The sequence below is a fragment of the Flagellimonas yonaguniensis genome (assembly GCF_029193885.1).
GTDB classification, from domain to species: Bacteria; Bacteroidota; Bacteroidia; order Flavobacteriales; family Flavobacteriaceae; genus Flagellimonas; species Flagellimonas yonaguniensis.
In genome coordinates, this window is sequence record NZ_JARFVB010000007.1 from 115,343 (window position 1) to 173,013 (window position 57,671).

Sequence of the window (57,671 nt, forward strand, 5' to 3'; positions counted from 1 at the left end):
GAGCGGTCAAAGCCTTTTCCATTGTCTTCGACAATAATATTCAGGTTATCCTCGTGTTGGGTCAATTGAATATTTACCTTGGTGGCTTCCGCATGTTTTATGACATTGGCCACTAATTCCTGCACCATTCTAAAAATGGATAGCTCCAAGGAATTTTCCATGCGCTCACCCAATCCGAAATCTTCCACGGTGACTTGCAGGGTATTGGATTCAGATATGGACATAGCCATTTTTTTGATGGCAGGCAACAACCCTTGATCACTCATTACCCCTGAGTTTTTACTATGGGCCATACCTCGAATTTTTTGGTAGGCCTCTTCCAACAGTCTTTGGGCATTTTTCAACGCAGGGTCTTGGGTGCCGACCTTGGCATTGTCAAAATGGAGTTTAATGGTCGCCATGAGACTTCCCAAATCATCATGAAGTTCTCCAGCCACTTTTTGGCGTTCCTTTTCTTGACCCTCAATCATGGCATCAATGCTTAACAGTTCTTGCTCTTTGAGAAGGTTTTCCACCCGTTGATGTTTAAGCAATACTTCTTGTTCGGCAAGTTGACGTTTTTTGATTGTGTTTTTTTGAAGAAGGATGGCTATTCCAGCACCCAAGAACAAGGCTAGGCTTGCAGCAATAAGCCAATTACGATTGGCTAATCGCCTTTTTTCAATCTCCAAATTGTCTGCTCTAAGCTTTTCATTGTCATATTTTTCCTGAATATCCGAGATAGTGGAGTTTTGTTGAGCTAGGTTAATCACATCCTTAATGGAATCATATTTATAAAGATAGTTATAGGCATTCTCAAAATCGCCCAAGTAATAATAAGTCAAGTCCATGTTGCCGAACAATATCTTTTTGGTAATATTCCCATACTGTTTCACTTGAAGTGTTTCCGCCATCTTGTAGTATCGGAGGGCTTCATTTAAATTTTCCGATCTTCGGTAGCTATTCCCTATGTTGTTCAAAAGATCATGGTACTGGTTGGAATATTCAGGCATTCTTTTTTTAGAATGAAGTAAATCCAAAGCATGGAAATAATAATATCTGGCCGAGTCGTTGTCCTGTATTCTATTTGAATGAACTGCCCCCATATTCATTAAATTAACGATGGCCAATCTTATACTGTCAATGCTATTAAAATGTACATATGCACTTCTAAAGTGCTCCAAAGGGATTTCGGGATTACTATCCAGATAGGTTTTTCGGCCTAAATAATTTTGACCTTTCCCCATGAGGTATGGACTTCCAACAGATGTGGCATACTCCCAGAACTTTTCAAAATAACTGTAATGATCACTTTCAAGATTATTCTGGCTTTCCAACAGATCACTGATTATCAAGTTCGTTTCAGCAACTTCTTCTGCCAAGTTTCGATGTTCAAAATCCTTCAAGGCCTCGTTGTAATAATAAAAAGCAGAATCGGCCAAGTTTAAGTTCTGGAATGCCCCTGCATATAAAATCAAGTACTCTCCCTTATGAAGTATACCGCTTTCTTCTCTTGCCAATTGATACTCTTTGATCAATTTCCTATGGGCGCCTTGATTGTTCAATTCATTCAAATAAATCCATAGACTATCTTGTGCTTGCGCTTGCAGCAAGGTGATACAAGAGAACATCATAAGAAAAGACCGCAACAAGCTACAACTTCTGATTTCCACCAATCACATCTCCATCTTGTTCTTTGGGTTGCAAAGGTTCATCCAGATTAACACTGGGACATTTGCTTTCTCGCCTAATCTTGTCCTTAGCAAATTTATAGTCATTGATTCCTTGAATCTTTGTGATTTCAATACCGCTTTGATCATTGAATATATATACCAACAATTTATCATGATCCCTCATACGTGTACTATATCGATTTAATTCCTCAACAGGTTCATCAACAGTGATAAACTTTTTTATTGGCGTTTGAGGAGTACATTTTTCCCCTCCCTTTAAATGAACCAGTATTGCATTAATTGATTCGGTGGATATACTTCGTAGGGTATCGAGTTCTAAGTCGTTACTGGTGACAGGTATGTTTAATTTGACCCAGACCTTATCTTCTTTAAAATAGAAATAATTCTGCTCTTTATCACATAAACTATACTTTCCAGGGAGGCACTCCTCATTTTGGGTTTCAGTTTGTGCTTTACTTTCTTTTGATTTATTTTCAAAATCATCTTGTTTTTTTTCCGTGGTACCGCAAGAGCCAATCAAAAATATAATGGCAGTCACCAATGCTATTTTCTTCATACTGATAATTTTTAAATTGGTTATTTAATTCTTCAACAATAAAGCAAAAATGAAATGACGGCAATCCCCATTCCTAGGGATTTTTACCAAAAACAACGAAGAAAAATTATTAGGTAAAGATATGAGGATGTGTAAGTTAGTAAATAAACATTGAAACTAATTGTGGCTTTTCCTTAAAAAAACTGGGGTTTTTCCATAAGGACAAAATAAAATGTGAGAAAAGTAACCTATTTGGTGAGCATAAAATTTTGAATATCCGAAAAGTCGTTATTTATTGGGCTTTCCATAGGTAAATTCTGGTTCCTCAGGGAGAGAAGATAATTAGGCCTTTTTCAAAAATTTAAACCTTATATACATAGTTAAATTCATAATATGGTACATTGAGAAAAACCACTTTTTAAATAGTATTCAAGTACTTTAAACACCCTAAATGCTTTTTGGGACCATTTTAACCTGCCTCGGGTCGGGTTTCAAAGGTTGTTTGATGATAGAGACCACCTCCAAACTGTAATGCCCAAACTCTTCGGTGACAGTTCCGTGGCATAGGTAGATACCCTTTCCATGAATGGGTGTGGATGCCATCGTTTGGGGAAAGTGCACACAGTCAAAAAAATGCCCTTCGAGATCGAGCATGGTGGTAAAGCGCATAGTATCACCTTTAGACGTGGTGTTCAATCGGGTATGTACCATGGAACCATAGATCCAGATCTTTTGGTTGACATGGATCTCAAAACCACTGGCGGTCAATCGGCTCTTTACCTTGCCGTCCATGAGTTCATAATACCCGCACAATGGAAAGCCCAAGAGTTCCAACTGGTCATAGGCATCCTCAATGGGATGGGAAGGTAGATGCGGCAATGTAAAATGCCTGTGGTTGGGTTTAAAGAGCAACTTCTGAACGGTATCCTTTCGATGGGCCTTGGTCTTGAACACGGCCTGCCAAAGCACTTGCTTCTTGGGCACGCCAAAGACACGAAAGGCATCGATACGCACCAGGATGGTCAACTGTTCGATGGCAATGGGAACCCTATCGATAAAGTCATCAAAATCCCTGAATTTGCCATGGAGTTGCCTTTCGTTCAAAATGCGTTGGATGACCAAACGTTCCAGACTCCGAAGCTGTCCCAGCCCCAAATAGATATGCTTCCCATAAATGGCATTGACATGGTCACTGCGGTTGATACAGGGCGGATGGATAATGCCTCCCCACATCTTGGTCTCGTGGACATAGAGCTCCGTATCGTAGAACCCTCCCCCGTTGTTGAGCACGGCCACCATAAACTCCAAAGGAAAGTAGCATTTCAGATACAGGCTCTGGTAGCTTTCCACGGCATAGGAAGCCGAATGCCCCTTGGCAAAGGCATAGCCTGCAAAGCTCTCAATCTGTTCCCAGACCATTTGGGTCAGGGCAACATCGTGCCCCCTTTGCTTGCAGTTTTCAAAAAACTTCAATTTCACCGCCTGGAATTCCTCCCGGGAGCGGAATTTTCCACTCATTCCCCGTCTCAGCACATCGGCCTCCCCAAGGTCCAGTCCTGCAAAGAGGTGGGCCACTTTAAGCACATCCTCTTGGTAGACCATGATCCCATGGGTATCGGGCATGATTTCCAACAAAATGGGATTGGCCTCCTTGCGGCGTTCCGGTTCACGTTCCCTACGGATGTACTCATCCTTCATTCCCGAGGAAGATACTCCAGGACGGATCACAGAGCTGGCAGCTACCAATCCCAGATAGTCATGGGTCCGTAGCTTTTTCATCAGTCCCCGCATGGCCGGGGATTCCACATAGTAGGCCCCTATGGCCCTCCCCTGGCTCAACAGACGGTTGATGTTGGTATCCTGCTTCATCGCCTCCACGCTCTTGATGTCCCAAAGCACGGCATCGGGTTGGTTGCCCTTGATGACATCAACTGCCTCTTTGATCTTCGCCAATCCCCGCTGCCCCAAAATATCAAATTTGAACAGGCCCACATCCTCGGCAATGATCATATCGAACTGCACCGTCGGAAATCCTTTGGGTGGAAGCGTCGTGGCCGAATAGTAATGCTCGGAACGGTCCAAGATCAAGATCCCCGAGGAATGCACACTGATGTAATTGGGCATCCCATGGATATAGGTGGCATATTTCAGCACCAATCGGGCCAGTTCATCCAATGTGCCCTGTTCGTAACGACCCGCACTGAGCTTATCGATTTCCTCGGTGGGCAGGCCGAACACCTTCCCCAATTCCCGAACGGCGGCCCGGTACTTAAAGGTGTTGTAGGTGCCCAAGAGGGCCACATGCTCGAAACGTTTAAAAATATAGGCCGTGACATCGTCCCGGTCCCAAGTGGAGAAATCAATATCAAAATCCGGGGGCGAGGCCCGAAAGGGATTGATGAACCGTTCGAAATACAGGTCCAGTTCAATGGGATCCACATCGGTGATTCCAATCAGGTAGGCCACCAGGCTGTTGGCCCCACTCCCCCTGCCCACATAGGGATACCCTTTGGACTTGGCATAGGAGACGATATCATGGTTGATCAAAAAATAGGACACGAAATCCAGTTCTTGGATGGTACGCAGCTCCCGGAACATACGTTCCTTGACCTTTTCCGTAGGATGGGCATAGCGTCGGGGTAGCCCATCCAAGGCCAGTTCCCGTAACCGTTCCACATCCAATGCCTTGGACTCCAAAAAACGGGACTGGTTCTGGGAAACCCTATCACTTACAAACCCAAAGGAAATGGTACAGGAGTCCAACAATCGTTGGGTATTCTCCCAGATATGCGGAACATCCACCAAGGCTCTTTTCAGTTCCTCCATGGGTCGAAGGGTTTCGGTAGGTCTGGCCTCCTCGGACTGGGGTAGTTTGCTCAATAAGGTGTTCAAGCCTATGGCCCGAAGCAACCGATGGGTATTGAAATCCTTTTTGCCCCGAAAGCTCACGGGCTGCAACAATACCAATCTATCGGTATAATCCCGATACCGAGAGAACCGCAATTTCCGAAGCTCTTCCACCGAGACCCCAATGTACTCAAAGGCCCTGAAATCCGTCCGTTCCTCTTCCTGAATCTTCTCGAAGGGATAGATGATATGGACATGGGCAAAGGCAGGGGCCACGGAGGGAATAGGCGTTCCCTTGTGCAGGTGTTGGGAAAGAAAGGCATTGATTTCCCGAAACCCCTCATTGTTTTGGGCCAAGCCTACGAACTCCTGTACGTTCCCGTTCCTAAAATCGATGCCCAGAATGGGACGTATCCCCTGTTCGTTGGCCAATCGCACAAAGTTCATGCCCGCCGAACTATTGTTGATGTCGGTCAGGGCCAAGACTTCCACTCCATGGGAACGGGCCAGATCCAAAAGCTCCGTTTCGGAGAGCACCCCATAGTTCAGGGAATAATATGTATGGCAGTTCAGGTACATGCTATTGTTGTCTATGGGCCAATAAGATGGGTGGTTGTCCGTCAAAGGGATTACCTCCCCTTCCTATACTGTGTGCCCCCATGGCCGAGGCACGCATCAAACTGGACTCCCCAAAACGGTTCCGTACCCGGTCCATGGCCTGATAGAGGTTCAGTAGTTTTTCATCATCGGCAAAAAGGTCTATCTGATAATGCCCACCAACGATATGGCTGTAATTGACCCCAACAAGACGGATCAGCATCCTCCGGTCATAAAGGGAGGTAAAGAGTTCCTTCACCAAGGGCACCAACACATGGTCCGCAGAAGTATAGGGAACCCGTTTCTGCTTGGTATAGGTCTTAAAGTCACTGTACCGAATCTTAACGCTCACACAGCCCGTCATCTTGCTGGCCCTTCGGAGTTGGTAGGCCAGGTTCTCCGCCATGGCGAACAAGGTGGTCTCCAATTTGACCATATCGGTGGTATCCTTCCCATAGGTACGTTCCGTGGAAATGGACTTCCGTTCATGAAACGGGACCAAGGGGGAATTGTCCAACCCTTGGGCCCGCATCCAGATAGTCCGTCCGTGCAACCCAAATGCGCTTTCCAGCATTTCCAAGGGCAATTCCTGTACGGTCTGTATGGTGGTCACCCCCATATTGGACAGAAGTCCATAGGTTTTCTCCCCCACCGAGGGCAGTTTACGGATATGTAATGGAGCCAAAAACTCTTTCTCCAGTCCAAGGTCGATCTTCATCTGGTTGTTGGGCTTGGCCTCCCCGGTGGCCACTTTGGAGACCACCTTGTTCTGGGAGAGTCCAAAGGAAATGGGCAATCCCGTTTCCCTTAAGATCCGTTGCCGCATTTCCGAGGCGTACTTATAGCAGCCAAAGAAACGGTCCATCCCGGAAAGGTCCGCATAGAACTCATCCACACTGGATTTTTCAAAGACCGGGACACTCTCCTTGATGATCTCGGTCACCTTGTCCGAGAACTTCATATAGGTCCCTGCATTGCCTTTGATGACCGTGGCCTCTGGGCACAACCTACGGGCCACTTTCATGGACATCCCTGAATGCACTCCGAATCGCCGGGTCTCATAACTACAGGCCGCGACCACCCCTCTGTCCCCCAACCCACCGACCAAGAGTGGCCGCTTCATCAGACGGCTGTCCAGCAGCCGCTCACAGGAGACGAAGAAGGTATCCAAATCGAGATGGAGAATGGTGGGTTTCATATAAATATTGGATTTATTCCTATTTATTGGAAAATATCCAAATTTACGGAAAGGGACGAGCCGTTTCAAAACTTTAACAATTTTGACTATCTTAATACAGCATAATTCAACTTCAAGATGTGCTATTCGACCAGACAGACCCGGGAACGGAAGGAGCTGGAGAAATTGCTCTCCGTCAAGGCCATGTACGGTGATATTGACACCGACCTGGAACTCATATATTTCCATGCCAACGGCTGGAGCCATCCCGTGATGTGGACCTTGGGCCAGGAAGAGCCCAACAACATGCTCCCGGCCATGTGGGGCATCATGCCTCCCAAGGAAAAACAGGAAAACTATACGGAGTACTTTAAGAACCCAAAGACCTTTGGAGGACTCAATGCCAAATCCGAAAAGCTCTTTGACCATTTCGTATATCGGTATTGTTGGGAGAACCAGCGGTGCATCATTCCCGTGGATGGTTTCTTTGAGCCGCACAATACGAAAGTGAAAGTCAAGGGCAAAGACTTTAAGGTTCCCTTTTACTTCCATAGAAAGAACGGTGACCCCATATATCTTGCAGGCATCTATACCAACACCGCAGATGGACGGCGGACCTTTGCTGTCCTCACCAAGGATGCAACCCCTATGTTCGAAGAAATCCACAATGAAAAGAAACGACGTCCGGTCATCATTGATGACGAAAACTTGGATGCTTGGCTCCATAACGGTAACAATGAATCAGACGTTCAAGATCTTATCGATGACGATTTATGGGAAGGGGATTTGGAAGCCTATCCGGTCACCAAGGACCTCTATAGCAGAACTGTGGATTCCAACTACCCGGGAATCATTGACAAAATGGACTACGAAGAAGTGTCCATTTCTTATGGGTGACCATAATAAAAGAAGGGTGTTGCCAGACCCCTATACTTATTTCATTTAATCTTCATTGGCCTTGGCCTGCTGTTCCATAGCTCCCACCCATTGCTTACTAAAGGATAAAAACCAAAAAATCAATTGGCCAATACTACCCAAACTATTTTAGTATATGACATATTTGTTATAAAATTGAGTGCCATTCTATAACATAAGTACCATACATTGAAAAAAATATTCAAGTTTCGAATTGCACTGGAAGGGACCTCCCCAATAATATGGCGTGAATTTTTGGTCCCATCCGACACCACGTTTTACAGGCTCCACCACATCGTTCAAATTGTAATGGGGTGGGAGAACTATCACCTGTACGAATTCACCATGGACAGCTATCGTATTGGTCAACAATTTGAGGACGATGGCTTTAATGGCCCCAATGAGATCATCGATTCGAAGACCATAACAATTGGAGATGTGCTTCAGGCCAAGGGTCAGAAACTGGAATATTTGTATGATTTCGGGGACTACTGGCAACATTCCCTGACCTTGGAGATGATAATAGATGACCTTACAATCCCCTTTCCCGTTTGTTGTGATGGAGCTTTGAACTGCCCTCCAGAAGATGTTGGCAGCATACCGGGTTTCTATGATTTTCTAAAGATCATGGATAAACCCAGGCATCCGGAACACAAGGAAACAAAAGCTTGGGTAAACAGCAAACTTGTCGCTCTAGATGGCAGATATGATCCCCAAAAATTCCCCATGGAAAGGGTAAATCAGGGCTTGCTCAATCTGGATAATTATATCAAGGATTGGGAGAAGGAGGCCAACCAAAAATAAAGGGTTGAAAAGAGGTCGGTGTTAATACACTAAATACATTTTATTATGACTAGAAAATTATCAGTATCACTTATTGTTTTATGCTTTGTTTCCTGCGCAGGGGGAAAATACAATTATCTCTTCGATACAGGTAAGCAGTTGGATTTTAGCCAAGGTAAATGGATACTCAACCGGACGGAGTCCAACTCACGTATATTTGATAGCGAGCTATATAGGGCGTCCTTTGAAGGTTTTAAAGACATTATTGGTGATTCCTTGTTTGATTTAAATTCTATTAGGGCTCACAAAATGGTTCCACCTAAAATTGCTTTCGAACCTAGCCCCAAAGAGCTTAAGCAAATTGGACAAAGTACGGATTGTGATTATTTAATAAACATTCGTGGAAACATAATAAGCAATGGAGCAGGAATTCTATCCTATGACTCCGGGAATGGTTATTATAGTGCCAGCAACCAATCATCCATTTCAATTATAATCTATGAACTTACCAACGGAACCATAATCTCTTCTTCCCAGGCTTTGGCTAAGGATACTGCGGAAAACTCCCATTTTGACGAGAACACCAATGTACCCACATTTCATAGCAGTGCGGAAACTATGATGGTAAAAGCAGCAAAAAACCTAATAAAGAAATATGACTCTAATAGACTGGATAGATGAAAATCCAAATGAACGATGCCTTAACCGAAAGCTTTACTAATTGAGTCAATTCCAAAAGAAATAGTTCAAAAGTGTAAGTTCCAAAACTTGGCTAAAGAAATGAATATATACATCAAAAAATACATAGCACAACCAATATTGAAACCAATGCTTCATTTTGTATCAAAATGATGGAATTTGGAGTTTTGGGAAGCGTCCAAAAGTTAAACTTTGTTAAAAGGTGAGTCATACGGTTCCCCTAAAAAAGGGCCCTCTGGCAGGCCTTATAAACAGGGGGTTCCGGGAAAAGGTTCTAGTTCCCGTCCACCGAACATTTAATAATTTGACTTTGTTTATTTTTAAATTCTCGCAATGATCTTTCACTATTCAATTAGTCCAAATCAATCTTGCTATCCCGAAGTGTAATATATAAACCATGTTAACGGGATAAAAACACCAAAACAGTCAAGCAAACCGAAATAAGTAGGGTTGTTGAATTGATGGTGCCGTATAACAAATTATGAGCCAATTTCCCTATAAGTTTCATGGAAGGGTCATAATAGTTGTATTGATGTTTATCAATCATGAGGTATCTATAAAATCCTCTAATACCTCCCACTATGAAGTGAATCAGAATGAACTTTGCAATCATGGTCTCCATGTCCATATCCGAGAATCATTTATCTGTTTTGATAACATCGCCCACACCTATAAAGGGAATGGCACCTGCACCCGTTACCCGGGGCAAGATCCCGTTCCATTTTTCTATGGCCTTTAGGTTTGCCTCTATTTTCCTGAGTTCGATCAGGTCGGGTGAAATATTCATTTTTTGTAGCCGTAATGCCTCTGCTTCAGCTGTTGCTGCAGCAATGGTCTGTTCGGCTTCGACCTTTATCCTGTCCAGGTCCCTTTTGGCCTTCAATGCATTTTGTTCAGCGGTTTGTTTTGCCTCTATGGCATCGGTAAAGGTCTGGGAAAAACTGAATGAGATGATCGAAAAGGCATCAACCGATATGTTTGATGCGAGCAATCTTGAAGTAAGGGCTTCTTGCATTTCCGAGCTTACCGAAGGTCTTTTGGTAATCAATTCCTCTGCGGTATACTTGGCCGACACTGCTTTCATAACCTCTTGAATGGCAGGGTCGATGATACGTTCCTTAAATTCCACACCGATGGTCTGATACACCAAATTGGCTTTATCGGGTATGATATGATAGTTAAGTGCAACGGACAAATCCACATCCTGAAGATCAGAGGATGAGGAAGCGGCATCGGTCATGATCTTTTGGATCTTTACATCCATGGGGATCACGGTCTGTACTATGGGTATTTTGAAGTGGATCCCTTCATCCAATACCACGTCCTGTACCGCTCCAAAATTCTGGACAATACCTCTTTCACCTGCACCGATCTGCACCCATGGTTTAAATAGGAAAAGGAACACCACTAACGCAACACCGATGATCAAACCTCTCCATTGCCTTTTTTTCAGTACATTTTTTATCTCCCTCAAAGGGTCATTATCCATAATAATTGTGTTTAATTGCAAAGATGGGTTTTAGCATCCCCAATATGTTATACCTGATCGGTAAGGTCTTACATAAATCACACTATGTCAAGCCTTGGTACATGGCCCTTTCCCATATTCCGGTAACCAAAAAATCCAGAATTGTGAAAGAAAAGGTGAATCCGATAGAAAAGGGATTATGGGAATTTGGCCTTTGGCGAAAGACCATTCCTGGAACAAAGAGTGTTTTAAGCCCCTCCGAAGCGTTTCGGGAGCGTTTTATCATTATCTGGCATTATGGACTTTACAGCACTTTGCCGGTACGGGGACAATTTCAAAATCTTAGGCCATTAAATAGTCCACATCACCCATTTTATCTGTCTTAGCGCCATGTTAAACCCATCCCTTTTATGTAAAGCTTAGACTATCTTTACATGCTACATCCAAGTGTTTATAAGGGAGCGTTTTGCCCCCATCACAGGTAGATAAATAGAGAAAGAGTTATGAAGCCGAAAAAGAAAGTGCCCCAGGAAAACAGTCCGAGCATTGACAGACCGATAAGTCGTCATGAGAGCTGGAAAGGCCATCGAAGGCACACTGCACCGATGCTAATGCGTTTTTCTTAATACCATAAATCGTAAAGAGGGCTTTCGCCCTCTTTTTTGTGGAATATATTCTTGTCCAGCACATCCATTTTCCTAGTGTATCCTGACATAATTTAGGTTATGGTACCATACATGGCATATTCCTTTTCTTTTCCAATGGCCCACATGACATTGCCATAATCAAAATGCCAATATTCTTTCAGATCACACACAAAATCTTCATCTTCAAACAATCCGATCAACAGCGCCCTATTCTTCTTCGCTTCAGGGCCAATGCCCGGGTGGTAGGGGTAACATTGCTTTGAGAGCTTGATTTCCAGACCAGTATTCGTTCCAAAGTCCATGACACAATCTTGAACGGCATCATAGATCAATGCATCTATTGCACCGCCTGTGGTATGCATTGACTTTTGGGGCGGAGCAATAAAATGGCTGACCATCTCTTCGATCTCATCCGAAGGTTTTTTAGGATACATTCTTTGCATCCGTTGAAAGGATATGAATTTGGTTTCCCAAAGTAGTTGTTGGTGCTCAAAGGACCTCCATGCGGAGCGAATGATCAGAATCTTGTTCTGTGCGCCCAACTTTCGACTTATTCGGGCTATTTTTTCGATCATATCCTCCCGGACCAGATATTGATAATCATCCATGAACGAAGGTTCAAAAATCAAATCAAGACCTGTCGCTTTTAAACTTTTAAGGGCGGTGTGATTTTCCCGGATCGGAATGGTCGGGACCAAGATCTTGTTTCGGGCATCTTTGGCTTCCACGGCTTCACAATACTTCTTGGCATTTTTGATAGTTGACATGGTTTTTTGTTATATGTATAGAATTCAGCCCTCTCAAGAGGGCATTGTAGTCAAGGTCGAATGTCACGGTATCCCCCACTGTTAAATTTGCCTTATTGTTATCCACCACAATATGATCGCTACTTGCCCCTAAAATGGTTACCTCTTGTTTTGGTACAATTCCGGAAACCAAAACATCCTGTTGGCCAATGCCCAAAATGGCCCTGCTCATTAATCCAATATCTTTAAAACAGGGGATTTCACCGTTCATGTTTTGATAGGCTTTACCATAAGGCATGGAAGGTTTTTGTTTTGCCTCTATAACCTCGGTCACAAGGGTAAATATATCGGTGAAAAGCCCAGGGATGGGTTCCCTGCAAAGTGCTTCCCTACCCAGAAAAATGGATTCGCCCAAACGCAAACTGTTAATTCGGCCCAGTTTTTTTGACGATTTGAACCAACGGTAGTTTGCGGAGTTCCCCCCGGACACAATGTCCAGGCAAATATTGAACTTGTTTTCTAAATGTACAGCTATGGAGGATAGCTTGGCCATGTTATCAGGGTCAGGTGCTATTCCACCGAAACAGGCAAGGTTTGTGCCGATTCCCACCAAAACAATTCCTTTCAAGCCGATCACATTCCTTACCATATCTTCCATTTCAGAAGGCATGATCCCTTCACGGAGATCTCCAAGTTCCACCATTAGGATCACTTTATGGATACTATGATTTTTCAAGGCATGCTTAGAAAGTTCTTTGAGTACTATGAGTTCCGAATTCAAGCTGATATGGGCATGGGTGACCACTTTCTCCACTAGGCTGAGCGCGGGTGACCTGAGCAACATGTACTGTGCCCTTATACCGGCTTTACGCATTCTCAATATGTTTTCCAATCTGGAGTCCGCAAGGATCTTGATGCCGTTGTCCACCAAGATCCCAGCGATGGTCGGATCTCCACCAATGACCTTGGTTACACCTATTATCTTGATGCCCTTGGAACCATATAGTGTTGTCAATTTTTGGACGTTATGTGCAATTTTCGCAGAATCGATATCTATTCTCGGAAGGTTCAAACGGATACCGATTCCCTTGCAAGCTCCGGAAATGTCCTGAGCAATGCTTTTACCAATTTATCGCACCCATACTTCAAAACATCTGTGACGGGCAGATTAAATTCGGATTCATAACGCTTAATGAATTGGCTTATTTCGGCATTGTCCATCTTTTCATGATTAATGGTAATAGCTATGATTCTGGCCTTGGAGAACATCTCTATCATTTCGATCTCACCTACCAACCCCAACATTGGGATTTTCGGATAATCACAATAGCTTTTTCGCTTGGGGGGGTGTTGTAAAATAATTGCATCGGGCATTGCACCTCGCAGGATGGCGCTTGAAGAGGTAAATGCGGGATGGCTCAACGCCCCTTGCCCTTCCACTACAATGATATCGGGTTCCTCTTTCTCACAGGCATTCAGAATGGCATGCTCAACTTCTCCCGTGGCAAACCCAGAGGTCAGTACGTCCACTGCCACCCCATATTCGGAACCTTGGAGGAGGCCCGTTTGACCGGTGGTGACAAAAACGGCATTCAAGCCTTCATTCCGAAGCGCCTCCACCAAAAACAAGGCGGTGGTTCTTTTGCCGACCGCACAATCAGTTCCCATGACCGCTACGATCGGAACCTTTATGTATTGGATACGTCCTGAAAAATTGTGGAGGTTTTCACGTGCGGGCGGCTTTCGCACATCTTGGATGGCCACTCCATATTCATGGGTCATTTGGGCAAATTGCGGGTCATCGTTAAAAAATTCGGGAAGACCATTGACGATGTTCATCCCATTTTTGATAGCCGTAAAAATAACCTCTCTTTGTTCCTTGCTCAAAAATGAGGTGAGTGGTGCGATACCATAGATAAAGTATTTTGGAATACTGCCCAATTCTTCCAATGCACTTTCAATGCTCTTAAAAATTGGAATTGCCCTTTTCACGCCATCAAGATACTCCCCTGCATCTTGTCCGGATTTGGTACTGTCCACTACCCCAACAATGGTATACTTTTCCGATTGCCTAATGAGTCCATTGGCCACTTTGCCGTCTATATTCCCAAATTCGTTTTCACAATAAACCAAGGCACTTTGTTTCATACTATTTGTTGTTGCTGTTTAACAATCGACAGATTGCCGGTATACGGTCTGAGCTCGCTGTCGAAATAAACCAGTTCATTTGCGGTAGGGTCGTTGTGGATGGCACAATAGTAGACCTTTCGGACATACAATCGCACAACAAGTGTGACACAGGGCCTAACCTTGGCAAAAACGAGATCTCCTTTTTTGTATCTATTTTTCATGGTCTTCCTTCTTGGTCCCACTTGCTTTTGAATCTTTAAATTCGTCAAAGTGTTCATTCATTTTGGATCGTGGTACATAACATCTTAAATTTATGATTTGCTTCAAAGGAGCAGGGTGTAAATGCAGGTATAATTATGGAGTCTCCACTCCGCATAAAAGTAGAATTGCCGTTTATGACGACCTCGGCCTTTCCTTCAATGATATGGATGAACCGAACAAAAGGTGATTCATTATGGGACAACACCTTTCCAAAATCAAATGCGAATGCCTGTATGACACAGTTGTTCTGGACACTTATGTTTTTTACCACGATGGCATTGGAATTGAACTCCAGTATATCCGCTAGGTTAAATGTCTTGGATTCCTCAAACTCACCCTTTTCCATAATTAAATAATTTAAGATTGGTCCCTTCCTGCTATTCCGACCTATTTTTGGCGTTGCGCTTGGCCTTTTTGGCCGCTTTTTTTTCTTTAGGGGTCTTTGAGGGCGGTGTTTTTCCCGACTTTGGCTTTCCTTCTTTTTCTTTTGACATGGATTATATTTTTAATTGATATGGAATATATGTTTTATTGTACGGCAAGGAGAAAAAGCATTTCCAAGTAGACGATGAAAAGGATAAGACATTTTCGCATCAGGGTATTGATTTAAAAGTGTTGGGCGCTATCCTGTGCTTGGGATTTCATATAGCCAAGACCGTGGAGGCCATTGCCCTTTGGGGAGTTTGGCGCTGAGGTTGAAAAGGGCAGTGTTTTTTAGTTCCTGCCCTTTTCTGAGCCTCTGACAAAAATTCAGAAGCATTTACCGACCAATTAAATGCGTACTGTTGTTAAGTTGAAAGTTTCCCTTTTCCTGTGGATGCTTCCATCTTCCTTTGCATTAAATCAACCAGGGCAAATCCTTGTCCATTTTTTGTCCTTCCTTGATCTGCCCGCTTCTTCCATTATAAAACATGGGTCTAAAGAAACGCCTGATCTTTTCAAGGGTCACATGTGTAAAATTCTTCTCTTTCATAATATACAGGTCATCACTGTTTTTTTTAGTAGAAATGAACAATACAAAGATGGTGCATACATTTAGGGAGTCCACAACAAAAATCTTTATAAATCTTACATATATCCTAGGTGGTGGAATCTGGATTACATTTTCCAAAACAAGATGACCACAGACATAGCCTGATCCCATAGGGTTCGAACCCATGACCGTTCCCTTCTCGAAAACCCGTGGTTGTACCTGGAGAAATTTGTAGCGCCCCTCAAATCCGATTTTTGGACACCCCTTTGTATTCATGGCTTAAAAAGAGTGGTGTTTCCATTAAATTATCGTATATTCCATAGAACTCCATTTGGAAAGAAAGGGTCAGGTCAAAAATCTCATTTATCAGTGGATTTTCTGTTTCTTCATTTTACATGGCCCTATTGCTCTTATCAGCAGAAGGTACGTTGAAATTCGCTCCTGATGTTTGCATGATTCCCACAAAGGGTCATATAAAACACCCAGTAACGAACACATTGCTTCGCTTGCCCAAGAACTACAAACACAAAAACAATGTTGCTATATATAAAATACATGGTAAGCCTGCGCTGTAAAATGGCAGTAAAGGAGGAACTCAAAAAACTCGGCATCCATTATGTCAATGTAGACCTTGGAACCATAGAGATCTTGGAAGATATCACCGATCTTCAAAGAGAGCAGTTACGTGAAAGTCTTATGAAATCCGGCCTAGAGCTTCTTGACGACAATAGGAAGATCATCATTGAAAAAATCAAGGCGGTGATCATCGAAATGATCCACTATTCAGATGAACTGCCCAAAGTAAACTACTCTGACTACATCAGCGAAAAATTGGGATATGACTATACCTATTTGGCAAACACGTTTTCGGAAGTAAAGGGGATTACCATTCAGCAATTCATAATCATGAACAAAATAGAAAGGATAAAGGAACTTTTGTTGTATAATGAGTTGAACCTGACCGAAATATCCTATTTACTGCATTACAGTAGTGTCTCACATTTATCGAACCAGTTTAAAAAAATCACGGGGCTGACTCCTTCCTTTTATAAAAAATTGAAAAAGAAACGCCTTAAGAACCTGGAGGACATCTGATCCTTTTTGGAAAAAGGAACATTATCCGGACAGTATTCGCGGTATACCACCGAAGCTACTTCGCCTCCTAAAAATCCCTTGATAAATGTGGGAAAACTGTAACTATTCCCGTTTCCCGTATAATACATTATCCTTAGAAATGACACACCTTTATTCAGGTGGCAGGAAGGAATGTAAAAACGCATAACCCTCCTCCCATAAAACTTTGGATATGGAAAATATAGAGGTCGAAAAATCAAAAGTCTTCATCATTGTCGAGATTATTGAATACGTTCCCAATGCAGTGGTCATCAAGACCATCATAAAAAAAACCACTGGAAATGTCACTGCGGTATCTTTTGACTCAGGTGAAAACCTAACGGAAAAAACATTGCCATTCGATACGTTTATCCAAATCATAGAGGGCAGGGCCGAAATCTTGATCGAAGACCATTCGCATACCTTGGAGACCGGACAGGCCATTATCATCCCTGCCCACTCCAAAAATGTCATAAAGGCCAACGAACGGTTCAAAATGATCTCCACTATCATTAAAAGTGGTTATGAGTAGCCCCATCTTGAAAAAAGCCATCAACGAACAACATTAAACTAGTCTGACATGTATACGTATCCCATGATTATCGTTCCCGTATTGATCATCCTATTGATAGGGATTAAAATCGTTCGCCCCACCCAAAGGGGCCTGATAGAAAGATTGGGGAAATACTCAGGTTTTGCCGGTCCCGGTTTCCATTGGATCATCCCGATCGTTGACCGTATGTTCATTGTCAACGTTACGGAGCAAATGGTGGATGCGCAGCCCCAAGAGATCATCACCAATGACAACTTGAATGCCAGCGTGGATGCCCAGGTATATTTTAGGGTGAAGGATGACGAAGAAAGTGTTAAGGGATCTATCTACAATGTAAACGATTATAGGTATCAAATCGTAAACCTTGCCCGTACAACGCTCAGGAACATCATTGGTACCTTGACCTTAAAATCCGCCAATAGTGAGCGGGGAAAGATCAATGCGGACCTATATAAAACACTCCACACGGAGACCATGGGTTGGGGCATTGAGATCGTGAGAACGGAGCTAAAAGAAATTGACCCACCCAAGGATGTACAGGAAACCATGAACAAAGTGGTAAAGGCAGAGAATGAAAAAATCGCGGCCGTGGATTCGGCCACAGCTGCGGAAACTGTGGCAGATGGTATAAAAAGGGCCAAAATAAAAGAAGCCGAAGGATATAAACGGGCCAAGATATTACACGCCGAGGGGGAGGCCGAAGCAATAAAGCTCGTGAACGAGGCGGCCGACAAGTTTTTTATCGGCAACGCTCAGATCCTTAGAAAGCTGCAAGCTGTGGAAACTTCCTTACAGACGAACACCAAAATAGTGGTTCCCACGGGCAGTGAACTGGTAAACATTATCGGTGAAATGGCCGGAGCAGTACTTCCGATCACCCAAAAATCCAAAATGGAATAAACCCGATAGTTCAATGAAAACACTCAAAACCATGGAGAAAAAGAACATCTTGGTGATCGTTGCACATCCCGACGACGAGACCTTGTGGTGCGGTGGCACCCTACTGATGTATCCAGGGCATCATTGGTTCATTGCCTGTCTATGCAGAAAAAATGACCGTGATCGCGGCCCAAAATTTAAAAAAGCCCTTGCCATTTATAACGCTGAGGGCTGTATGGGCGATCTGGACGATGGTGAGGAGCAAAGACCCTTGAACAAAAACATGGTAAAGAAGGCCATCTTGGACCTACTTCCCGAACGGAAATTCGATCTTGTCCTAACGCACAGTCCTACAGGTGAATATACACGGCATTTGCGTCATGAAGAAATAGGAAGGGCCGTAATCGAATTGTGGAACGAACAAAAAATTTCCACGGATCAGCTATGGAACTTTGCCTTTGAAGACGGATACAGAAAATACTATCCCCAGGCGATAAAGGATGCAAATATCCATCAAGCGCTTCCAAAAACCATTTGGAAGGAAAAGTACCGGATAATCACTGAGGTGTATGGATTTGAGAAAACAGGATTTGAAGCAAAGACAACACCCAAGGAAGAGGCCTTCTGGAAATTTGAAAACCGGATAGATGCCCAAAAATGGCTGGAGCACGAGGGAATTCAACAGCAACCCACTTAAGATTCAGGAAATGAAAGTTCTGGTCCTTTACGATTATCCACCTTCTCCCGGTGGTCTTGCCACGCAGGGCGACCTGCTTTATCGTGGGCTTCTGGAACTTGGAGTGGACGCACATGCGGTCCATTTTGAGTCGGCACAGGAAAAAGAATGGTATTACAGATGGTTCGAGCCCGATGTGGTGGTGGGCATTGGTTATTGGGGCCATACCCCCCACTTGGTACTGCACCCCCAGCGCTATGGCATTGTGCCCATACCTTGGTTGGTTGCCGATGGTTACATTGCCAACTATCAAGAAGTCCTGAACGATCTGCCCCTGATCCTGGTAACTTCAAACTGGGTCAAGGAAATGTATGTAAGGGATGGCATCAAGGCCTCAACTATCGAGGTGTTGCCCGTAGGTTGTGATACCACATCTTTTGTCCCTTTTGACAAAAATGACCCTAAAATTGTGGCGGTACGTGAATCATTGGGCATTCCCCCGGACCAATTAATGATCTTGACCGTTGGTGGTGATGCCGCTTCAAAAGGTGCCCAGGAGGTCATGCAGGCCCTGGCGATCATTGACGCCAAGGCCCCTGATTGGAAATATGTATGTAAAGTATGGCCACAACCGAGGACCAAGGCCCAGAACCTCCTAGACCTGGAAATGGCCACCCATTTGGGCATTGAAAAGAATGTCACCTACGCCACCAATACCGTTTCCCGAAATTTCATGCCGTATCTCATTGGCGCATGTGATATTTATGCGGCCCCCTCACGTCTTGAAGGGTTCGGTATGTCCCAGGTGGAGGCGGGAGCTTGCGGAAAACCTGTCATAGGGATCAGGGCCATGGGAATGTTGGACACACTTTTACATGAAAAAACGGCCTTTCTCGCCGAGGTGGCACAAAAAATCGTTGTTAAGGAAGTGCTTTTGGGAAAAGAATCTGGCTATGAAAACAAACACAAAATCGTGTTCGATATTCCAAGAACGGTCGATTACCGGGCCAATGTGCAGGAAATTGCCAAGTATATGCTCCTGCTCATGGGCAATGAACAACTACGGATAGCCATGGGCCGTGCGGCAAGGGAACATGTGGTGGAACATTTTGATTACAGGGTCGTGGCCAAAAAATTCATCCAAATAATACAGGATAAATTAGGTATAGATTAAATGACCTCGGAAAACAAACAATTCATAAAATCCGCGGAAAGGGCCGCTCTGGAAGTGCTCCTGCACAATTCAAAGGGGCCGTTCCTTGATCTGCCGCGAACAGCCGGTTGGGGATATCCCGAACCCTATACCCGTGACCTTTTGGTTTCCGTCCTGGGGATTGCTGTAACGGACAATGCCGACCTGTTGCAAACTGTACGGCATGTTTTGCTCATCTTGGCCCAAAACCAATCCAAGCGGGGCCATATTCCCTCTCTGGTCCATGACAGGGAAGATCGGGGTGCCAGCGATACCACCCCCTTGTTTCTAATTGCTGTCGATATTTTCAGAAAAGTGGCCCAGGAACCTCATTTTTTGGAAACTGCCATCCGAAAGGCCCTTTTATGGATGGAGTATCAAAGTCCGTCCGACCGATGCATCGTGGCACATTTGCCCACCAGTGATTGGCGGGACGAGCAATGGGTGTTGGGCCATGGATTGTTTGTGAACACATTGGCGTACACCTATTTAAAACTGTACGGAAACACCAAGAGGGCCGAACAATTACGGCTCGAAATGGAGCGACCAATCTTTTATCCGGATAAAATGAGCAACAAAGAACCTGAAGGACTGACCATTGACGGTCAACCCTATTACGCCCTATGGTCCTATAAGGTCTATAGTAGCGAGCGCTTCGATCTATTGGGCAACAGTATGGCCATCTTATCGGGTATGGCCTCACCATCAAGGGCAAAGGCCATAATCAAATGGATTGAAACATCATGTTCTTCGATGAGAAAAACAAAGGAACTGTCCATTGACCTCTCCCCTAATTTTTTCCCTTTTATCCGCCCGGGCGATTCGGATTGGGTCCCTAGATACGCTGATTTCAACCAACCTGGAAATTACCACAATGGCGGTATATGGCCCTTTATAACCGGGTTTTACATTGCGGCCCTTGTGGCCAACAAAAACTATGGTTTGGCGGAAAAAAAACTCTTGGCGTTGACCCGGCTTATCAAAAAAGCCAGGAACAAGGAACTTGAATTCGGTTTCAATGAATGGTACAAGGCCCAGGACGGAAAACCCATGGGGCAGGACTGGCAGACCTGGAGCGCATCAAACTACTTATATGCGGCCCGATGTGTGGCAGAAAAAAGGACGCCTTTTTTTGACGTCCCAGGCTAATGGTCATAAAAAGAAGGCACCTTATTAATGGGGTCCAACCGCCATTAAGGACAAAACAGTACATTTATTGTTCCCTTGATAAATCATACATCTTGTTTCCTTATACGGCCTTTATCACTTTTCAAATACCTTCCATATCACTTGATCGACCAAAGCATTACCGTAATTTCCTTCCAATTTGCTTTTTATATCCCAGACGTTCTGCATGTCCCGTGCCCTATGATCTTCCACATCCATTTATGCAATGCCTTTGCATGATCATGGGACGATCTTAACATTATTGGTTATGCCCCTTACACCGGACAGAAAACGCACAGCACTTTCCGCGGCCTCTTTTTGGTGGTTCCAAGGCAGCTCACCCTCCAATGTGACCCAACCATCCTCAACGTTTACGGTCAACCCATCATGGGGCACACACGGATTGGACATCAATATTTTCAAGACTTTTCCGCCCATTTGCCCATTGGCATTTTTGAAGGCGTCCCTGAACTCCACTTGGATGTTCTTTACCAATGTCTTGACACCAATAACCGCACTGGCCACATTTTCTGCCTCCAATTTTTTTGCGCAGCTATCCACGGTGCCAAAAAGGGAAACAACGCCGTGGTCGGCAGTAACCCCGATCTGATCGGCATGCAACAGGGGTTGCCGTTTAATGGCATTTTGAACATCCATCCGCAATGTTGCATTACTTTTCATGATCAACCAATTATTTCGTGTAGGAATCACTTTCCACAACCTGATAAAGGTCGAACATTGGATCGGTACCGTCATTGTACATCAACGGAAAGCAATTACATAAATCACACATGGATTTTCTTATGGGATCCCGTGTTCCGTATTAAGGTCAAAAACGGAACCCAAAAAAAGGAACTACCCAATCCCCCATTTTTCAAGCATGGCACAAATCTGTGATTTATGCAACTATACTCCTTTTTTATTCAACTTTTTTTTATTGATTTTCAATATCTTATCCTTGTTTTTCGATGTGGTTTCGGAAAACCGGATTTCACTAAACCCAAAGAAAATGTCAAAAGGAAACAAGACCCCTGCAAAATCAAACAAACCAAAACTCGCACTGAACCTAAAGAAAATAAGTGCACACAGGGATACCAAAACAAGCATTGTAAATAGAAACTATAAGGGGCGCATCCTATAGAGGGGTTGCCTCCTTTCTCCAACAAAATCCCATCCAAGATGAAGCTAGCCTATATCGGCACCTATCCACCACGCGAATGTGGTATTGGCACGTTTACCCAAAACCTTGCCCACTCCATGTTGAAAAACGGCAAGGGGGTCAAAGAAATTATGGTTTTCGCCATGAACGACCATAACCAGGACTATCACTATCCGCCCGAAGTAAAATTGAGCATCAACCAAGAACAACAGACCGATTATCTGGAAGCCGTCAACTACATTAATCTCAGTGGGGCGGATGCGTGCATACTTGAACATGAATTTGGCATATATGGAGGTCTGGGCGGAGTCTATATCCTGCCCCTCCTACACCGCCTGAACATCCCGTTGATCACTACCTTGCATACCATTCTGGAAACACCATCCTATAATGAAAGGGCCATCTTAAAGGAAATTTGCAAAATGTCCGATAAAATTGTGGTGATGAGCCGTAAGGCCATCCACTTTCTTGTAGAGCTATATGCTGTGCCCGAAGAAAAAATAGTTCTTATAGAACATGGTGTCCCGGACATCCATTTTGATAAGGAGGAGTCGAGAACGGAATTTAAACTGAATGAAAAGAAGTTGCTCCTGACCTTTGGCTTCATCGGTCGTAATAAGGGCATTGAAACCGTGATCAAGGCCTTACCACAAATCATTGAAAAGCATCCTGAAGTGTTGTACATCGTCTTGGGAAAAACGCATCCCAATGTGTTGCGACATTCGGGGGAAGAATATCGAAATTATCTCCAGGTCCTTATAAAATCACTGAAACTCAATGAGCATGTATTGTTGCTCAATGAGTTTATAGATGAAAATGAGCTTTTTAAATATCTTTCTGCCTGTGATATTTACATCACCCCCTACCTTAGTGAGGCACAGATCACCAGTGGCACACTTTCCTATGCCATGGGTGCGGGTTGTGCCGTAGTCTCCACCCCCTATTGGCATGCCGCGGAATTGCTTGTGGAAAACAAAGGGCGCCTTTTTGATTTTTACGACTCTGATGGCCTGTCCGAAGTTTTAAACGAATTACTGGACAATCCAGAAAACCTGTACGAGATCCAAGAAAATGCAACGGAATATGGGCAAGACATCACCTGGCCCAAAATCGGACAAAAATATACCGATCTTATAACACAGGTACTATCGAGACCCAAGGAGCCCTTGCCAAAGAAAGAAAACGTCATAGATCCTTTGCTGTTGCCCCCATTTTCCCTGGTCCATATCAAAAGATTGACCGATGACACCGGTATTATCCAACATGCAAAATTCGGGATTCCGAACTTAAAGGAAGGCTATTGTCTGGATGATAATGCCCGGGCACTTTTAATGGTCTGTATGACCTATAAACAGAAAAAAGATCCACTTGCCCTGGAGTTCATGCCCGTATATTTGAGCTATATCCATTACATGCAGAACAAGGACGGCACCTTTCGGAATTTTCTGAGCTTCAACCGTAATTTTTTGGATGAAAAAGGTTCTGAGGATTCCTTTGGCCGAACCATTTGGGCCCTGGGATATCTTTTGGGAAATGCGCCTAACGATGCCTATTATCAAACAGGCAAATTGGTTTTTTTCGATGCCGTTCCCTATTTTGACAGTATCAAATCCATAAGGGGGATTGCCAATACCATGATCGGGATCAGCCATTATCTCAGGACGAATGCTTCCGATGATGCCATGAAAGGGACCTTGCATAAGTTGGCCAATATACTGGTTTCCCATTATGATCAAAACCATACAGAAGATTGGAAGTGGTTTGAGTCACTTCTGGCGTATGATAATGGTATTTTACCCTTGGCACTCCTACACGCGGCGGAAGTTCTGGAGGACGGGGATATTTCCAAAGTAGCCTTTGACACCATGGATTTTCTTACCGAACATACGATGAAGGATGGTTATTTATCCATCATCGGAAACAAGGATTGGTATGTAAAGGACAAGGAACGTTCCATGTTCGCACAACAGCCCATCGATGCCGAGGCCATGGTGCTAATGTACCATCAAGCTTATGTATTGACGGGTAATCGTGATTTTCTGAAAAAATTGTTCACCTCGTTCATGTGGTTTTTGGGCGAAAACGATATGCGTATGAGTCTGTATGATTTTGAGACCAAAGGGTGCTGTGATGGTTTTGAAAATTATGGGGTGAACCGAAATCAAGGGGCCGAAAGTTCGTTGGCCTATCTTATCTCACATTTAACCGTACTGCAGGCCTATGAAGAGTCTTTTCAATCTAAGGAAAATAAGGGTTCAAATACTAAAAAACTGGTGACAAATACATTGTAACATATAAAAAAAGGGGGGGTCGGTCTTGGCTTGGGACCTACACGCACAGCATATGTCCCTAATATGAGGTAGTCTTGGTTCCACCAAAGTTTTGGCAAAAGCCCATTGGAAACTCATCCGTTTTACCTGTGGTGATGCCATCAATACTGAAGTATAAAAAAAGGGCTTTCGCCCCCTTTTTTAATTGTTATCAAGAAAACCGTATTAGTTTCAACAAAGTATGTCTTCGTTGGTTCCTCCAGCTCGCGTGGCGGCTCAATATTTTCTCAAAACTAGTTTTAACATCGTTTCGCAATCTTTTTTCATGTTTCATTTATTTCTATTTACTTCTTGTGATGGGGCAATAATACCTTTATCTACACTCAATATGACATTAATAAATCAGAAGTGACCATCTTTGGCAAGAGTTTAACGTATTGTAAATGAAATAATTACGAATAAATGCTTTTTTGCCAGCAAGGAGTCTAGAGATGTCTCTTCTAAGGATACTATCTTCTTAAATACAATACACCGTACTTCTCTCAACCTGCGCTTAAAAGAGCTCTTGGAGGCTTAAAAGTCCATCATGATTTTAAATAAGCTTTCGCGTGGTGGTCAAGGATATTGTCAAAAATTAAATCGATTACCTATATAATTAAAAGAATCATTATCCTTTATCAAGATTCTTTTCATGCTTTATGAAACTGAAGTTATGATATTTTGTTTATCGGTGTTTTTGAAAAATAAAGCAGTAAATTACTTTCTACATTTTTAATTGAGGGAAGCCTTACTTTTTAACGCTTTAAATAATGCAGCCATTTCCACTACGGCATAGGTAGCGGAATAATCCGATACGGCATAGGGCAGAATCAAACTGTCATTATGGATGATAGATCCGCAAGAATAGACCACGTTGGGTACATAACCTTCCCGTTCTTCCTCCAAGGGCATTAACAAAGGTTCTTCCAAACGGCCCATCTCTTTTGACGGGTCCTCAAGATCAAACAAAGAAACGGAGATACAATACCTTCTCATGGGCCCTACACCATGTGTGATGACCAACCATCCGTGTTCGGTCCACAAAGGGGACCCGCAATTTCCTATTTGTGTAAATTCCCATGGAAACCTTGGTTTTTGAAGGAGGATGGGGTCGTTCCATAACGTTGCCCTATCTGAATACATGAGATAGTTGTTCACACCATCGATCCTGGAAAGCATCGCGTATTTCCCCTTGATCTTTTTGGGGAAAAGTGCCAGGTTCTTGCCTACGGCACCATTTCCATGCAAAGGCATGATCCTGAATGTATAGAAATCATCCGTAGAAAGAAGTTTTGGCAATATGGCATGGCCGTTATAGGCGGTATAGGTGGCATATACCTTTTCGGTGCCATCATTTTCAACAAAGCGGACAAAACGGGCATCTTCGATCCCCTTGCTTTCCGAATCCGAAATAGGGAATATAACGCGTTCGCTCAAATCGGAATCATGCTCAAACGCGATGTCGTAATAGGAATCCACCAGCCAGGTAATTTCTTCAAGTGCCAACCTTTTTTCAAGACTAATGGCCGTGTCGTCCATTACTTTCCTTACCGCGTTCTTTAGCACGTAATACTCGAATTTATCTGGCAGGTCCTCCATGATACTTTTTGAATACTTTATGGGGATGTGCATCTCCCGCATCTTTTTCACAAATCGTCCTTTATCATAGAGTTTCTTATGGGAGATTTCTGCCATGTCGATCGAATTGCCTACACCCATCAAATGCAGGTCGTTGTTTTTATCGATTATCCCCCTTCTGAAAACTATGGAAGAAATATGCCCTTCCCCTGTTGCCCGAAACGAAAGGATCACGCGCATTTCACCCTCTTCCAAATAGGACTGGTCAAAATCTTGGATGATGGAGGGATTAAAAAAAGCGGCGGACTCTATGGAATACTCCATGGTAAGGTAAGAACCGATGAGCAATTTTCGCTCCATGGAAATAGCATCAAAATCCATGTTCATTTGCCCAATGATATTCCTGATGCCATCACAATGTTTATGGAAAAGCTTGGTGATGTTACGGTGCCTACTTGCAAATTCCCTTAGGGTCTGTTCCAAGGATTCCCGCACTTGACTTTCGCTCATCCCAAAGATCAGGGACAGCAAATCCTTGGTCCGCTGTTCCCCGTTCATAAAGGAGCGGGCCACCACCCTACTGGCATCTGGCAGAAATTTTACGTGCTTACGTGTTACGGAAACCCTCATAAGTATAGAAAAAAATAGTAGGATAGACTATAAAAAAGTAATCGAGCCATTTTAAAAACATCATGTAGCGTATTTGTTCCAGGCTATATTTTCTCAAATACAAGCCTATAATGATCCATTATCTCTTTTTCAAAGCATATTTTGTTGGGGCTGATCTTAAAGACGGCTACTTGATGCCTAAATTCCTTGTCCATGATGTATTTGGGAACCAAGGATAGATAGAGCCAATATTTTCTCAGGTTGAACTTCCTGAACTTCTTTCGCCATTGGCTTATCGTCTCAATGTAGTCCAGTCTTCCACTGCTTTTCGAGATCAATTTAAAATTCGGTTCTGCATTCCGTATCACCATTTCAGGTCCATAGGGCAACCATGAACCCGGAAACTCCTTGACCATCAGTGCCATGACATGGGCCGCGGAGCCTTTTTTGGCCTTGACATCCAGTTCTTCATAATCGATCATATTTTTACTGAACGTCATGGTCTGCATATAGAACCTCCCACCTTTTGGCAACAAATTGGCAACGGTCTTAAAAAAGTCACTGTACACTTTCTCTTGTTTTCCTTCTTTCCATTCCTCAACGGAACAGAAATGTTCCAATCCCCCAATGCAGCTAATGGCATCAAACATTCCAAAATCTTCCGGTACGATGTAGCGACAATCCTTCACAAGGACCTTCATTCCATGCTTCTGACAGGCTTCCGCCTGTCCCTCTGACAAGGTCAAGCCTGTGCAAATGCCTCCCCTATCTTGGGAAGCATATTTGATAAAGGGGCCCCAGCCGCAGGCCATGTCCAAGACTTTGCTTCCATATTTAATATATAAGCTATCCGCTATAAACCGGTGTTTTTCCATTTGCGCCTCTTCCAAGGACATTGAAAAATCACCATCGTACTTGGCTCCGCTGTAATCGGCGGTTTCCCCCATGCTCAAACGGAATATCCTGTCTATGGTAGTGTAGGTAAAATCCAAATCCTTTTTATCGGCCATTTCTTTAATTTAAGGTTTAAGTACTCAATTCTTTTGAAGGCATCCTTGGGGTGCCTTTCTTATAATTGCGGTTTTATTTCTTTTCCGCATGTTGGTTTCAGTTAAAAACACTGAAGTTTAAAAAGGATACGGTAGTTTCCCAATTGAATCGTGAAGTGTTCGTAAGCAAGTACTGATCCCTTACCTGTTTTTGGATGTCAAGTACCTGTGTAGGATGCTATGCATGATTTTCTAAAGGTAGTCATTTAACTGTTCCTATGGACAAGGGAACTACTATTCTTTACAATATGTAATTCATTTAATCACAGCAATTTAACATTCTTTTTAAATGACAGGTTATAATTAAGCCTACCTTTAACCTTAGTCGGCCCGTGCTACGGGCAATCCATTACCAAATTTCATTTTGGTCTTAGTTTGGTCCTGCCCCCACGGAAAAACAATGCAATAGTGCAATAAACGGTTTAAGCCACGTTTTTAAGGAATAGCGACCAGGTTGTCCGATGTTATCCTTGATGTAAATATTCGTCTTCATTATAGATATCCCATTTAATTTCCTCGCAGTTCCATGAGTTTCAGGTAACCACCAAACCTTTGTTTTGGCTATAGGGGGCTCATGATAAAGTGTTTCCATTGCAATGGAAAGCGGACAAAGGCTTTAAAAAAAAGAACAGTATCAAAAATCCAAAATTTGCGAAAAGAGGAGGATCCGACTTTTCAAGAGCATTAAAAACAAGGGTCAACCAGTATTTTGATTCTAAGGGAATCAGTAAATATGCCAATAAGAGCATGATAGTCAAATCAGTCTTAATGTTATCGCTATTTGTGGTTCCCTTGTTACTCATCAATTTGGGAATGGCCTCAAGTCCCTGGCAACTTTTTCTGCTCTATTTTATAGGAGGACTTGGAATGGCCGGAATAGGAATGGGGATCATGCACGACGCCATCCATGGATCGTATTCACGAAATAAGACCGTTAACCGCTATATGGGGTACACCATGAACCTAGTGGGTGCTAGCTCGGCCGTATGGAGGATACAACACAATGTTTTGCACCATACCTATCCCAACATTAAGGGATCGGACGATGATATCAATGCTCCCTTTTTTCTGAGATTTTCCCCGAATGCCAAAAGATATGCGCTGCACAGGTTCCAATTTATATACGCCTGGTTTTTTTATAGTATATCGACGATTTCCTGGGTCACCACCAAGGATTTTGTCCGCATGAACCGCTATAGGAAAATGGGATTTTTGAACAAGCGCAATGAGTTCCAAAGGGAAATCTCCATACTGATTATGTGGAAGCTTGTCTACTATACCTTCGCGCTCGTCCTACCATTGATCGTGGTCCCCCTAGCTCCCTGGATCATCATACTGGCATTTATAAGTATGCACCTGGTGACCGGATTTTTGATCAGTACGATATTTCAGGTTGCGCACATCATGCCCAGTTTGGAGTTTCCCATACCTGATGAAAACAATACGGTCGCAGGCGATTGGGCCATGCACCAAATGGCCACAACCACTAATTTTGCGCCAAGGGGTGCCCTCTTCTCATGGTTGATAGGAGGGTTGAACTACCAAGTGGAACACCATCTACTGCCCAACATCTGTCATGTACACTATAAAAATCTATCCCGTATCGTGGCAGAGACCGCCAAGGAATTCGGTATGCCCTACCATTCACAAAAAACCTTTGGCAGTGCTATTTGGAACCATATTAAGATGTTGCGCTCCTTGGGAAAAACTGTTCCGGTAAGCACTTAACGGACACGTATTCCCTATTTTGGTGTACCCTGACAGCATTCGGGTTGGTCTGAATTCCAGTTGATTTCCATTCCATGCTGAAATGCACACAAAATGGTAAAAAAACAACAACCTTCCTAGACTCCAATCCGTCCCATTGCAAGGCCATCAGGTATAAGCCTGGGTTGTATGGGTTTTTCGATGGGCTTGGATGGGTTTGGTCCAAGGTTCCAATTTTTTGTGGGAATTGCCAAAAGTCTACATTGGTTGTTTCTTCTTTTATCACCCGTTCCAAGAGATTTGTCCTCAATGTACAAGCAATTGGGAAGAATATGGGACCTGCCCCTAGGAAAATGTGTGAATCATGCAACTAATACAGCTTACTGCATAACACTTATCAATGGTTATCGGACCATCTTTGTCCTGTGAAATGTTTCACTTAAAAATTTAAATCATGAACTACAAGACAAAAAAAATATCAACCCTGATCTTTGGATTGGCTTCCGTTGCCATGGCCGTCATAGTGTTCAATGGCTGCAAATCGCCCGCCAAAGACAAGGAGACAATAAATACAGGTGAGGCCAAGGAAAATCTAGTGGAAGCAAAGGAAAGTCTAGATGAGGCCAAGAAAGAATATGTCCTTAGATATGAGGCTTTCAAACTGGAATCGGACAATAAAATTGCAGAAAACGAAAAGGTCATTGCCGAATTAAAGGCGAAAGCCAAAATGGAAAGCAATGCGGCCAAACAGGATTTTGAAAAAGAACTTGCCGCATTGGAACAAAAAAACCAATCGTTGAAAGAAAAAATGAGCTACTATAAGGATGAGGGCGATGATGAATGGGAATCATTTAAGGTTGAATTTGATCAAGATATGGATAGCTTGGGACGAGCATTAAAAGATCTGACCAAAAATAATACGAACTAATCTCTACAAAAAGCTAACATTATGGCAAACTCACTTTACACGGTGGCCGTGGTATTGATCATTGCATGGGCCATTGGATTTCTTGGATATCATGCCGGGGGAATCATCCATATCCTATTGGTCATCGCGATAATTGCAATCATATTAAGTATGGTTCAGGGACGAAAATCCGGGTAACCACAATTTATACATAAGAACGACAAGTACAATCCCCAGAGTATCCAAGAACATGCAGCGATGTTCTTGGATACTCTCTTTTATGCCCCATTATTCTTTAACGGGAGCTCTTTACCCCCTGATTCAATTATGAGTAAAAAGCGATACCTTCTATTGTGGACCATTGCGATACCAATTTTGGCATGGCTCGCCTATTTTGGCATTCCGCTGGATCTGGGGGAACTCTATTCTCTGTTCCTTGGCATTTTACTGATCGGATCCGTCATTGCTGCGGTACACCATGCGGAGGTTATCGCCTATAGGGTGGGAGAACCTTTTGGTACATTGTTGCTGGCATCAGCGATTACGGTGATCGAAGTGGCACTGATCGTTTCATTGATGCTGAACGGGGGGCGGCTTGAGGCAGTTACGCTTGCCCGTGATACGGTTTTGGCATCGGTAATGATAATCCTCACGGGGATCATAGGGATCTGCATACTGGTAGGGGCCATACGTTACAAGGAACAGGTGTTCAGGCTCCAGGGTGTTAGTGCAGCTTTGGTTACCCTTACCGCCATATTGGTGTTCGCCCTTATCCTTCCCAAATTCACTCCAAGTCTGAATGGTTCCACAAACAATCCTACCCAATTGCTCTTTGTTGCGATAGCTTGTCTTGTCCTGTATATCACATTTGTAATGGTGCAGACCGTACGGCATCGCGCATTTTTTTTATCCCCCGAAACCACTGAGAACAAAAATGTGCTACCCCCTCCCCCGACGGTAATGGAAACATTTATAAGTGCCCTATTGTTGGTTTTGTGTCTTGGCATAGTGGTACTGCTCGCCAAGGCCCTTACATCCGATATAGAAAACATCGTTTTGAATGCAGGGGCTCCAAAATCCCTGGTCGGGGTGATCATAGCGGCAGTAGTGTTATTGCCCGAGGGACTTGCCGCCTATCGCGCTGCCAGAAAAAACCGCCTCCAGACCAGCCTTAACCTTGCCTTGGGCTCAGCTCTTGCAAGTATCGGCCTCACCATACCGACAGTTGCTATAGTATCCATTATAACGGGAATGAAAATAACACTTGGCATTGATATAAAGGCCATGGTTTTATTGGTACTGGCCCAGTTTACCATTGTACTGTCATTGGCCACTGGGCGTACCAATGTGCTGCAGGGAATCGTACTTTTAACGATCTTTGTGGTTTATCTTTTTGCAATTATCTCCCCATGACATGGTCACTTGGCACCGCTATGGGGCTTCGAGTCCTTGCTTCCAAATATCATGATGATATAACTAACGGTAAATACTTTATCCATAGTTTTTTTGGCGCGACCAAATACCATGTGTGAATTATGCAATTCATTTTGATCATTGTGTATCGTATTGGTCAGGTATAAGGATGACCTTTATGCCATTGTGAAAATTCATTCACAACATAAAAATAATTCCTATGAAAACGAATGCAGAATTACAGGTTGATGTTCAGAATGCCATTAAATGGGAGCCTTTGTTACATGTAGCTGAAATTGGGGTCACAGCCAAGGATGGTGTTGTTTCTTTGACCGGTGTGGTGGACAGTTATACAAAAAAAATGGAAGCGGAAGATGCGGCCAAAAAAGTCATTGGCGTGAAAGCCTTGGTTGAAAATATTGAAGTGAGGTTTCCAGGCAATTGGGCAAAAACGGATGCCGAAGTCACTGCTGAAGTCTTGGACGCCTTGAAGGTCAATCACTATGTTCCCAATGATAAGGTGACAGCAAAAGTAGAGGATGGATGGGTCACATTGGCGGGTGAGCTGCCCTGGAATTACCAAAGGGAAGCAGCAAAAATAGCCATACATGGTCTTTCAGGGGTAAAAGGTGTGAGCAATAATATCAAGATCAAATCCGAAAGCAACGGAACAATTGAACTGAGTGCCGTTGAAAGTGCACTAAGAAGAAGTTCGATCGATGATAGTGATATCGACGTATCCGTATCCGGAACAACCGTCACATTGAGCGGAAAAGTAAATTCTTGGTATCAAAAAGAAGAAGCGGGCCGCGTTGTGTGGAAGGCTCGTGGTATCTGCGATGTAAAAAATGAATTGTCAGTCGAATATGATTACCTGTTGGTTCTTTAACCCTTGCAAAATGGTGGGGGAATTTTCTTCCACCGTTTTCTCTTACATCGACAGGGGTTTGTAATGTATTCCAATCCTGGCGACTCCAACCCTATTTGAAGGTTCCCCCATTCGATTGGGAAAAAACAGAAGGGATAAGGTTGGAGCATGGAAACGGAAGTGGGTTCAAGGAAGCCCGGATATTTCCAATTTTGGACCAGACCATTGGAAAAAGCCATGGGAAACGGGGCAAAAAATGGATAACATAAAACAGAACATCATGAAAATAGTGACAAGGATGGTCGAAATCAACCGACAGGGGGTTGCCAAGGTATTGGCAAAAAATTTAGCGGACGAAACGGTACTTTACATCAAGACAAAAAAGGCCCATTGGCATGTTGAAGGGGACGATTTTTATGATAAGCATAAATTCTTTGAATTTCAATTTAAACAATTGGATGAAATCATGGATAGCGTCGCGGAGCGTATACGTTCCATTGGCCACTATGCACCGGCTACGTTAAAATCGTATCTAAATTTGTCCCATCTGACAGAGTCAGAAAGTGAGAGAAACGATAGCCAAGGGTTCATCAAAGAACTACTGGCCGATCATGAACGTATTATTATGGATTTACGAGGTCATATAAAATCGTTTACCGATGATTTTCATGATGCGGGCAGCAGTGATTTTATTACCAGTCTTATGATTACCCATGAAAAAATGGCTTGGTTCCTGCGTTCCCATTTAACAAAATAAAGCCACCATGTATTACAACAGTTATCATTTTTTGGGAATGCACTTTATATGGTGGTTCGTTTGGGGCATCCTACTTTTCTTGATTTTTGCCATACCATATAAAATTCTTGGGCAAGGAACCAAGAAAGACACCACAGGTGATATACTGAAAAAACGCTTTGCTTCCGGGGAAATCAATAAGGAAGAGTACCAAGAAACGAAGAAAACCCTAGAAGGTTGACCACCCCTTTGCCCTAAGAAAACAAGTCCCATATGGATCTCCCCCCGATAGTTCACCCACTATGATCATCCACTTGACCTTCCCTTGATCATGTTCCAATGGAACTCTCGAAGATATCTGGGAGTAAAAAAAAGGATATCCCTTTGGCCCCGAGAATAGAATCAGGGTAGGTTTTCCGTGGCGCGGCAATGTATAGACCTCCCCACAACATGGCAATCCCGAACAGCCAACATTTCAACACTGGCCACTGGCCTGGTACAGGTCCCATTGAATAAAAAAACAAGTATAACCCTTTAATAACGAAAGCATGAAAAATTTAAAACAGATCGCGAGTATGATAGTACTGCTTGCCATGATCCAGGCGCACGCCCAAAATGGCCCGACAGGGATCCTGAACTCAACCACTACCAACACCTTCAACTACATCAAAGAAGGTGTTGAAATGCCTTATTCCGTTACGGTACAAGAGAGCCGGAATTACAAAACCATGTTTGCTCTTGCAGATATGGGAAAAGTTGATAAAGACAGGATAAACACTCCTGTCAAAGTATCGAAACTCATTACCGTCACAAACAATGCCAATCCACGTGACAATAGTGTCATAGCCTTACGATATGACAAACAGGTTGCAGATACTTTTAAATTGGTGTCCACTGAAAAGGGATTTGCCATATCTGTAGCCAATAGGACCATGGATTATATCATGGGCAAGGGAATCCAGTTTGCGAATACCGCGGATAGAGAATTCTTTATGGTTGACGAATTTGATGGTATGGAATAAATGGAATTTATTTGATTTGTTCATGCAGAATCCCTAGAAATAGGGATTTTTCTATTTATTGTGGCAGTAATTGCCCTAATTTCCACACCTTTCTTTTACCCCTTTTTGGCCCAAGGGCAATAAGATGGACCAAAGGAGACTTCGGCCATCAAATGCCCGGATGCCCAACGGATGCCCCTTGGCTTGTCAATCAAAAAAACTGCCTTGGAGCAATTGATATGGGAACTTTGATCAATGGATTTTCCATGTGTACTGAGGTGATGGGAAATAACCCTTATAAGGTGCAAGAAAGTCAAAGGGACAATTCCCTTTCAAAATACACCTCTTCCTTATCATCCGGAGAATCCTTGACATAGCAATAGTATATTTTATTCAGGAATGCCCTGACGATCAATGCCTTTTTTGGGTTTTTACTGGAATAGACGATTTGTCCCGCTTTGTACAGTTTGTTTACGGTGGATTTTTTGTTCAGTCGCAAACATTTCAGGGTTAAGTTCAAATCTATGGATATCATTTTGAACCTATGTGTCGCAACAATCAAATAATCCGTAAACTTTGGGATAACTACGGTGTCCCCCAATTTCAAGAGGGTCGTTTCGTTGTCCATGGTTATTTGAGCCTTACCTTCTATGATCTCAAAAAATATGGATTTTGTAGACCCCTTGCCCTTTAGTTCCATTCCCACATCAAAGGACATTGCCTTGATCTCCCCCGTTTTTTTCTTTAGCACCGAGATGGTGGATATGGCGTTGGGCGCATAGGCCAATCTTTCCGTTATTTCATGGGAGATCATTTTTGAAAATTGTGTGTCGATCATGGTATGGAATGTTAACGTTAAAAGGGACATTTATATCTTGAAAACCATTCTGGTTATCTTATCATAGGGCCCTTGCCCAGAACCTTTGGTCAAGAGCCAGGTGTACTTCCCATTGGGGTTCAATCAGTTCGGCGTTTTAATTTTTCTTGAAAATCGCTGATCACCCCTCCTTTTAAAAGTACTTCCATCTGTCGATCGCTCATGGTATGTACCGCTTCAAATTCAAACAGTTGTCCGGACGCATTGGTTGCCCTTATGGGGATCCCGATCCTGCTTTTGATACCAGCTCGCAAGTTTACAAAACTTAGCATACTTCCTTGCTCTATATTATCATAGTCCTCTTCATGTATAAATTCAAGGGGGAGTATACCAAAGTTTATCAGGTTTTGCCAAGCAATCCTTGCATAGGACTTGGCTATTACACATACCTGCCCCAAATATTTTGGGGCCAAAGCAGCGTGTTCCCTACTTGACCCTTGGGCATAGTTTTCGCCTGCTATGACGACATGCCCCCCATATATTGGTTTGGCTTTGATTGCCCTTTCGTAAAAAGTGGGGTCTATCACTGAATAGGTATATTTACTGATTTCAGGGATGTTGCTCCTAAATGGCAACACGTCCGCTCCTGCTTTGAGAATTTCATCGGTGGATACATTATCCCCCATTTTTAACAATACAGGGATATTGTATTGATCGGACATAGGTGAAAAATGCGGTAGCTCCTTTATGTTGGGGCCTTTCTCCAATTGAACTCCAGACCCATCTTCAAGTGGTGCCACCAAAAGGTCGGAATTTATGATCTCTTTTTCGGGGCTAGAATAGGTAGGATACGGTATATCGAATAATTTCCCCAAATCCCTGGGATCGGTAATTTTCCCTGTCAAAGCTGATGCGGCTGCCGTTTCAGGACTGCACAGGTACACTTGGTCATCTTCAGTTCCCGACCTGCTGGGAAAATTCCTTGGCATAGTCCTCAAGCTTATGGTATTTGAAGATGGAGCCTGTCCCATCCCAATACAGCCCATGCATCCTGATTGGTGGAACCTAGCCCCTGCCTTGATCAAATTTGCAAAACTATGGTTCTTGATCATATTCAGGATAAGCTGTCTCGACGTCGGGTTGATATCAAAGGACACCCCATTATTGACCGTTCTGTTTTTAACAATATGACCAGCGATCCAAAAGTCCCGTAGTCCGGGGTTGGCAGATGATCCAATTACGACCTGTCCAACGGATCTTCCGGCCACCTCTCTCACGGGGACCACATTTCCCGGACTGGACGGCAGCGCAATTAAAGGTTCCAACCCATCCAGGACAATTTCTTCGTTTAGGTCATATTTACAATCCTTATCTGAAATGATTTCGACCCAGTCCCCAGGTCTCCCCTGCGCCTTTAAAAAGCGATATGTTTCATGGTCACTGGGAAAAACCGTACTGGTGGCACCCAGTTCCGCCCCCATATTGGCAATAACATGCCTGTCCATGGCACTAAGGTTTTTCAATCCGTCACCATAATATTCCATAATCTTGCCGACACCTCCTTTTACCCCATACCTCCGCAACATTTCCAGGACGATATCCTTGGCACTGACCCACTCGGGAAGGTTCCCTGTAAGCTTCACCCCCATGATCTGCGGCATTTTCACATAATATGGTTCCCCGGCAATCACCGACGCCACATCAAGTCCTCCCGTTCCTATGGCGAGCATTCCAAGCGATCCAGCGGCACAACTGTGGCTATCGGAACCAACCAGTGTTTTTCCGGGGATTCCGAACCGTTGCATGTGGACGGGGTGGCTTACACCATTGCCGGGACGGCTGTACCATAAACCAAACCGCTGAGCTGCCGTATAAAGAAATAAATGGTCGTCCGCATTCTTATGGTCGGTTTGCAACAGGTTATGGTCCACATATTGGACCGCTATTTCCGTTTTAGCCCTTTTTAGGCCCATGGCTTCCAGTTCAAGCTGGACTAAGGTTCCGGTTGCATCCTGTAAAAGGGCCTGGTCGATCCTTATCCCTATTTCCCTTCCGGGGATGGCTTCGCCTTCAATAAGGTGGTGGTCGATCAGTTTTTGGGTCACATTGAATGGGTTCATGGGCTTCTATATTTTTTACTGGACGAAAAATCAGGGAGCCACTTTCTTATACTGTTCCGTAGGGGGAAGGTGGATATCAAAATCGGGCAGGAGGTTTCCTTATGAAGTTACGCAAATTTTCTGGATAATTTTGGTTTTTCGGGAGAATTCATGGCTATGGCTTTTTAGGATGGAAGAGACCATATTAACGAATGGTCATTATGGAGTGCCAGGTTTATCCAACCTTCCCGTTTTAGCATCTATCCTGATAATTGATGAATGTAAAAGCTTCACTCAAAGTTAAAACCACAAAATTCATAAATCCACATATACCTGTAAAAAGAGATATAGTGCAAAAAACGGTCAAAGCGAACCACTGAAAACGGAATTCTTTAAGCCATCCAAAAAAACCGTTTCAGACTATGTCATAAAAGAGTTTATTTTAATTTTTGCCATGCTCTCTTTAACCCGGCGCGGGTGGTATACTAAGACCGTCCTATCCACTTTTGGCAAGAACTACAGTTTTGAATTAAAAAATATCAATGCGGAAAAATACAATGTTGCTGTTACCATAAAATTTCCGGTATAAACTGCATTTTTAATGGAAACACTGGTTTGGCATACTGAACGTACCCTTGTCGCAATGCTATTGAGAAGCGTGAAATACGAGAAGATATACTTGAACCCTCCAAGCGACCGTATTGACCCTTTTCTATCATTGGCGGTGTACTTTGATTCTTATAACCATGAAAGAAGACATCAGTTCATCGACTATAAAAGACCTATCGATCTATTTAAGAGAGCGGCTTATAATCAAGGAGTATAATCCCTAAATATGACTATATTTGGGGAATACAATCCCTAAATATGATAAATAGGAGTTTAGAAGAGAAAATAAAAAATCGTTTTGGTACAGGAAAGGCTATTCTATTGATTGGTCCAAGGCAAGTAGGTAAAACTACGCTTTTCAATAAATTGCTCGAGGATAAGGATTACCTATTTTTAAACGGGGATGATCCTACTGTCCGAAAACTACTTTCCAGTCCCAATTCAGAGCAACTCAAAAATATTATTGGTGATTTCAAGACTGTATTTATTGATGAGGCCCAACGAATCGATAATATAGGACTTACCCTTAAGTTAATTACCGATCAACTTAAAGGAGTTCAATTACTGGTGAGCGGCTCATCGGCTTTTGAACTGAACAACCATACCCAGGAGCCTCTTACCGGCAGAAAATGGGAATATCAGCTCTACCCTATCTCTTGGACAGAATTTGAATCCAATGTAGGATATCTTAAAGCCGAACAGCAGCTTGAGCTGCGTGTTATTTATGGAATGTATCCAGATGTCATCAATAATTTCGGAGCAGAAAAGGAAATCTTAAAACAACTTGCCGACAGTTATTTATATAAGGACATTCTAAGCTATGGTGGCATTCGAAAACCGGAGGTTTTAGAAAAACTATTAAGAGCCTTAGCCTTCCAAATAGGCAGCGAGGTAAGTTATAATGAATTGTCACAGCTCATAGGTATAGATAAAAAAACAGTAGCTACGTACATTGATTTACTTTGTCAGGCGTATGTCATATTCAAGCTCCCAAGTTTCAGTAAAAATTTACGAAACGAAATCAAGACCAATCAAAAAATCTATTTCTACGATACCGGTGTTCGCAATATGATTATAGGTGATTTGAATCCTATGGAAATTCGCCAAGATAAGGGCAACCTCTGGGAGAATTTTTTAATAGCCGAACGTTTGAAGCATAATTCATATACTGGTTCACTGGCCAAAGGCTATTTTTGGAGAACGGTATCGCAACAAGAGATTGACTATGTTGAAGAAGAGGCTGGAAAACTAGAGGCGTTTGAAATCAAGTGGAATCCAAAAAGTAAAGTAAAAGTTCCTAAAGCTTTTGAAACCGCTTATGATGCCCAAATTACAGTGATCAACAAAGATAGTTTTAGAGATTTTTTAAAATAGAGGGTCATGTGAAAACGTCGGACACAATCAAGTATGGTCAAATTACTAATATGTTATTGGTTAGCATCCATATAAAGCCGTAAATGAGGTGGCTTAAATAATACGCTTTTAACGTTCTTCTCTTATTGCATCCAACGATAATTATTAAAACAGCTGGTTTTAAACTTTATCTATAAAGTGGTGCAAAAATGGATTTTTTTTAATTGGCCCTACTCTTGATGGCCCCTCTCAATTAATGATGTCAAGATTACAATCCTGGATTATATTGCAAGGTCAGAGAACACTTCCCGTTTGAAGCAATACCCTGGCCCTGAAATCATTGAATTCTTTACAGAATTTTTCAAAACGATCTTTCAGGGACCCGTGTTGTTCCCTAAAAACGTTGTCCCTATCGGCGTTCTTCCCTTTGGGCATTCCCAATAACAGACCATGATGGTTGGTCACCTCCGATTTGATATCGACAATCATATCCCTCTTGGTCTTGATCCTTTTTTTGTACAAGTGGTTCTGTTCCCTCATGGTATCTGTCGACACAGTGTCGAAAACATCCGAGCCCAATAAACGATCAAGGAACACAATCTCATTTTCCATATGGCCAATCAGCGATTTCCATCGTTTTATATCAAAATGGAAATCGGAGAATATCTCTTCAAATGAATCTTCCTTCTTTTTTGTCATCATACCCTTTTTTGACCTAATTATACTTGGGAGCGCTATTTCGTTTAAAGATCAACCCTGAATCAACATGCGATATTCCTTACTGCTCAATTTGCTGGTAAATATCCTCACCGAATTCTCCAAGATTTCTTTTGCCTTTTCCTCGGAATAGCCCAGTTCAACGGCATATCTTAGCACCAATTTCTGTTCTTGGTCATTCATATAATGTTCTGTATAAACGGTCCTGAACAGGGTATAAATGCCTTCCAGCCTTTCCTCAACACCCTTGGCGGGGGTTGGGACGTATTTTTCGGGGTGCGCCACTATACGTCGATAATCCTCTGGTTTAATATCCATTTTCTCGGACAGTCTGCGGATCACTTTTTCTTCTTGAGGGTCCACCGAGCCATCCTTCGTGACCAATCTGACGATGGACGCAAAATGGGCAATCCTATTTTTGTGTTCGTTGTATTCCAAAAGGTTTACTACTTCCATATAAAAGGTTTAATTGATGAACTTTATAAGCAGCAGGTCCATGACCTCGACAAGGATGAGGATAATGATCACCCATTCCAACCGGTTGTTCTCGCGATGAAAGGTAATCTCCTTAAAGAGATCCAGGTTATCCTTGATGATCTCTAACTGGTCGTGTATGCTCCTATATCTATTCTTAAGATCAAAAGTGGCCTTAAGGTGCTGATCGAGTTTGTTCAGTTCCCCATCTTCCCAAGTTGCTTCTGGCGAATCGAAAATATAGAGGTTCTCTGAAATCCTGTTTTTCACATTGAGTACCCTGCCAATGTATTTTTTAAGCTTTGTCCCTCCAATGCTCAACCGGCCGTTCACTTCCAGATTGGAGGTGTGCTTTTCGGTATCCGCCAAAATTTCCCCTGATATCCAGGCATATCTGTTCAACGCAATGGATTGGGATACATGGAGCATGATCAACCGGAGTGCATCCACATGGAACTTGGCAAGATTGACCTTATCATAAGTGATCTTGTCCTCCTTATTGCCCACACATATCTCTATTTTTTCCACTAGTCTGGTCTCCAGCGGATTTTTGTAATGGGGCAGGACCTCATCTATCACCTTCTCCCTTTCCTCCGGGCCGGCATTATAGGTACAGACCACACCATATTTGAAGATATAGACAAACTCGCCCTTATATCTTTCAAAGAATAGTTCGTCATTATCGGAAACAATGAGCCTGCCCCTGAACATTGTTTTACAGGAAGGGACGGAAATGGCTTCTGCAATCTGGTGTGCATGGGCCAAATGCCCAGATGATGGGTGCCTTCTCTTCATTTCCGGGGCGATTAAATCCAATGGTGTTTCCATGTCAACTATATTTAAAACCGATATTCACATCTCCCTCAAATCCAATCTGAAAGCTTACAGATCTTGATCAAGGGCAAAGTTCACAAAGATGCTCGAATGAAAACTGGCACATTCATCATTCCCATTTGGTTCGTTCTTTGCGAGAAGATAAGGGTCCGCTTCAGTCACTTTATTGGAAAGGTTTGGATCTGCCCCATTTTTCACCGGCAACCCGACGGATATAACACCAGAGTATTCCAATACTGTCGTAGGCCCATGTTTTTCAAGGACTTTGGATATGGTTATTAGGATGACAAGGAAGGTAAACAGTAAAAAGGGCTTTCTCATTTTTCGGTAAATTTTAATAGGTTTTTGTAATGGGTCTCACCGAAAACTATATCACCTCAAGATCGGTCGCTTTTAGCGGGGATTATAACAATGGTCCGCATGTGATCTGTAAAAAATGTTTCTGTCTACTCCATACACGCCTTTTTCTTCGAATTTTTGTCAGTTGTTGGTATTTAACGTTATTGGCCGGCCTTCTATGCCGATAAACTCCCCACTGATGTAAACTACTCCCATTTACTCCAAGGAGCGGTTACTTCCGTGGCAATCCAATAAAGACCGTGAAGATCAGTAATGGGTTCGGTTCCTTATCCATAAGGATACTTTTGGTATAGATCTCCAGAGATTCCAAAGCCCGAATCCAAAAAATAACTTTGTTGGGAGTTTTCGCCCCTACCCTTGGGAGCACATAAATTTCGTATCAAAGGTAGTCGAAATACGATCACATCGTATTTTTTTGTGCTTTATTTAATCATTCGCAAATTTCTGATATTTAAATAAATAGATGTTTTGTCATGAAGCGACTAAAAAGCCTTTAAATCACTGGCCCAAAGGCGGGAGGACTGAAAAATAAATGCACCCATAAATGATTCCATGTGATGAACAGCACCCGTAAGAGTATTTGGATACATATTGTCATGTAGTGTAGGTTGCATTGGATGGGGCAGACCATTGGAACCACTGAAAAAGGGCAAATATGAACCATCCAATATTACATTATAACCATGTATTGGTCGGTGTCCTACTTTTGTTTTACGGTGGCCATTTTTTCCAGCAAAGGTAGTATACCATGCCCGTTTTTGCATTCCGGGGCGTAATAGACAAGGTGGTGATCAAAAAATACGAAAGCATCAGGATATAGAACGGGTAGGTAATTTCAGTGTCGGTAAACAATAAGACTACTTAGGTTCGTTTCGAAATCTTCAGCGTTCAAACATCCGGAACATAAAGAACTAAAAGAATGGGTAAATAACAAACATGTTGCTATTGATGGCGAATATGATATCCAAAACTTTCATCCAGAAAGGATAAATTATCAATTGCTCAATTTAGATACTTATATCAAGGATTGGGAAAATGAACATCATAAATAGTAAAAACCGTTTAAAAAAGTGGCTTGTCAACGATATTGGTTTTGAAGAAAACCTCCCCTAAAAATCGGTGCATCTACAGGGATACCTTTTCAAGGTATTGCAATAGCCCCATATTGCGGCCATTATTTAGAACCTTCTTGCAACGGTCAAAAATATATCGTATTATTGCGATTAAATAATTAATATGGGACTGGCCAAGACCGAAATATTTACCGAAAACCAGAATGAGCTCGCCCTCATCGGGAAGGTATTTGCCCATCCCGCCCGGATTGCCATATTGCAGCACCTCTTCAAGGTCAAGGCGTGTGTCTGCGGTGACCTTGTGGACGAAATTGGATTGGCACAGCCCACCGTTTCCCAGCACTTGAAGGAACTTCGGAACATGGGACTGATCAAGGGCGATGTGGAGGGTACTAGTGTCTGTTACTGTGTCAATGTGGCCAACTGGAACGAAATGAAGGATAAGTTCAAGGCATTCCTGGATCAGGGGATCGAACTGGACCAAGAGTGCTGTTAGTATTTTTTTGAACTAATTAATCGTTTTATTGCGATTAACAAATAAACTAAAACCATGAAAACAAAAATGATCCGAACCATGGCACTGCTGTTGCTGTGCCTTCCATTGACCACACATTCCCTGAAACTAAGGGGAAAGATCCAACGCACCGTAAAGGAACTGAAGACCGTTTTTCCCCAGATACCGAAAGAAAAGATCCAGCTTTTGGACCAACTTGCCGCCAGGATGGTGTCCAATATGGGGGAGACCTCTTATACCGTTGTATTTGTGGACCAGACCAATGAGGATATGGGCCAATTGGCCATGATCTGGCTCAGGACAGGTCTTATGTATTACGGATTAAATGACAAGTTCAAGGTAGAATCCGCAGGTCTGGATACCGCCAACGAGACCCTTCCCGGTCTGGCCCTATTGAAGAACGATGGGTTCAGGGTCACCAATGCACAGGGGGAATCCCTGTTTACGTATTCGGTACGTTATGGCTCCTATAGTTGGACCATCAACAGAAAGACCCTGGAATCCTTGGATTTGGACGAGGACAGCAGTGTCAAGGTCTATGTCCAGGATGGGCTGACGGACCGAAATGCGGAGATCCTTTTTGAAAACAAGGCCGTTATCGCGGGGGAGATGATCTATGTCGCCACGAAGGTCGATGCCATTATCAAAGCTAAAACAAACAATCCATGAAATTATCAGTAGTAAAAGAAGTGCTGTCCCAATTGAAGACCCTTGGTTTCCAATTGCCCACCGGGGAAATGGTCCCCGGACATTTCCATGTCACCGAAGTGGGCAAGATCCACAAACACTTTATCGACTGCGGGGGAACCGTGCGCAATGAGGAGGTGGTAAGCTTCCAACTGTGGGAGGCCGATGACTATGACCACAGGCTGCATCCCGAAAAGTTGGTACATATCATCGAACTGTCCCAAAAGGTATTGGGCATAGCGGATTCCTTGGAAGTCGAAGTGGAGTACCAGGGTACCACTATCGGGAAATATGGCCTTGCCTTTGATGACGGTCATTTTCTGTTGACCACCAAGATGACCGACTGTCTTGCCAAGGATCAGTGTGGGGTCCCCGAAAAAAAACCAAAGGTAAGACTGTCCCAATTGACCAACGAGCCCTGCTGTTCTCCTGACGGTAATTGTTGTTAAACCATAAATCCAAACCATGAAAATGACCACTAGTTTGTTCCCTGAAATAGCGGGATTCATCGCAACCTTGAAACAGGATGCCATTTCCCCGGAGCGTAGGGAAATCCTTGATCCCCTTGCCGGTTTCATCCAGTCGAAAGTCTTGGAAGATCAGGAAATACGTTTGAATTTCATTTGCACCCACAATTCCAGGAGGAGCCACCTGTCCCAGATATGGGCACAGACCATGGCGTGCCATTTCAACATCAAGAACGTGTTCTGCTATTCGGGGGGCACCCAGGCCACGGCCCTGTTCCCGATGGTGGCGGAAACCTTGGGAAAACAAGGGTTCCAGATCCAGCAGCTTTCAGAGGGGCAAAATCCCGCTTATGCCATCAAATTTGCGGAAAATGCCCATCCAGTGATCGGGTTTTCCAAAAAAATGGACAATGCCTTCAACCCAAGTTCCGGCTTTGGGGCCATCATGACCTGTGATTCGGCCAATGAGGCCTGTCCCTTTGTGCCCGGTGCGGAAAAGCGGATCTCCATCACCTTTGAGGACCCCAAGGCCTTTGACAATTCCCCGCAACAGGCCGAGAAATACCTTGAACGAAGCGTACAGATCGCAACGGAACTTTGGTATGTATTTTCACTGATCAAATTATAACACATGGCAGTAAAAAAATTGAGCTTTTTGGACAGGAACCTTACCCTTTGGATCTTTATCGCCATGGCGGTAGGGGTCGGCATCGGTTACTTTTTCCCATCCTTCCCTGACATCATCAATTCGTTCAACAGTGGCACCACCAACATACCCATTGCCATAGGCCTCATCCTGATGATGTACCCACCTTTGGCAAAAGTGGATTATAAACTATTGCCCAAGGTGTTCAAGAACACCAAGATAGTGGCCATTTCCCTGGTGCTCAACTGGATCATCGGCCCCGTGTTGATGTTCATTCTGGCCGTCCTCTTTTTGAGGGACTATCCAGAGTATATGGTCGGGTTGATATTGATAGGATTGGCCCGTTGCATTGCTATGGTACTGGTATGGAATGATCTGGCCGAGGGCAGTGCGGTATATGGTGCGGGGCTGGTGGCCCTGAACAGTATCTTCCAAGTGTTTGCCTATAGTTTCTATGCGTGGATTTTCATTACTGTTTTGCCCCCGTATTTTGGCTTTGAAGGGGCCATAGTGGACATCTCCATTGGTACCATAGCGGAGAGTGTGGCCATTTATCTGGGTATCCCCTTCCTTATGGGCATCCTTAGCCGAACGCTATTGGTCCGAATCAAAGGGGAGCAGTGGTATGCCCAAAAGTTCATACCCGCCATTTCCCCCATGACCTTGGTCGCCCTGTTGTTCACCATCGTGATCATGTTCTCCCTCAAAGGGGAGCTTATCGTGGAGATTCCCATGGACGTTGTGGTGATCGCCATTCCCCTTTTGGTGTACTTTACCCTGATGTTCATCATCGGGTTCTTTTTCAGTAAGGCCATAGGTGCCGAATACGATAAGACCGCCTCTGTGGCCTTTACGGCTGCCGGGAACAATTTTGAGCTCGCCATTGCCGTGGCCATTGCCGTTTTCGGACTGGATTCCGGCCAGGCCTTTGCCGGGGTCATAGGACCCTTGGTGGAAGTCCCCGCCCTGATCTTATTGGTCCGGGTCGCCTTTTGGCTGCGTAAGAAGTATTTTTAAACCATCAACTGCTTAAAGCATGCGATTAACTTAGTTATTGTTCAAGGAAATAAGTTAAAGGATCGGTGAGAAAAGATTATTCATAGAAAAGTGTATTGAATAAAGAAAACAGTCTAAAGTTAAAATAAAGGATCATTCCAAATACTGCTTCAAAATTTCAATTCTAGAGGAGCTTCTTAACCTGGCCAAGGCATTTACTTTTATTTGTCTGACCCTCTCTTTTGTAAGGTCCAAATTAAAAGCAATTTCTTCCAATCCCATGGAATCTTCTGCTCCTATCCCAAAGTACATCTTAATCACAAAAGCTTCGCGATAAGATAAAATATCCAAAACACCATCAATTTCCAATTGTAACGAACTATTGATCAACTTCTGTTCTGGGCTGCCAAACTCATCGGAACGCATTATGTCATGCAAGTTCAATCCTCCATCCCCAATCCCCAATGGCTCATCCATTGAAAGGGGCCAGGAAGAGTGCTTTAAGCATATCTGAATCTCCGATAGTGAGAAATCGATCAGTTCAGATATTTCTTCTGCTGTTGGTGGCCTCTGATGCATTTGTTCGAAATGGGAAGAGACGCTGTTTATCTTGTTGATTACATTTATTTTGTTCAAGGGCAATCTGACCATCCTTGATTTTTCGGTAAGCGCCTGTATGATTCCTTGACGTATCCACCATACTGCATAGGAAATGAACTTGAAACCGCGTGTCTCATCAAATTTGGATGCCGCCCTGACCAGCCCGACATTCCCTTCATTGATGAGATCATGCAAATTTAGACCCCTTGATTGGTATTGTTTCGCCACGGAAACAACGAATCGTAAATTGGCCAACACCAATCTTTCCAGAGCCACGTTATCCCCCTGTCTTATGCGAACGGCCAGATCAACCTCTTCCTCTTCGGTAATCATCGGAATACGGCTTATATCACCAAGGTATTTGTTCAAGGAAGGTGTATCCCTTGCTGTAATTTGCTTTGAAATTGAAAGAGGTCTCATAGAGGTTTTGTTTTTCGTTAGACAATCGTCCTTACATAAATCAGATTCCCATTGCCTTTTGGATTTTTCCTGGACCCTATTTCAATTTGACCTATGGATTTGACCAAAGGTGTCAACTTTTTAAATCCATAATTTCGTGCATCAAAATTGGGTTGTTTCTTCTGCAATAATGTGCCCACCTCGCCTAGGAAGGCCCAACCTTCCTCATCCTCCACATCGGCAATGGTGGAAAGAATAAGATCGATAACCTTTGGGGTAATCTTATCAATTTTGCTTTTCTCATTTTTCTCTGGGGCGTTGGATTCCCCAATCTGAGTCTTATGAAGTATCTCAAGGTATATGAACTTGTCGCATGAAACGATAAAAGGATCTGGGGTCTTTCGTTCCCCAATACCAAAAACTGTCATCCCTGCCTCTCTTAGTCGTATGGCCAGCCGCGTAAAATCACTGTCACTGGAGACCAGGGAAAAACCATTCACCTTTCCAGAATAGAGTATATCCATAGCATCAATGATCATGGCACTGTCCGTTGCATTCTTACCGGTGGTATACCCATATTGTTGCACAGGGGTAATGGCATTTTTTAGAAGGACATCTTTCCATTTTGTCAAACTTGGCTTTGTCCAATCCCCATAGATTCTTTTGATACTTGGATTCCCATATTTGGCAATCTCTTCCAACATTTCCTTCACATATTTGGAAGGGATATTGTCACCGTCTATTAAGACGGCTAGGTTTAAATCCTTGTCCATAAAATCACTCCTCATTCTTTTTTAAATATTCCTTTCTATGGATTGCCTTTTTCAGGTCCTCCCTTCTCTCCTCGGATTTTTTGGTAAACTCCTGATTGTCCCTGATACGTTTCAACTGTTGGGTGTTCCTCACCTTGTTCCTATACCTTTTTAAGGCCCTTTCTATGTTCTCGCCTGGAACTATCTTAATTATCAGCATATTTTCTTGTCATTACTTATTATTTAAATCCTGCCAATAAGGGCCAATATTTACACATTGGACTCTTTTTCAGGGATATGGCGGATTCCCTGGCATATACAAAATTTTGGACTTTGACCTGTTTGGTCTGGTCTTAAAAATGTGAATATTGGTTCAAGCAAAAAATAACTAAGAGGTGGCCCTTTGTGAATTGTAAATGGGAAAAAAGGGGAGGGCTATCTTTTTATTTAAGGATTGGAGCAATCATCGTCCATAACCCGTGATGCGCTGTAAAGGAAAGGATTAAAATTGGAACTAAACCCGTTTGCCCAGTTTATTTTATGATAAGGAATGGTTCTACTTTCATAGTGCACGATCGTTTTTTCGATTCTAATTGCCTTTGAAATGGCAATTCAACCTTTCAATAGTTTCGTTTCCTAAAATACTTATTTTCAACAATTAACACATTATTGGGGAATACTGTCCAGATAAATGGTAAGTTTGTGAGGTTAAAATCCGGAAAGCCCAAGTCAATTTAGTCTTCGCAGATCTTCAATTCATTTTCAGCTCTCTTCTTTTTAATTTATAACGTAGTCAAATATTTTAAGCCAAACGTTAAGGATGGTGACGCCTTTATGGAGTCGGACAATTATGTAAGGGTCCCCATATTTGGATAATTCTTCAACATGCCCAAGCCAATTGCGCTTATCAATTATCCCTTTATATCACATGCGTGAGCAACACCAAACCGCAATTAATGGCATTAACAAGCCAAGATTTTCAAAAAATTCAAATTCTGATTTTTCAAAAACCCTAAGAAACCGGGTCAGCACCTATTTTAAAACGAACAATATCAGTAGGCATGCCAACAAAAGTATGGTTTTGAAGACCATGGTCATGCTCACTGTTTATTTTGCCCCCTTGATTTTCATAAACATAGGGATGGTTACCACTCCCTTGCTACTTTTTGGTCTTTATATCATAAGTGGAATAGGAATGGCGGGAATAGGAATGGGCATTATGCACGATGCCATCCATGGATCTTACTCCAAAAACCAAAAAGTGAACACATATCTTGGGTACACCATGAACCTTATAGGTGGTAATGCCGCTGTTTGGAAAATCCAACACAATGTACTCCATCATACCTATACCAATATAGAGGGGGCCGACGATGACATTAACGCTCCTTTTTTCCTTCGGTTTTCCCCACATGCCAAAAAAAATGGCCTGCATAGATTCCAATACTTGTATGTATGGTTCTTTTATGGCCTATCCACGGTCTCTTGGATAACCACCAAAGATTTCATAAGACTTGATCGGTATCGGAAAATGGGATTTTTCAACAAAAAAAATGGTTACAGGAATGCACTCATGAAGATTGTTGGGTGGAAGTTGATATACTTTTCGTATGCCTTGATCATACCCTTGTTGGTTGTACCTCTGTCCCCATGGATCATCGTTCTGGCTTTTCTCAGCATGCATTTTGTTACAGGTCTACTGATAAGCATCGTATTTCAAGTGGCGCACATCATGCCAAATACGGAATTTCCATTGCCTAATGAAGATGGGGTAATTTCAAGTGACTGGGCAGACCACCAACTGGCCACAACAACTAATTTTTCTCCCAAAAGCAGGATATTTTCATGGCTGATTGGCGGGTTGAACTATCAGGTGGAGCATCATCTATTGCCCAATGTCTGTCATATCCATTACAGAAAAATATCTGGTATCGTAGCGGATACTGCCAAGGAATTTGGGATTCCTTATAATACAAAAAGAACATTTATCGCCGCCATTATCGACCATGTTGGAGTTTTACGAAAGTTAGGAAAGGTACAACCTGTTCATACCTGAAAGAGGAGTGATAATAAAAACAAAAATTGAACAGAATATTAATTTAAATATAAAGTAATGCGAGAAGGAACAGTAAAATTTTTTAATGAGTCAAAAGGATTTGGCTTTATTCAACCCAATGACTCCAATGATGATGTTTTTGTGCACCAAAGCGGCCTTATAGATAAAATCCGTGAAAACGATAAGGTCAAGTTTACCGTGGAAAGAGGTCAGAAGGGCATGAATGCAGTAAATGTCGAATTATTGATCAGTTAGATCATATAATTCAACAACCAATAAAACCATCTCTAAATGATGGTTTTTTTATGCGGTAAACTGTCCCAAAGCCCATTTAAACAGTTGGTATCCTAAAGGTATATTTTTCAAACAAACGGGATTACCACGATCCATGGTCAGGTTTATTCCGTACATAAGAATCAATAGTGACCCTTTTCACTCAATCCTTGCCGAACCATTGGAGCAAAACAACACTGAACCTGGAAAGTTTACTGAGAAATCCGATCCTGAGCGACTATATTTTATAGATGCGCTTCGTGCCTGGGCCATTTTGATGATGCTTCAGGGACACTTTGTGTCCGCATTATTGATGGAAAGCTATCGGGAAGATGGAGGTGCGACCTATTTCGTCTGGGCTTATCTCAGGGGAGTGACAGCACCCGTTTTCTTTACCGTATCGGGATTCATATTCACCTATTTGCTCTTCAAGCACTATGAAAAAGGATGGGCAAATCCCCGTATTAAGAAAGGATTCAAAAGAGGTGGCCTGCTCATTCTCATCGGTTATGTGTTGCAGATCAAGTTCGGCCTATTGTTGAAAGGCTCGATCAATACCAGTTTTGATATTGTCCATGTCCTACAATGTTTGGGACTCTCTATGATCTTGATCATTGTCCTTTATTTGACCACCCATAAGTTCAGCAAATACGTATTTCAAATCTTTTTGGGCTCCATTACCATCTTGCTCTTCCTCTCCAATGGCACCTTGGGCCAATGGGAGTACAGTTTCCTGCCCGACTGGTTCTCCAATTATATCACACGGGAAAATGGTTCCGTTTTTACCATGGTGCCTTGGTTTGGTTTTGCAACGGCAGGTGGGTGCATTTCGGGGTTTTTCCAATCCAATCTCACCAAAAAGGGGTTCTACCCCAAAGCATTTTTGATCATCCTGTCCATCGGCATCCTATTGATCTTCCAATCCTATGAGTCAATAAGGGACCTAGTAAGCTTGACTGAAATCCGTTTTTTTCATAGTGCACTTGACGACAGTTATCTTTTTGCCCGTTTGGGCGTGGTCCTTGTGGTCTTTGCGCTATTCATTTTTTTGAGAAATATTTTAAACCACAAGATCATTAATGATATTGGGCAAAACACATTGGCCATTTATATCCTGCATGCTATAGTCCTCTACGGTAGTATTACAGGATATGGCCTGAGCAGGTATTACCATCACTCCCTCTCTCTTTCACATGTTGTCCTTGGGGCAGTCCTTTTTCTTATCGTTATTTGTTCCGTGGTCCTAATGGCCGATAGGAAAGTAAAGCGGCTTTTTAGCTAAGACCGGTTGTGCCAAGGGTTCCCAATATTGCCCATCATGTGTGGTTCATTCCTTTTCCATTCTGGACGAAGCCAAAATCACAATGGCCAGCAACAAGACAATAAACCCCAAGGAAGCCCATTCCGGAAAGCTATAATGATGTGCGAGTATCAACTTGACCACGACAAAGCCCAATATGGCCACCTGACTATATTTGAGGTGGTGGAACCTGTTGATCATGTGGGAAAGGAAAAAGTTCATCGATCGGAGTCCCAAAATGGCAAACATATTGGAACTGAAGACCAAAAAGGGATCCGAGGCAATGGCCAAGTTGGCGGGAACACTGTCCAACGCAAAGAGGACATCGGAAAACTCGATAATCACCAAGGCGACGAACAATGGTGTAGCCGCAGTAATGTGGTGAAGTTTGATAAAAAACTTCTGGCCCTGCTTACTGAATTATAGTTCTTCTTTTAAATCTCTCCCAGATTCCTTAAATTCAGCAAAAGCTATTGGATATACATATCGCAAAACCAATGACACTTCATATAATCAACCTTGCATCAGGCGTATGTACCTTTTAAAGAACTTTATGCCCAAGATTGGTGATGGCACCAATCCTTTTGGAAAACGTTCTTTGAAAATATTCAGACTCCTTCTTCCCTACTTGATAAGTGCTGGACTTTCTTTTTTGATTTTTAAAGTCCACATGTTGGTCGAGGTCGACAGTATGCTCAACGAAAAAAACGATGTGATTTCAAACGGGTTCCTTACTTCACAGATAACTTATCATAAGGAATTTGCCCCCTTTGCCCGAAGGCCATTGACCACCTTATTGGTGGAACAGGTGTCAAACGGCTTAGGGATCACTTTGGGCAAGGCCTTTGTATGGGTCAATTTTTTCTTATTGTTCCTAGCTGGGGTATTGTTGTTCCGTATTTCAAGGGAAATGGGTTCTGGATATGTAAAAGGCATTATGAACATCATTTTTTTCTTCTTGTCATTTTCGGTGTTGTTCGCCTTTTTTCCACCTATCTTCAGTTATGATGAACCGTTGCAGTACTGCTTGCTCTTTGCAGGTATGACCTGTTTCCTTAGAAGACAATGGATGGGTTACGTACTTTGGTTCACAGCTGCGATGATAGCCCGGGAGAACACAGCTTTTTTGATTCCGGGTCTTTTGGCCTTTCTTCCGGACCTTCACCCTAAAGGTCACAGACTCTATTCCTCGGAACACTTATTGGATTACCTTTTGATCGGCTCGCCCATACTGATCTATGCGGCGTTCCTTGTATTTTTTATGGAATGGAATGGTCTATGGATACCGACACAAATGGAATTTCAGGACAGGTTGCTTTCTATTAAGGAAAATTTCAGTGATGCCCAAAGCTCTATCGAAACTTTGATCTCAATGGTCTTGACCTTAGGGATGTTCGTTTACTTCATCTTTGGTCCAATTGGCCATGCCCCCAAGAAGACAGAGAAAAAGTTTGTCCGGGCATTTGTGCTGAGCTGTTCCGTAAACACCGTTGCCGTTCTCGTGGGGGCTTTGGCAAGGGAAGCCAGGTTGTTCTCCCTTCCACTTATCTTTTTATGGCCCATAATGGGACAATATTGTTCCAAAGAAATTTCCTTGTTGCTCTCCTATAAGACCTATGTTGCTTGTTTTTCAAGATTAAAGTATATGGCCCTTTTAGGCATCCTGACCCTTTTGAACTATCTCGTTTCCTTTAAAGTGTACCAACCCAGTTCGCACCCTGCCGACAACTACTTCAACGAATATCTTTTCACTGCACTGATGATTATGTATGTACACTATTTATTAAGACAATATACTAGGCACGATGCTTTGGAGGTCACCCCTACTTCATTTTCGCTATAAAAAATTGCCCGAAAAGATTGTTTTTTGGATGAAAGGGCGTGAGTTCCAGGTTTCAGGCTCAAGTTTCTTGAATACTTAAAAACATTTTAGGGTCAGGTTTCAATATCTTGACGATGGTTTTCCTTTCTTATAGACCATTGACCTTTTGAACAAACTTCAGTGTCCATCAACCTCACTACGCATCATTTTTACTGGCGTTTGACGCATTTCAGTTCTAAAAGGATAATAATAAGATTCTTGTAGTTACCTACATTTCCCATATCATATTTGGTATAAAAGTCCTGGCCTTAGGAACAATGATTATTAAATAGTTCCGCTTTGTTTTTAATGAAATTTTTTTCTTTTTCAACACTACCACAAATCGACCCCTTGTACAGAAAGGTTGTACAATTCTCAAAAAAATAGAATTGCTTATTGTGAATCCCTTATGTTTCGCACGAAAGAGGAAATATCAAGATCAAGGACTCCCCCTTTAAGTCATTGTAATAATTTAAGCATATAATCGGATATTATCCGATTATATGCTTCTTTTTTCACATTAAATTGTTACATTTAAATACTTTAATCGGAAATAATCCGATTATCATGTGAAAAAACATCAATATGGATTTTAGAGCATTAGTAAAGGAATATGCCGAAGGCCCCATATCAAGACACCTGATTCTGGGGCTACTACATGAGTATCAAAGTCCGAACGACAAAATCAGTGAATTGATCAAAAACAAGGAACTTATTTCCATTAGAAGAGGTCTTTATGTCATAGGCCCCAAAATAGACCTGCCGTCACCCGAGCCTTTCTTGATAGCCAATCACCTAAGAGGGCCAAGTTATGTGTCATTGGAATCTGCTTTGTCCTATTGGAACGTCATTCCGGAGCGCTCCTATGAAATAAGTTCCGTAACCCTAAAAACCTCCAAAACCTATAAAACCCCTATTGGGCGGTTCAGTTACCGACACTTAAAAACTCCTTATTATTCATATGGCCTAAAAAGTGTAGCTTACTCCAATAAACAAACTATCATTATTGCTTCTCCCGAGAAAGCCATATGCGACAAAATTGTCCTGACCGCAGGTATCAATCTTAGAAGTATCAGTCAAACCAGAGCATTGTTATTGGAAGATTTCCGAATGGACATCGAAGTACTGCGTACATTGGATACGCAGGCCATGGAAGCATGGATAGAAAATGCACCAAAAAAAAATAGCTTAAAAACCCTCATCCAAACCCTAGTTGCCTTATGATCAAAGAATGGATTGCTGAATATGGCCCAAAAAATGAAGAAGAGATACTGTCCGCATTGCGTGAAATCATGCAGGAAATTACCCTGGCAGGTCTATCAAGGACCGATTTTTACGAAAAGGCCGCTTTTTATGGGGGAACCGCCCTGCGAATCTTTTATGGCCTTGATCGATTTTCAGAGGATTTGGATTTCTCCCTACTACAACCTGATCCCAATTTTTCCATAGAGCCCTATTTCAAAGCCATTGTGGATGAATTCAAATCATTGGGGCTCAATGTCAGCATAAAGGAAAAACAAAAAGCTGAAAATTCCTCGATCGACTCCGCTTTCCTGAAAGCTGAAACCATATGGCAAGAAATTGTGTTGGAGGACATCATCAAGGAAACTGGGGTCCGTTCCAACAAGACCTTAAAAATAAAAATAGAAGTGGACCGAATGCCCCCTTTACATTTCAGCACCGAAGAAAAGCTGCTACTTCGTCCATTTTCCTTTTATGTGAAATGTTACACTAAACCCAGCCTATTTGCAGGGAAAGTCCATGCCCTACTTTTCAGAAAGTGGAAAGATAGGGTAAAGGGAAGGGACTGGTATGATCTGGAATGGTACATTAAAAAGGGTATTGATCTGGATACCAATCACTTTTTGGCTAGAGCCAAAGATACGGGTGACTGGAAAGAAGACAGTATTTCACCTGAAGAAATCATGGAATTGCTCCATAAAAAAATCGAATCCGTTTCTTTTAAAAGTATCAAAGAGGATGTCGTAAGGTTTATTAAAAATGATGATGTATTAAATATTTGGAGTCCTGAATATTTCAATGACCTGATAGAGAAAATCAAATTCAAGAATACTTAATGTGTTAGGATATTTGGAAGAATGGTGGGTTTAAAAAGAGTTGCTTTAAAGGTCCAAAAAAAGAATGAAAAATCTATGCCATAAAATGGAATTAAAAAATACACATTTACAACACAGAAATAGTAATCCTAGCCTTATTGAAACCAAAACTTCATTTTGCACTAAAATCCATCATTTTTAATGTTAAAAAGGTTAAAATTTGTTAAAAGGTGAGCAATTCGGTGCCCTTTGATTTTGACCCTCTCGGAAGCCCCGAAAAATGGGGTATTTCAGCAAAAAGTTCGAGTCCCGTCCAGACCGCTAAATGGGAAATCAAATTCCCTCAAAACCTTGTAAATCTTATGATTTGCAAGGTTTTATGTTTTTAGGGCAATCATATAATTTCATATCATTTGCATCTAAAAGGTCACAAATCGTCAACATATTTTTTTATCTGCGATTATGTTGACAGATTGACGTAACTTACTGATGTTAGTATAGTTGATTTGACTTTCGTCTCACTAAATGTTTAATCATTAAAGACGACAATTATGCGAACTTCATCAACATTTTCAATTTTGTTTTGGGTGTACGGAAAACGTGCTGTAAACAACAAAGCAAACATCTACATTCGGGTTACCTTAAACGGTAAACGTGTTAACATTAGTCTCAAGAAGAAAATCAATATTTCTACTTGGGATGAAAAACTACAAAGAGCAAGTGGGACCGATAAGGATTCCCGTATTCTCAATCTTTACTTGAACGAAGTACAATCAAAAGTATATAGGATTTACGAAGATTTCAAGAGGGATGAAGTGCCTTTCACTTCCCAAATGGTCAAAGCCAAATTTTTAGGCGAAGATAAAACACGTTTTTCCTTTCAAAACCTTGTAGACTACTACAATGAAAAGATGCAACACAAGTTGCATAGGAATACGATGGGTCAATATAAGACCAGTCAACGTTATATGATGGAATATATTCTAAAGGAATACAAACTTACAGACATCCCACTCTTCAACCTTGAATATGGTTTTATCGTGGGCTTTGAAGATTTTCTTCGGTCGTATGTACCTAAAAGTGGTCAATCTAAAATTGGCAATAATACCGCAATGAAGCATATTAAGCGTTTACGCAGAATGGTTACTCTTGCCTATCGGATGAAATGGATGGAAAGAGACCCGTTTGTCAATTTTAAAATGAAAATTGAAAAGAAAGAACGTGGTTTCCTTACAGATTTTGAATTATTAAGTATTGAAGATTTGTCTTCGTCCATAGAGCGTCTTATGGTTGTGAAAGATTTATTTGTTTTTAGTTGTTACACCGGTATTTCTTATGTTGACATTGTACAATTAAATGAAGATAATATTGTAATGGGTATAGATGGTAGTCCTTGGATAATGGCCAAAAGGGTAAAAACAGGTGCACCGTTCAAAATTCCACTATTGCCCAAAGCTGCAATCTTAATAGATAAATATAAAGACCATTATAGAACCAATGACACATCCAATCTTTTGCCCAGGTTATCCAATCAGAAATTGAACAGTTATTTAAAAGAAATCGCCGACCTATGTGGTATCAAAAAAAACCTAACTTTTCATATGGCTCGCCATACTTTTGCTACAACAGTAACTTTAAGCAATGGTGTTCCAATAGAGACGGTATCCAAATTATTAGGGCATACCAAACTATCCACAACACAAATCTATGCAAGGGTCGTTGAGAGGAAAGTGAGTGATGATATGGCGCTTCTCAAATCAAAAATTGGCTAATAAAATTTAATTAGATTTAACGGACTGTTGAAATCTTCAATTAAGAATTTAATAGTTTGCATTTCCATTCCACTACCTTTATGAACTAAAATATTTTTTATGATTCTAAAGGTCAAATGGAAAGATTTCAAAAATAAAATTGAAGGACACAAAGCAGAAGGCAAAGCTTTAGTTGAAAAATATAAGTCTTCAAGAACTGAAAATGATTTAGAAAACCTAAAGGAAGAAAAGCAAAGCTGGGAAAGCGAAGTAATTGACTACGTAAAAACTTCTTTTGAACCTGAACATAGAAATTTTGGCTATGAATTTAAAGAGAAACGTGGATTCAATACTGGTTTCAAGCTACCCATTGCTCAAAAAATAAGAAATACTATTGAAGCACTTAAAAGTGAGATTAATGGTCTTGCTTATTATGTGAAATCGTTATCCATTTCAGATGCTATTGTGAGGATTGATGAAATTGATTTAGAAGAACGAAAAAATTTAGACACAGACGGTAGGCTCGACCTCGTTCTTTCCAAATTATATGAGCTATACGATGACAGAAAATATCATTCCATCAAGTGGATACTTGAAGGCAATGGTGTG

General features: G+C 42.5%; 60 protein-coding genes (2 of these 60 running past the window's edge). 36 read left to right on the forward strand and 24 right to left on the reverse strand.

Features of this window, described 5'->3' with window-relative positions:
• The 4 genes from PY092_RS12650 to dinB form a co-directional block, all read right to left on the reverse strand.
• Positions 1-1,628: the 5' portion of an ATP-binding protein gene (locus PY092_RS12650; protein WP_275616174.1), read on the reverse strand. It extends 133 nt beyond the left edge of the window; only the first 1,628 of its 1,761 coding nucleotides appear in the window; its start codon is at positions 1,626-1,628; its stop codon lies beyond the left edge, outside the window.
• A gap of 4 nt (positions 1,629-1,632) precedes the next feature.
• Positions 1,633-2,229 carry a hypothetical protein gene (locus PY092_RS12655; RefSeq protein WP_275616175.1) on the reverse strand — a complete coding sequence of 199 codons (597 nt, stop codon included), beginning with the start codon at positions 2,227-2,229 and terminating at the stop codon, positions 1,633-1,635.
• Positions 2,230-2,655: 426 nt separating this feature from the next.
• Complete coding sequence (locus PY092_RS12660) at positions 2,656-5,634, reverse strand: DNA polymerase III subunit alpha (protein WP_275616223.1); 2,979 nt, start codon at positions 5,632-5,634, stop codon at positions 2,656-2,658.
• Between the two features lies 1 nt (position 5,635).
• Complete coding sequence (gene dinB / locus PY092_RS12665) at positions 5,636-6,850, reverse strand: DNA polymerase IV (RefSeq protein ID WP_275616176.1); 1,215 nt, start codon at positions 6,848-6,850, stop codon at positions 5,636-5,638.
• A 117-nt stretch (positions 6,851-6,967) separates the two neighbouring features.
• Between dinB and PY092_RS12670 the strand changes: the two genes are divergently transcribed.
• The 3 genes from PY092_RS12670 to PY092_RS12680 all read left to right on the forward strand — a co-directional run bounded on the left by PY092_RS12670 (position 6,968) and on the right by PY092_RS12680 (position 9,208).
• Complete coding sequence (locus PY092_RS12670) at positions 6,968-7,726, forward strand: SOS response-associated peptidase (protein WP_275616177.1); 759 nt, start codon at positions 6,968-6,970, stop codon at positions 7,724-7,726.
• Positions 7,727-7,933: 207 nt separating this feature from the next.
• Positions 7,934-8,548: a plasmid pRiA4b ORF-3 family protein gene (locus PY092_RS12675; RefSeq protein WP_275616178.1), complete on the forward strand. Its 615-nt coding sequence runs from the start codon at positions 7,934-7,936 to the stop codon at positions 8,546-8,548.
• 45 nt (positions 8,549-8,593) lie between these two features.
• Positions 8,594-9,208 (forward strand): hypothetical protein, encoded by a 615-nt coding sequence (locus PY092_RS12680; RefSeq protein WP_275616179.1) that lies wholly within the window; start codon positions 8,594-8,596, stop codon positions 9,206-9,208.
• Positions 9,209-9,863: 655 nt separating this feature from the next.
• Here PY092_RS12680 and PY092_RS12685 read toward each other — a convergent pair.
• Positions 9,864-10,715: a prohibitin family protein gene (locus tag PY092_RS12685; protein ID WP_207098937.1), complete on the reverse strand. Its 852-nt coding sequence runs from the start codon at positions 10,713-10,715 to the stop codon at positions 9,864-9,866.
• 23 nt (positions 10,716-10,738) lie between these two features.
• On the opposite strand from PY092_RS12685, the gene PY092_RS12690 reads away from it, so the two are divergent.
• The gene (locus tag PY092_RS12690; protein ID WP_207098936.1) at positions 10,739-11,080 is read left to right on the forward strand and encodes a hypothetical protein; all 342 of its coding nucleotides are present in this window, start codon (positions 10,739-10,741) and stop codon (positions 11,078-11,080) included.
• A 332-nt stretch (positions 11,081-11,412) separates the two neighbouring features.
• On the opposite strand, the gene PY092_RS12695 is transcribed toward PY092_RS12690, so the two are convergent.
• The 5 genes from PY092_RS12695 to PY092_RS12715 are packed head-to-tail and all read right to left on the reverse strand — an operon-like array spanning position 11,413 to position 14,824.
• Complete coding sequence (locus PY092_RS12695) at positions 11,413-12,108, reverse strand: M15 family metallopeptidase (protein ID WP_207098935.1); 696 nt, start codon at positions 12,106-12,108, stop codon at positions 11,413-11,415.
• Positions 12,074-13,159: an alanine/ornithine racemase family PLP-dependent enzyme gene (locus PY092_RS12700; RefSeq protein ID WP_275616180.1), complete on the reverse strand. Its 1,086-nt coding sequence runs from the start codon at positions 13,157-13,159 to the stop codon at positions 12,074-12,076. The genes PY092_RS12695 and PY092_RS12700 overlap by 35 nt, the downstream gene beginning before the upstream one ends.
• Positions 13,156-14,235 carry an N-acetyltransferase DgcN family protein gene (locus PY092_RS12705; RefSeq protein ID WP_275616181.1) on the reverse strand — a complete coding sequence of 360 codons (1,080 nt, stop codon included), beginning with the start codon at positions 14,233-14,235 and terminating at the stop codon, positions 13,156-13,158. Before PY092_RS12705 ends, PY092_RS12700 begins: the two co-directional genes overlap by 4 nt.
• On the reverse strand, positions 14,232-14,495 hold the full coding sequence (locus tag PY092_RS12710; protein ID WP_275616182.1) for a hypothetical protein: 264 nt from the start codon (positions 14,493-14,495) through the stop codon (positions 14,232-14,234). Before PY092_RS12710 ends, PY092_RS12705 begins: the two co-directional genes overlap by 4 nt.
• The gene (locus PY092_RS12715; RefSeq protein WP_275616183.1) at positions 14,492-14,824 is read right to left on the reverse strand and encodes a cupin domain-containing protein; all 333 of its coding nucleotides are present in this window, start codon (positions 14,822-14,824) and stop codon (positions 14,492-14,494) included. The genes PY092_RS12710 and PY092_RS12715 overlap by 4 nt, the downstream gene beginning before the upstream one ends.
• A gap of 185 nt (positions 14,825-15,009) precedes the next feature.
• Here PY092_RS12715 and PY092_RS12720 point away from each other — a divergent pair, with 185 nt between their 5' ends.
• Positions 15,010-15,171, forward strand: a complete 162-nt coding sequence (locus PY092_RS12720) for a hypothetical protein (RefSeq protein WP_275616184.1) — start codon at positions 15,010-15,012, stop codon at positions 15,169-15,171.
• 145 nt (positions 15,172-15,316) lie between these two features.
• Here PY092_RS12720 and PY092_RS12725 read toward each other — a convergent pair whose 3' ends face one another.
• On the reverse strand, positions 15,317-15,451 hold the full coding sequence (locus PY092_RS12725) for a hypothetical protein (RefSeq protein ID WP_275616185.1): 135 nt from the start codon (positions 15,449-15,451) through the stop codon (positions 15,317-15,319).
• A 534-nt stretch (positions 15,452-15,985) separates the two neighbouring features.
• Here PY092_RS12725 and PY092_RS12730 point away from each other — a divergent pair.
• The 6 genes from PY092_RS12730 (at position 15,986) to PY092_RS12755 (ending at position 21,013) form a co-directional block, all read left to right on the forward strand.
• Positions 15,986-16,546: a helix-turn-helix domain-containing protein gene (locus tag PY092_RS12730; RefSeq protein ID WP_207098929.1), complete on the forward strand. Its 561-nt coding sequence runs from the start codon at positions 15,986-15,988 to the stop codon at positions 16,544-16,546.
• A 211-nt stretch (positions 16,547-16,757) separates the two neighbouring features.
• Positions 16,758-17,096, forward strand: a complete 339-nt coding sequence (locus PY092_RS12735) for a cupin domain-containing protein (RefSeq protein WP_207098928.1) — start codon at positions 16,758-16,760, stop codon at positions 17,094-17,096.
• Positions 17,097-17,144: 48 nt separating this feature from the next.
• Complete coding sequence (locus PY092_RS12740) at positions 17,145-18,017, forward strand: SPFH domain-containing protein (protein WP_207098927.1); 873 nt, start codon at positions 17,145-17,147, stop codon at positions 18,015-18,017.
• A 13-nt stretch (positions 18,018-18,030) separates the two neighbouring features.
• Positions 18,031-18,693, forward strand: a complete 663-nt coding sequence (locus PY092_RS12745; protein ID WP_275616186.1) for a PIG-L family deacetylase — start codon at positions 18,031-18,033, stop codon at positions 18,691-18,693.
• Entirely contained in the window at positions 18,644-19,846 is a 1,203-nt protein-coding gene (locus tag PY092_RS12750) for a glycosyltransferase family 4 protein (RefSeq protein WP_275616187.1), read from the forward strand. The genes PY092_RS12745 and PY092_RS12750 overlap by 50 nt, the downstream gene beginning before the upstream one ends.
• Positions 19,847-21,013 (forward strand): glycoside hydrolase 100 family protein, encoded by a 1,167-nt coding sequence (locus PY092_RS12755; protein WP_275616188.1) that lies wholly within the window; start codon positions 19,847-19,849, stop codon positions 21,011-21,013.
• A 258-nt stretch (positions 21,014-21,271) separates the two neighbouring features.
• On the opposite strand, the gene PY092_RS12760 is transcribed toward PY092_RS12755, so the two are convergent.
• Positions 21,272-21,712 carry a BON domain-containing protein gene (locus tag PY092_RS12760; protein WP_275616189.1) on the reverse strand — a complete coding sequence of 147 codons (441 nt, stop codon included), beginning with the start codon at positions 21,710-21,712 and terminating at the stop codon, positions 21,272-21,274.
• 328 nt (positions 21,713-22,040) lie between these two features.
• On the opposite strand from PY092_RS12760, the gene PY092_RS12765 reads away from it, so the two are divergent.
• Positions 22,041-22,172 carry a hypothetical protein gene (locus PY092_RS12765; RefSeq protein WP_275616190.1) on the forward strand — a complete coding sequence of 44 codons (132 nt, stop codon included), beginning with the start codon at positions 22,041-22,043 and terminating at the stop codon, positions 22,170-22,172.
• Between the two features lie 38 nt (positions 22,173-22,210).
• Positions 22,211-24,481 carry a glycosyltransferase family 4 protein gene (locus PY092_RS12770; protein WP_275616191.1) on the forward strand — a complete coding sequence of 757 codons (2,271 nt, stop codon included), beginning with the start codon at positions 22,211-22,213 and terminating at the stop codon, positions 24,479-24,481.
• Positions 24,482-25,231: 750 nt separating this feature from the next.
• On the opposite strand, the gene PY092_RS12775 is transcribed toward PY092_RS12770, so the two are convergent.
• Both PY092_RS12775 and PY092_RS12780 read right to left on the reverse strand, forming a co-directional pair.
• Positions 25,232-26,707 (reverse strand): glycoside hydrolase family 130 protein, encoded by a 1,476-nt coding sequence (locus PY092_RS12775; RefSeq protein WP_275616192.1) that lies wholly within the window; start codon positions 26,705-26,707, stop codon positions 25,232-25,234.
• Between the two features lie 83 nt (positions 26,708-26,790).
• Positions 26,791-27,696 (reverse strand): SAM-dependent methyltransferase, encoded by a 906-nt coding sequence (locus PY092_RS12780; protein ID WP_275616193.1) that lies wholly within the window; start codon positions 27,694-27,696, stop codon positions 26,791-26,793.
• Between the two features lie 807 nt (positions 27,697-28,503).
• On the opposite strand from PY092_RS12780, the gene PY092_RS12785 reads away from it, so the two are divergent.
• The 8 genes from PY092_RS12785 (at position 28,504) to PY092_RS12820 (ending at position 34,388) form a co-directional block, all read left to right on the forward strand.
• Positions 28,504-29,463 carry a fatty acid desaturase family protein gene (locus tag PY092_RS12785; protein WP_275616194.1) on the forward strand — a complete coding sequence of 320 codons (960 nt, stop codon included), beginning with the start codon at positions 28,504-28,506 and terminating at the stop codon, positions 29,461-29,463.
• A gap of 433 nt (positions 29,464-29,896) precedes the next feature.
• On the forward strand, positions 29,897-30,370 hold the full coding sequence (locus PY092_RS12790; protein WP_207098918.1) for a sll1863 family stress response protein: 474 nt from the start codon (positions 29,897-29,899) through the stop codon (positions 30,368-30,370).
• 21 nt (positions 30,371-30,391) lie between these two features.
• Complete coding sequence (locus PY092_RS12795) at positions 30,392-30,547, forward strand: lmo0937 family membrane protein (RefSeq protein ID WP_207098917.1); 156 nt, start codon at positions 30,392-30,394, stop codon at positions 30,545-30,547.
• Positions 30,548-30,676: 129 nt separating this feature from the next.
• Positions 30,677-31,762: a calcium:cation antiporter gene (locus PY092_RS12800; RefSeq protein WP_275616195.1), complete on the forward strand. Its 1,086-nt coding sequence runs from the start codon at positions 30,677-30,679 to the stop codon at positions 31,760-31,762.
• Positions 31,763-31,982: 220 nt separating this feature from the next.
• Positions 31,983-32,651 carry a BON domain-containing protein gene (locus PY092_RS12805; protein ID WP_275616196.1) on the forward strand — a complete coding sequence of 223 codons (669 nt, stop codon included), beginning with the start codon at positions 31,983-31,985 and terminating at the stop codon, positions 32,649-32,651.
• 259 nt (positions 32,652-32,910) lie between these two features.
• Positions 32,911-33,387, forward strand: a complete 477-nt coding sequence (locus tag PY092_RS12810) for a Dps family protein (RefSeq protein WP_275616197.1) — start codon at positions 32,911-32,913, stop codon at positions 33,385-33,387.
• 7 nt (positions 33,388-33,394) lie between these two features.
• On the forward strand, positions 33,395-33,607 hold the full coding sequence (locus PY092_RS12815) for an SHOCT domain-containing protein (protein WP_275616198.1): 213 nt from the start codon (positions 33,395-33,397) through the stop codon (positions 33,605-33,607).
• A gap of 307 nt (positions 33,608-33,914) precedes the next feature.
• Entirely contained in the window at positions 33,915-34,388 is a 474-nt protein-coding gene (locus tag PY092_RS12820; protein WP_275616199.1) for a hypothetical protein, read from the forward strand.
• Positions 34,389-34,680: 292 nt separating this feature from the next.
• Here PY092_RS12820 and PY092_RS12825 read toward each other — a convergent pair whose 3' ends face one another.
• Positions 34,681-35,205 (reverse strand): cupin domain-containing protein, encoded by a 525-nt coding sequence (locus PY092_RS12825; protein ID WP_275616200.1) that lies wholly within the window; start codon positions 35,203-35,205, stop codon positions 34,681-34,683.
• Positions 35,206-35,324: 119 nt separating this feature from the next.
• On the reverse strand, positions 35,325-37,304 hold the full coding sequence (locus PY092_RS12830) for an aconitate hydratase (RefSeq protein ID WP_275616201.1): 1,980 nt from the start codon (positions 37,302-37,304) through the stop codon (positions 35,325-35,327).
• A gap of 580 nt (positions 37,305-37,884) precedes the next feature.
• Here PY092_RS12830 and PY092_RS12835 point away from each other — a divergent pair.
• Positions 37,885-38,109 (forward strand): hypothetical protein, encoded by a 225-nt coding sequence (locus tag PY092_RS12835; protein ID WP_275616202.1) that lies wholly within the window; start codon positions 37,885-37,887, stop codon positions 38,107-38,109.
• A 41-nt stretch (positions 38,110-38,150) separates the two neighbouring features.
• The gene (locus PY092_RS12840) at positions 38,151-39,266 is read left to right on the forward strand and encodes an ATP-binding protein (RefSeq protein WP_275616203.1); all 1,116 of its coding nucleotides are present in this window, start codon (positions 38,151-38,153) and stop codon (positions 39,264-39,266) included.
• 273 nt (positions 39,267-39,539) lie between these two features.
• Here PY092_RS12840 and PY092_RS12845 read toward each other — a convergent pair whose 3' ends face one another.
• The 4 genes from PY092_RS12845 to PY092_RS12860 are packed head-to-tail and all read right to left on the reverse strand — an operon-like array spanning position 39,540 to position 41,591.
• On the reverse strand, positions 39,540-39,947 hold the full coding sequence (locus PY092_RS12845; RefSeq protein WP_275616204.1) for a hypothetical protein: 408 nt from the start codon (positions 39,945-39,947) through the stop codon (positions 39,540-39,542).
• A gap of 48 nt (positions 39,948-39,995) precedes the next feature.
• Complete coding sequence (locus PY092_RS12850; RefSeq protein WP_275616205.1) at positions 39,996-40,418, reverse strand: hypothetical protein; 423 nt, start codon at positions 40,416-40,418, stop codon at positions 39,996-39,998.
• Positions 40,419-40,427: 9 nt separating this feature from the next.
• Positions 40,428-41,264, reverse strand: coding sequence for an RMD1 family protein (locus tag PY092_RS12855; RefSeq protein ID WP_275616206.1), 837 nt, complete (start codon positions 41,262-41,264; stop codon positions 40,428-40,430).
• 54 nt (positions 41,265-41,318) lie between these two features.
• The gene (locus PY092_RS12860) at positions 41,319-41,591 is read right to left on the reverse strand and encodes a hypothetical protein (protein ID WP_275616207.1); all 273 of its coding nucleotides are present in this window, start codon (positions 41,589-41,591) and stop codon (positions 41,319-41,321) included.
• A 1,275-nt stretch (positions 41,592-42,866) separates the two neighbouring features.
• Between PY092_RS12860 and PY092_RS12865 the strand changes: the two genes are divergently transcribed.
• The 5 genes from PY092_RS12865 to arsB are packed head-to-tail and all read left to right on the forward strand — an operon-like array spanning position 42,867 to position 46,034.
• Positions 42,867-43,199: an ArsR/SmtB family transcription factor gene (locus PY092_RS12865; protein WP_036379071.1), complete on the forward strand. Its 333-nt coding sequence runs from the start codon at positions 42,867-42,869 to the stop codon at positions 43,197-43,199.
• A gap of 54 nt (positions 43,200-43,253) precedes the next feature.
• Positions 43,254-43,886, forward strand: coding sequence for a hypothetical protein (locus PY092_RS12870; RefSeq protein WP_275616208.1), 633 nt, complete (start codon positions 43,254-43,256; stop codon positions 43,884-43,886).
• Positions 43,883-44,353: a DUF6428 family protein gene (locus PY092_RS12875; RefSeq protein WP_275616209.1), complete on the forward strand. Its 471-nt coding sequence runs from the start codon at positions 43,883-43,885 to the stop codon at positions 44,351-44,353. Before PY092_RS12870 ends, PY092_RS12875 begins: the two co-directional genes overlap by 4 nt.
• Positions 44,354-44,375: 22 nt before the next feature.
• Positions 44,376-44,999, forward strand: a complete 624-nt coding sequence (locus PY092_RS12880) for a low molecular weight phosphatase family protein (protein ID WP_275616210.1) — start codon at positions 44,376-44,378, stop codon at positions 44,997-44,999.
• Positions 45,000-45,002: 3 nt separating this feature from the next.
• Positions 45,003-46,034 carry an ACR3 family arsenite efflux transporter gene (gene arsB / locus PY092_RS12885; protein ID WP_275616211.1) on the forward strand — a complete coding sequence of 344 codons (1,032 nt, stop codon included), beginning with the start codon at positions 45,003-45,005 and terminating at the stop codon, positions 46,032-46,034.
• Positions 46,035-46,166: 132 nt separating this feature from the next.
• Here arsB and PY092_RS12890 read toward each other — a convergent pair whose 3' ends face one another.
• The 3 genes from PY092_RS12890 to PY092_RS12900 are packed head-to-tail and all read right to left on the reverse strand — an operon-like array spanning position 46,167 to position 47,984.
• Positions 46,167-47,033 (reverse strand): sigma-70 family RNA polymerase sigma factor, encoded by an 867-nt coding sequence (locus PY092_RS12890; protein WP_275616212.1) that lies wholly within the window; start codon positions 47,031-47,033, stop codon positions 46,167-46,169.
• 17 nt (positions 47,034-47,050) lie between these two features.
• Positions 47,051-47,785 (reverse strand): NYN domain-containing protein, encoded by a 735-nt coding sequence (locus tag PY092_RS12895; RefSeq protein ID WP_275616224.1) that lies wholly within the window; start codon positions 47,783-47,785, stop codon positions 47,051-47,053.
• Between the two features lie 4 nt (positions 47,786-47,789).
• Positions 47,790-47,984, reverse strand: coding sequence for a small ribosomal subunit protein bS21 (locus PY092_RS12900; protein WP_275616213.1), 195 nt, complete (start codon positions 47,982-47,984; stop codon positions 47,790-47,792).
• Positions 47,985-48,839: 855 nt separating this feature from the next.
• Here PY092_RS12900 and PY092_RS12905 point away from each other — a divergent pair.
• The 3 genes from PY092_RS12905 (at position 48,840) to PY092_RS12915 (ending at position 51,375) form a co-directional block, all read left to right on the forward strand.
• On the forward strand, positions 48,840-49,820 hold the full coding sequence (locus tag PY092_RS12905; RefSeq protein WP_275616214.1) for a fatty acid desaturase family protein: 981 nt from the start codon (positions 48,840-48,842) through the stop codon (positions 49,818-49,820).
• A gap of 57 nt (positions 49,821-49,877) precedes the next feature.
• Positions 49,878-50,075: a cold-shock protein gene (locus tag PY092_RS12910; protein WP_275616215.1), complete on the forward strand. Its 198-nt coding sequence runs from the start codon at positions 49,878-49,880 to the stop codon at positions 50,073-50,075.
• A 133-nt stretch (positions 50,076-50,208) separates the two neighbouring features.
• A complete protein-coding gene (locus PY092_RS12915; protein ID WP_275616216.1) occupies positions 50,209-51,375 on the forward strand; it encodes an acyltransferase family protein in 1,167 nt (388 codons plus the stop codon).
• 45 nt (positions 51,376-51,420) lie between these two features.
• On the opposite strand, the gene PY092_RS12920 is transcribed toward PY092_RS12915, so the two are convergent.
• Positions 51,421-51,786: a TerC family protein gene (locus PY092_RS12920; protein WP_313790223.1), complete on the reverse strand. Its 366-nt coding sequence runs from the start codon at positions 51,784-51,786 to the stop codon at positions 51,421-51,423.
• Positions 51,787-51,925: 139 nt separating this feature from the next.
• On the opposite strand from PY092_RS12920, the gene PY092_RS12925 reads away from it, so the two are divergent.
• The 5 genes from PY092_RS12925 to PY092_RS12945 all read left to right on the forward strand — a co-directional run.
• Positions 51,926-53,236, forward strand: a complete 1,311-nt coding sequence (locus tag PY092_RS12925) for a hypothetical protein (protein ID WP_275616217.1) — start codon at positions 51,926-51,928, stop codon at positions 53,234-53,236.
• Positions 53,237-53,839: 603 nt separating this feature from the next.
• A complete protein-coding gene (locus tag PY092_RS12930) occupies positions 53,840-54,478 on the forward strand; it encodes a type IV toxin-antitoxin system AbiEi family antitoxin domain-containing protein (RefSeq protein ID WP_275616218.1) in 639 nt (212 codons plus the stop codon).
• The gene (locus tag PY092_RS12935; protein WP_275616219.1) at positions 54,475-55,332 is read left to right on the forward strand and encodes a nucleotidyl transferase AbiEii/AbiGii toxin family protein; all 858 of its coding nucleotides are present in this window, start codon (positions 54,475-54,477) and stop codon (positions 55,330-55,332) included. The genes PY092_RS12930 and PY092_RS12935 overlap by 4 nt, the downstream gene beginning before the upstream one ends.
• A 530-nt stretch (positions 55,333-55,862) precedes the next feature.
• Entirely contained in the window at positions 55,863-57,083 is a 1,221-nt protein-coding gene (locus PY092_RS12940; protein WP_008610851.1) for a site-specific integrase, read from the forward strand.
• A 99-nt stretch (positions 57,084-57,182) separates the two neighbouring features.
• On the forward strand, positions 57,183-57,671 hold the 5' portion of the coding sequence (locus tag PY092_RS12945; RefSeq protein ID WP_008610850.1) for a hypothetical protein. It continues 417 nt past the right edge of the window; the window shows 489 of its 906 coding nt (coding positions 1-489); the start codon lies at positions 57,183-57,185; its stop codon lies off the right edge, out of view.

Coding starts and splice junctions, on each gene's coding strand:
- PY092_RS12655 (WP_275616175.1), bottom strand. CDS start 2,229: ATGAAGAAAATAGCATTGGTGACTGCCATTATATTTTTGATTGGCTCT.
- PY092_RS12660 (WP_275616223.1), bottom strand. CDS start 5,634: ATGTACCTGAACTGCCATACATATTATTCCCTGAACTATGGGGTGCTC.
- dinB (WP_275616176.1), bottom strand. CDS start 6,850: ATGAAACCCACCATTCTCCATCTCGATTTGGATACCTTCTTCGTCTCC.
- PY092_RS12670 (WP_275616177.1), top strand. CDS start 6,968: ATGTGCTATTCGACCAGACAGACCCGGGAACGGAAGGAGCTGGAGAAA.
- PY092_RS12680 (WP_275616179.1), top strand. CDS start 8,594: ATGACTAGAAAATTATCAGTATCACTTATTGTTTTATGCTTTGTTTCC.
- PY092_RS12685 (WP_207098937.1), bottom strand. CDS start 10,715: ATGGATAATGACCCTTTGAGGGAGATAAAAAATGTACTGAAAAAAAGG.
- PY092_RS12690 (WP_207098936.1), top strand. CDS start 10,739: ATGGGTTTTAGCATCCCCAATATGTTATACCTGATCGGTAAGGTCTTA.
- PY092_RS12695 (WP_207098935.1), bottom strand. CDS start 12,108: ATGTCAACTATCAAAAATGCCAAGAAGTATTGTGAAGCCGTGGAAGCC.
- PY092_RS12705 (WP_275616181.1), bottom strand. CDS start 14,235: ATGAAACAAAGTGCCTTGGTTTATTGTGAAAACGAATTTGGGAATATA.
- PY092_RS12710 (WP_275616182.1), bottom strand. CDS start 14,495: ATGAACACTTTGACGAATTTAAAGATTCAAAAGCAAGTGGGACCAAGA.
- PY092_RS12715 (WP_275616183.1), bottom strand. CDS start 14,824: ATGGAAAAGGGTGAGTTTGAGGAATCCAAGACATTTAACCTAGCGGAT.
- PY092_RS12725 (WP_275616185.1), bottom strand. CDS start 15,451: ATGAAAGAGAAGAATTTTACACATGTGACCCTTGAAAAGATCAGGCGT.
- PY092_RS12730 (WP_207098929.1), top strand. CDS start 15,986: ATGTTGCTATATATAAAATACATGGTAAGCCTGCGCTGTAAAATGGCA.
- PY092_RS12735 (WP_207098928.1), top strand. CDS start 16,758: ATGGAAAATATAGAGGTCGAAAAATCAAAAGTCTTCATCATTGTCGAG.
- PY092_RS12740 (WP_207098927.1), top strand. CDS start 17,145: ATGTATACGTATCCCATGATTATCGTTCCCGTATTGATCATCCTATTG.
- PY092_RS12745 (WP_275616186.1), top strand. CDS start 18,031: ATGAAAACACTCAAAACCATGGAGAAAAAGAACATCTTGGTGATCGTT.
- PY092_RS12750 (WP_275616187.1), top strand. CDS start 18,644: ATGCCCAAAAATGGCTGGAGCACGAGGGAATTCAACAGCAACCCACTT.
- PY092_RS12755 (WP_275616188.1), top strand. CDS start 19,847: ATGACCTCGGAAAACAAACAATTCATAAAATCCGCGGAAAGGGCCGCT.
- PY092_RS12760 (WP_275616189.1), bottom strand. CDS start 21,712: ATGAAAAGTAATGCAACATTGCGGATGGATGTTCAAAATGCCATTAAA.
- PY092_RS12765 (WP_275616190.1), top strand. CDS start 22,041: ATGTCAAAAGGAAACAAGACCCCTGCAAAATCAAACAAACCAAAACTC.
- PY092_RS12770 (WP_275616191.1), top strand. CDS start 22,211: ATGAAGCTAGCCTATATCGGCACCTATCCACCACGCGAATGTGGTATT.
- PY092_RS12775 (WP_275616192.1), bottom strand. CDS start 26,707: ATGAGGGTTTCCGTAACACGTAAGCACGTAAAATTTCTGCCAGATGCC.
- PY092_RS12780 (WP_275616193.1), bottom strand. CDS start 27,696: ATGGCCGATAAAAAGGATTTGGATTTTACCTACACTACCATAGACAGG.
- PY092_RS12785 (WP_275616194.1), top strand. CDS start 28,504: ATGTTATCGCTATTTGTGGTTCCCTTGTTACTCATCAATTTGGGAATG.
- PY092_RS12790 (WP_207098918.1), top strand. CDS start 29,897: ATGAACTACAAGACAAAAAAAATATCAACCCTGATCTTTGGATTGGCT.
- PY092_RS12795 (WP_207098917.1), top strand. CDS start 30,392: ATGGCAAACTCACTTTACACGGTGGCCGTGGTATTGATCATTGCATGG.
- PY092_RS12800 (WP_275616195.1), top strand. CDS start 30,677: ATGAGTAAAAAGCGATACCTTCTATTGTGGACCATTGCGATACCAATT.
- PY092_RS12805 (WP_275616196.1), top strand. CDS start 31,983: ATGAAAACGAATGCAGAATTACAGGTTGATGTTCAGAATGCCATTAAA.
- PY092_RS12810 (WP_275616197.1), top strand. CDS start 32,911: ATGAAAATAGTGACAAGGATGGTCGAAATCAACCGACAGGGGGTTGCC.
- PY092_RS12815 (WP_275616198.1), top strand. CDS start 33,395: ATGTATTACAACAGTTATCATTTTTTGGGAATGCACTTTATATGGTGG.
- PY092_RS12820 (WP_275616199.1), top strand. CDS start 33,915: ATGAAAAATTTAAAACAGATCGCGAGTATGATAGTACTGCTTGCCATG.
- PY092_RS12825 (WP_275616200.1), bottom strand. CDS start 35,205: ATGATCGACACACAATTTTCAAAAATGATCTCCCATGAAATAACGGAA.
- PY092_RS12830 (WP_275616201.1), bottom strand. CDS start 37,304: ATGAACCCATTCAATGTGACCCAAAAACTGATCGACCACCACCTTATT.
- PY092_RS12835 (WP_275616202.1), top strand. CDS start 37,885: ATGGAAACACTGGTTTGGCATACTGAACGTACCCTTGTCGCAATGCTA.
- PY092_RS12840 (WP_275616203.1), top strand. CDS start 38,151: ATGATAAATAGGAGTTTAGAAGAGAAAATAAAAAATCGTTTTGGTACA.
- PY092_RS12845 (WP_275616204.1), bottom strand. CDS start 39,947: ATGATGACAAAAAAGAAGGAAGATTCATTTGAAGAGATATTCTCCGAT.
- PY092_RS12850 (WP_275616205.1), bottom strand. CDS start 40,418: ATGGAAGTAGTAAACCTTTTGGAATACAACGAACACAAAAATAGGATT.
- PY092_RS12855 (WP_275616206.1), bottom strand. CDS start 41,264: ATGGAAACACCATTGGATTTAATCGCCCCGGAAATGAAGAGAAGGCAC.
- PY092_RS12860 (WP_275616207.1), bottom strand. CDS start 41,591: ATGAGAAAGCCCTTTTTACTGTTTACCTTCCTTGTCATCCTAATAACC.
- PY092_RS12865 (WP_036379071.1), top strand. CDS start 42,867: ATGGGACTGGCCAAGACCGAAATATTTACCGAAAACCAGAATGAGCTC.
- PY092_RS12870 (WP_275616208.1), top strand. CDS start 43,254: ATGAAAACAAAAATGATCCGAACCATGGCACTGCTGTTGCTGTGCCTT.
- PY092_RS12875 (WP_275616209.1), top strand. CDS start 43,883: ATGAAATTATCAGTAGTAAAAGAAGTGCTGTCCCAATTGAAGACCCTT.
- PY092_RS12880 (WP_275616210.1), top strand. CDS start 44,376: ATGACCACTAGTTTGTTCCCTGAAATAGCGGGATTCATCGCAACCTTG.
- arsB (WP_275616211.1), top strand. CDS start 45,003: ATGGCAGTAAAAAAATTGAGCTTTTTGGACAGGAACCTTACCCTTTGG.
- PY092_RS12890 (WP_275616212.1), bottom strand. CDS start 47,033: ATGAGACCTCTTTCAATTTCAAAGCAAATTACAGCAAGGGATACACCT.
- PY092_RS12895 (WP_275616224.1), bottom strand. CDS start 47,785: ATGGACAAGGATTTAAACCTAGCCGTCTTAATAGACGGTGACAATATC.
- PY092_RS12900 (WP_275616213.1), bottom strand. CDS start 47,984: ATGCTGATAATTAAGATAGTTCCAGGCGAGAACATAGAAAGGGCCTTA.
- PY092_RS12905 (WP_275616214.1), top strand. CDS start 48,840: ATGGTTTTGAAGACCATGGTCATGCTCACTGTTTATTTTGCCCCCTTG.
- PY092_RS12910 (WP_275616215.1), top strand. CDS start 49,878: ATGCGAGAAGGAACAGTAAAATTTTTTAATGAGTCAAAAGGATTTGGC.
- PY092_RS12915 (WP_275616216.1), top strand. CDS start 50,209: ATGGTCAGGTTTATTCCGTACATAAGAATCAATAGTGACCCTTTTCAC.
- PY092_RS12925 (WP_275616217.1), top strand. CDS start 51,926: ATGTACCTTTTAAAGAACTTTATGCCCAAGATTGGTGATGGCACCAAT.
- PY092_RS12930 (WP_275616218.1), top strand. CDS start 53,840: ATGGATTTTAGAGCATTAGTAAAGGAATATGCCGAAGGCCCCATATCA.
- PY092_RS12935 (WP_275616219.1), top strand. CDS start 54,475: ATGATCAAAGAATGGATTGCTGAATATGGCCCAAAAAATGAAGAAGAG.
- PY092_RS12940 (WP_008610851.1), top strand. CDS start 55,863: ATGCGAACTTCATCAACATTTTCAATTTTGTTTTGGGTGTACGGAAAA.